The following is a 43,723-nucleotide window of genomic DNA, read 5'->3' as shown; positions in this document are numbered from 1 at the left end:
CACGCCGGTCCTCGGGGCGACCACGCCGGTCACCGCGGTGACCGGCCCGACCGCGGTCCTCGTGAGGACCGCGGCGACCGCGGGCCCCGCGAGCCGCGCCGTGAGGGCGGTCCGCGTCCGGGTCCCGGTGGTCCGCGTCCCGGTCCCGCGGGTGCGGGTGGTCCCCGTCCCGCCGGCGCCGGTCCTCGCCCGGGTCCGCCCGGTGCGGGTGGCCCGCGTCCGCCGGCCGGTGCCGGTGGTCCTCGCCCGGGTGGTCCCCGGCCGAACCCGTCGATGATGCCGCAGGGCCGTCCTGCCGGTCCCGGTGGCGGGCCCGGTGGCGGCGGTCGCGGTCCGGGTGGCGGCGGCGGTCGTCCCGGTGGCGGCGGTGGCCGTCCCGGTGGCGGTGGCGGCGGTCGTCCGGGTGGCGGTGGCGGTTTCGCGCCGCGCGCCGGTGCCGCCGGTGGCGGTGGCGGCGGTCGTCCGGGTGGCGGCGGTCCCGGTGGTGGCGGCGGCGGCTTCGGCGGCGGTCGTCCCGGTCCGGGTGGCCGTGGCCGTGGCGGCGGCACGGCGGGCGCCTTCGGGCGTCCGGGTGGCCGTCCGACGCGTGGCCGCAAGTCCAAGCGCCAGAGGCGCCAGGAGTTCGACAACATGTCGGCGCCGGCGATCGGCGGCGTGCAGGCTCCCCGTGGCGGCGGTCAGACGATCCGTCTCCCGCGCGGCGCCTCGTTGTCCGACTTCGCCGACCGCATCGGCGCGAACCCGGCGGCGCTGGTCCAGATCATGCTCCACCTCGGTGAGATGGTGACCGCGACCCAGTCGGTGAACGAGGAGACGTTGCAGCTCCTCGGCGCCGAGCTCGACTACGTCGTGCAGGTCGTCTCGCCCGAGGAGGAGGACCGCGAGCTGCTCGAGTCCTTCAAGATCGAGTTCGGTGAAGACGAGGGCGACGAGGCCGACCTCGCGCCGCGTCCGCCGGTCGTGACCGTCATGGGTCACGTCGACCACGGTAAGACCAAGCTCCTCGACGCCATCCGGAACACCAACGTGGTGGCGCGGGAGGCCGGTGGCATCACCCAGCACATCGGCGCCTACCAGGTCCACGCTCAGCACGAAGGCGAAGACCGGAAGATCACCTTCATCGACACCCCGGGTCACGAGGCGTTCACCGCCATGCGTGCCCGTGGTGCGCAGGCCACCGACATCGCCGTCCTGGTGGTCGCGGCCGACGACGGTGTGAAGCCGCAGACCATCGAGGCGCTCAACCACGCCCAGGCGGCCGAGGTGCCGATCGTGGTCGCGGTCAACAAGATCGACAAGGAGGGCGCCGACCCCACCAAGGTCCGGGCCCAGCTGACCGAATACGGCCTGGTGGCCGAGGAGTTCGGTGGCTCGACCCTGTTCGTCGACATCTCGGCGAAGCAGGGCCTGGGCATCGACAACCTGCTTGAGGCGATCATCCTGACGGCCGACGCGGAGCTCGACCTCCGCGCCAACCCCGACATGGACGCCCAGGGCCTGGCGATCGAAGCCCACCTCGACAAGGGCCGCGGCCCGGTGGCGACCGTGCTGGTCCAGCGCGGCACCCTCCGGGTCGGCGAGTCGATCGTCTGCGGCGAGGCCTTCGGCCGCGTCCGGGCGATGCTCGACGACAACATGCAGCCGGTCGAAGAGGCCGACCCGTCGCGTCCGGTCCGGGTGCTCGGCCTGACGGCCGTGCCCCGTGCGGGTGACAACTTCCTGGTCGTCAGCGACGACCGGATGGCCCGCCAGATCGCCCAGGAGCGGGCGGCTCGTCAGCGCATCGCGGAGATGGCCAAGGCCGGTCGCCGCCGTACGCTCGAAGAGCTGTTCAGCGACTACGAGAAGGGCAAGATCGACGAGCTCAAGCTCATCATCAAGGGTGACGTGTCCGGTTCGGTGGAAGCACTGGAAGACGCGCTGCTCAAGATCGATGTGGGCGAGGAGGTCAACCTCCGCGTGCTGCACCGCGCCGTCGGTGCGATCACGGAGTACGACGTCAACCTGGCGATCGCCGACGACAACGCGGTGATCATCGGCTTCAACGTGCGGCCGGAAGTCCGGGCGCGCGACCTGGCCGAGCGCGAGGGCGTCGACATCCGCTACTACTCGGTCATCTACCAGGCGATCGAGGAGATCGAGGCGGCCCTCAAGGGCATGCTCAAGCCGGAGTTCGAGGAGATCCAGACCGGTACCGCCGAGGTCCGCGAGGTCTTCAAGGTGCCGAAGATCGGCAACGTCGCGGGCACCCTGGTCCGTTCGGGTGTCATCACCCGCAACAGCAAGGCCAGGATCATCCGCGAGGGTGTCGTCATCGCCGACAACCTCACCGTCTCGTCGCTGCGCCGGTTCAAGGACGACGCGACCGAGGTCCGCGAGGGCTTCGAGTGCGGTATCGGCGTCGGTTACAACGACATCAAGATCGACGACGTCATCGAGACGTTCGAGATGCGGGAGAAGCCCCGCGACTAGCGAGGGCTGACCATCCGGTTCCCGGCCGACGCGGCCGGGAACCGGTTTCCTGTAGGAACACGACCCACGCGCCAGGGTCTATTGGCGCCACAACAACACATGTATGTCGGTGCTCTGACGTTGGACATCCTCCTCGGCGACGTTCACTCGCTGAAGGAGAAGCGGTCCGTTGTCCGTCCCCTCATCGCCGAGCTGCGCCGGCGGTTCCCCGCGGTCGCGGTGGCCGAGACCGGCCATCACGAACTGCACCGAAGAGCCGAGATCGGCGTCGCCGTCGTCTCCGGTTCGGCCGGGAACGTCGATGAGGTCATGAACGCGTGCGAGCGGGCCGTCGCCTTCCGCCCCGAGATCGAGCTGCTGTCGGCTCGGCATCGTTTGTTCAACGACGAGGAATAGACCGCCAGGTCGCAGCGTCAGCCGTACATCCGGAAGAAGGGGGAGCGCGCCCATGGACGCCGCGCGAGCCAGGAAACTGGCGGACCGAATCCAGCAGATCGTCGCCGAGATGCTGGAACGGCGGATCAAGGATCCGCGATTGGGGTTCGTCACCGTCACCGACACCCGGGTCACCAACGACCTGGGCGAGGCGACGGTCTTCTACACCGTCTTCGGGTCGGACGCCGAGCGTAAGGACACCGCCGCGGCGCTGGAGAGCGCCAAGGGCATCATCCGCTCGGAGGTCGGCCGGCAGACCGGGCTGCGGCACACGCCCACCCTCACGTTCACCCACGACCCCCTGCCCGACTCGGCCCGGCACATGGACGACCTGCTCGCCGAGGCCAGGGCGCGCGACGCCGAGATCGCCAAGAAGGCGGAGGGCGCCGCCTACGCGGGCGACGCCGATCCGTACAAGAAGGAAGAAGACGAGTTCGACGACGAGTTCGAGGACGACACCGACGAGGTGTCCGAGCGAAGCGCGAAGTGACGCTCCCTCCCGAGGCCGAATGGGCGCGCGCGGTCGCGCTCATCGGTTCGCACGACTCGATCGCCCTGGCCTGTCACGTCACCCCCGACGGCGACGCCCTGGGTTCGATGCTGGCCTTCGGCCAGGCGCTCCGGCGGTCCGGCAGGCACGTGGTCGCCTCCTTCGGCGACCACACGCTGACCGTGCCCCGGCTGCTGCGTTTCCTGCCCGGCCAGGACCTCCTGGTCGAATCCGCGCGCTTCCCGGCCGAGCCGGACCTGATGATCACCTTCGACGCCGCCACGATCGAGCGGCTGGGCCTGCTCGTCCCGGCGGCCAAGGCCGCGCGGGAGCTGGTGGTGCTCGACCACCACGCGTCCAACACCGGGTTCGGCACGGTCCAGCTCGTCGACCCGAAGGCGGCGGCCACGGCCGTGCTGACCGAGGAGCTGATCCGGCGGCTGGGGCTCCAGATCGACCGGGACATCGCGACCTGCCTCTACACCGCCCTGGTGACCGACACCGGGTCGTTCCGCTACAGCTCGACCACCCCCGCCGTCCACGCCCTGGCCGGGCGGCTGCTGGACGCGGGCCTCGACCCCGACGCCATCGCGCGGGAGTTGTGGGACCGCTCTCCGTTCGGCTACCTGCGGGTTCTGGGCGCCGCGTTGTCGCGGGCCCGGCTCGACCCGTCGGCCGTCGGCGGCGCCGGGCTGGTCTGGACGACCGTGACCAGGGAAGACCGCGCCCTGAACGCACTGCCCTACGACGAGGTCGAAGGGATCATCGACGTCCTGCGCAAGGTCGACGACGCCGAGGTGGCCGTGGTCTTCAAGGAAGACGACGAAGGCACCTGGAACGTCTCGGCCCGCGCGAAGGGCACGGCCGACGTGGGCCGCGCCTGCACCGCCCTGGGGGGTGGCGGGCACCCCGGCGCGGCCGGGTTCTCCTCCCGCGAGACCCCGCAGGAGACCGTCGCCCGCCTCACGGAGCTGCTCGCGTGACCAGACGCCCCCCGCCGCCGAGCGGGATCATCATCGTCGACAAGCCCTCGGGCTGGACCTCCCACGACGTCGTCGGCAAGATGCGCGGCATCGCCGGCACCCGCAAGGTCGGCCACGCCGGCACCCTCGACCCGATGGCGACCGGCGTGCTGGTCGTCGGGGTCGAGAAGGCCACCCGCCTGCTGGGCCACCTGGCGCTGACCGAGAAGGTGTACGAGGCCACGATGCGCCTCGGCGTCTCGACCAACACCGACGACGCCGAGGGCGAGGAGACCGGCCGTGCCTCCGCCGCCGCGGTGACCGCCGAAGACGTCCAGCAGGGCGTCGCGGCGCTGACCGGGCTGATCATGCAGGTCCCGCCGCAGGTCAGCGCGATCAAGGTGAACGGCGAGCGGGCCTACAAGCTGGCCCGCCAGGGCGAGGAGGTCGCGCTCCGGGCCCGGCCGATCACGGTCCACTCCTTCGAGGTGACCTCCGTGACGCTGGGGGAGTCCGTCGACGTCACGGCCACCATCACCTGCTCCTCCGGTACGTACATCCGCTCCCTGGCCAGGGATCTCGGCGACGGGCTGGGGGTCGGCGGCCACCTGACGGCGCTGCGCCGGACGCGGGTGGGGCCCTATACGACCGAGAACGCGCTGAGCATCGAGGCGCTCCAGAAGGAGTGCGTCATCCTGCCCATCGCCGACGCCGTCTCCCAGGCCTTCCCGCGCCGCGACGTCACCGAGGAGGAGGCCCGCCTGGTCTCCCACGGCGGCCGGCTGAAGGCGGCCGGGCTGGGGGAGGGGCCGATCGGCGTCTTCGCGCCCGGCGGTGAACTGCTGGCCCTGGTCGAGGAGAAGGGCGGAGCCGCCAAGCCCTTGGCGGTGTTCGTCTCCTAGCGTGATCCTCCGGGTGGTGCGCACGAAAACGCCGGTCGTGGGTTTTCCCGGTTCGTCACGCCCTCGGCGTCCTTGGGTTCCGGGGTGTGTGGGACGCTTAGCACTACTTCGCCAATTGCCTGTTGGGGGTCGACGTGCGTGGCTGGCTCGGACTTGACGACGTGCCCGCGGACTGGGGCCGGTCCGTCGTCACGATCGGGGTGTTCGACGGCGTCCACCGGGGTCACCAGACGCTGGTGCGCCGGGCCGTCGACCTCGCCCATGAGCTCGGGGTCGCGTCGGTCGCGGTGACCTTCGACCCCCACCCCGACGAGGTGGTGCGGCCCGGCAGCCATCCCCCCCAGCTCTCCACGCCCCACCGGCGCATCGAGCTGCTCGGCGCCCTCGGGGTCGACGCGGTGCTGATCCTGCCGTTCACGCTGGAGTTCTCGCGCACCTCGCCCGAGGAGTTCGTGCAGATCGCCCTGGTCGACCGGCTGCACGCCGCCGGGGTCGTGGTGGGGGAGAACTTCCGGTTCGGCCACAAGGCCGCCGGCAACCTCGACACCCTGCGCGAACTCGGCGAGAAGTACGACTTCGTCGCCGTCGGCGTGCCGCTGGTCAGCAGTCTCGAGGACATCACCTCCTCGCTGATCCGCCAGCACCTCACCGACGGCGACGTGGCCGCCGCGGCCGACGAGCTGGGCCGCCTCCACCGGGTCGACGGCGTGGTGGTCCGGGGCCACCAGCGCGGCAAGGCGCTCGGCTTCCCGACCGCCAACGTCGAGTCGGCGCCCTACACGGCCATCCCGGCCGACGGCGTCTACGCCGGCTGGCTGGAGTCGCCCGACGAGCGCTGGCCCGCGGCGATCTCGATCGGCACCAACCCGACCTTCGAAGGCGTCGTCCGGACGGTCGAGGCCTACGCCCTCGACCGCGACGATCTCGACCTCTACGGCCTCCACGTCTCGGTCGACTTCCTGGCCCGGCTGCGCGACACCCTGAAGTTCGACTCGGTCGACGCTCTGGTCGAACAGATGCGCGCCGACGTCGACCAGGCCCGGAGACTGACCGTCTCGGCTGGTTAACGGGCGGTGGTAGCCTTGTATGTCGGCTGAGTAATCACCGGCTTCTCGTCACGGCGACTGTAGGCACGCACGGTCGTTCGCGGGATCGCAATGGCTACGCGTGCCCATGGAACAAAGGAGAAGCAGTGTCGCTCGACACCGCCACGACCAAGGCCATCGTCGCCGAATACGGCGCCAGCGAGGGCGACACCGGGTCCCCCGAGGTGCAGATCGCGCTGCTGAGCAAGCGCATCAGCGACCTGACCGAGCACCTCAAGACCCACAAGCACGACCACCACAGCCGCCGCGGCCTGCTCCTGCTGGTCGGCCGCCGCCGCCGCCTGCTGAAGTACCTGCAGGCGAAGGACATCACCCGCTACCGCACGCTGATCGAGCGGCTGGGTCTGCGCCGATAGCGCGCCTGAAGGGAGCGGCGATCGTCTCGCCGCTCCCTTCCTTGTAACACCCACAACTGAACAAACCACACCACCCGTGAAACCAGTGCCCCGCGTCATTCCGCGGAAAAAGAGGGCCGGTCCTCGGTAGTGGCCCCCGGTCGACGCGACCGGGCGCTTCGATCGAAGACCGGCGCCGCACCTCCGGGAGCCGGCGACGTGGGGTGACCGACCCGAATAAGGAGGTCCCCCGTGGAGGGTGTCCACAGCACGGAAGCCGTCATCGACAACGGCTCCTTCGGCACGCGAACGATCCGGTTCGAGACCGGCCGTCTCGCGCGCCAGGCGGCGGGGTCCGCCGTCGTCTACCTCGACGACGAGACGATGGTCCTTTCCGCGACCACCGCCTCGAAGAACCCCAAGGAGAACCTCGACTTCTTCCCGCTCACGGTCGACGTCGAAGAGCGCATGTACGCCGCGGGCCGCATCCCCGGCTCGTTCTTCCGCCGTGAGGGCCGCCCGTCCGAAGACGCGGTCCTGACCTGCCGTCTGATCGACCGGCCGCTGCGCCCCTCGTTCGTCAAGGGCCTGCGCAACGAGATCCAGATCGTCGCCACCGTCATGGCGCTCCAGCCGGAGCACCTCTACGACGTCGTCGCGATCAACGCCGCCAGCCTCTCGACCCAGCTCGCCGGGCTGCCCTTCTCGGGCCCCATCGGCGGCGTCCGGGTCGCGCTGATCAGCGGCCAGTGGGTGGCGTTCCCGACCCACACCGAGCTTGAGGGCGCGACCTTCGACATGGTCGTGGCCGGCCGGGTCCTGGCCGACGGCGACGTCGCGATCATGATGGTCGAGGCCGAGTCGACCAAGGACACGCTGAAGCTGGTCGCCGAGGGCGCCGTCGCGCCCACCGAGGAGACCGTGGCCCAGGGTCTTGAGGCGGCCAAGCCGTTCATCAAGGTCCTGTGCGAGGCCCAGGCGAAGGTGGCGCAGGTCGCCGCCAAGGAGACCGCCGAGTTCCCGATCTTCCTCGACTACCAGGAAGACGCCCTGGCCGCCGTCGAGGGCGCGGTGCGCTCCGAGCTGGCCGCCGCGCTGACCATCGCGGGCAAGCAGGAGCGCGAGGCCGAGATCGACCGGGTCAAGGGCCTGGTCGGCGAGAAGCTGCTGGCCGACTTCGAGGGCCGCGAGAAGGAACTGTCGGCCGCCTACCGCAGCCTCACCAAGAAGCTGATGCGCGAGCGCGTCGTCAACGAGGGCGTCCGCATCGACGGCCGCGGCACCAAGGACATCCGGCAGCTCAACGCCGAGGTCCACGTGATCCCGCGGGTGCACGGCTCGGCCCTGTTCGAGCGCGGCGAGACCCAGATCCTGGGCATCACCACGCTGAACATGCTCCGCATGGAGCAGATGATCGACACGCTCAACCCGGAGCGCACCAAGCGCTACATGCACAACTACAACTTCCCGCCCTACTCGACCGGTGAGACCGGCCGCGTGGGCTCGCCCAAGCGCCGCGAGATCGGCCACGGCGCGCTGGCCGAGCGGGCGCTCATCCCGGTTCTCCCGAGCCGCGAGGAGTTCCCCTACGCCATCCGCCAGGTCTCCGAGGCCCTGGGCTCCAACGGCTCGACCTCGATGGGCTCGGTCTGCGCGTCCACGATGGCGCTGCTCGACGCCGGTGTGCCGCTCAAGGAGATGGTGGCCGGCATCGCGATGGGCCTGATCGGCGAGGGCGACACCTACGTCACCCTGACCGACATCCTGGGCGCCGAAGACGCCATGGGCGACATGGACTTCAAGGTCGCCGGCACCAAGGACGTCATCACCGCGCTCCAGCTCGACACCAAGCTCGACGGCATTCCCGCCTCGGTGCTGGCCGCCGCGCTCAAGCAGGCGCGCGGCGCCCGCCTGGCCATCCTCGACGTGATGCAGGAGGCGATCGACTCCCCGGCGGAGATGAACCCGACCGCGCCGCGCATCATCACGATCAAGGTTCCCGTAGACAAGATCGGCGAGGTCATCGGCCCGAAGGGCAAGATGATCAACCAGATCCAGGACGACACGGGCGCCGAGATCACCATCGAGGACGACGGCACGATCTACATCGGCGCCACCGACGGCCCCTCGGCCGAGGCGGCCCGGAGCGCGATCAACGCCATCGCCAACCCGCACATGCCGGAGGTCGGCGAGCGCTACCTGGGCACGGTCGTCAAGATCGCCGCCTTCGGCGCGTTCATCAGCCTCATGCCCGGCAAGGACGGCCTCCTCCACGTCTCCCAGATCCGCAAGCTGCACGGCGGCAAGCGCATCGAGAACGTGGAAGACGTGATGGGCGTCGGCGAGAAGATCCAGGTCGAGATCGCCGAGATCGACTCGCGCGGCAAGCTCTCCCTGGTCCCGGTCGAGGTCGTGGAGAAGGAGGCCGCCGAGAAGGCGGCCCGCGCCGAGGCCGGCGAGCCCGAAGAGGCCCCCGCCGAGCAGGCCGAGGCCCGCGGTGACCGTGGCGACTCCCGTGCCGACGACGGTGGGGAGCCCCGCCGCCGCCGCACCCGCAGCCGTTCCGGACGGGACGACCGCAACTCGTGATCACGACGACCCTGTTCGACGGAAAGGACGGTGCGGGGGTCATCCGCCGCACCGTCCTGCCCGGTGGGCTCCGCGTGGTGACCGAGACCATGCCGACCGTGCGTTCCGTCGCGGTCGGCGCGTGGGTCGGCATCGGCTCGCGCGACGAGGACCCGGAGCACACCGGCGCCACCCACTTCCTTGAGCACCTGCTGTTCAAGGGCACGCCCACGCGCGACGCGATGGAGATCTCCGCGTCGATCGAGGGCATCGGCGGCGAGATCAACGCGTTCACCGCCAAGGAGTACACCTGCTACTACGCGCGGGTCCTCGACGAGGACCTGCCGCTGGCGATCGACGTGCTGGCCGACGTGGTCACCTCGTCCCTGATCACCCCCGACGACGTCGAGTCGGAGCGGGGCGTGATCCTGGAGGAGATCGCCATGCACGACGACGACCCCTCCGACGTGGTCCACGAGGCGTTCTCCGAGCAGCTCTACGGCGACACCCCGATCGGGCGCCCGATCCTCGGCAACGACGAGACGATCAACGCCCTCACGCGCGACCGCATCCACGAGTACTACCAGCGCTTCTACCTGCCCACCCACACCGTGATCTCGGTGGCCGGCAACGTGTCCCACGAGCACGTGGTGGAACTGGTCGCCCGCGCCTACGAGCGCGCGGGGGCGCTGGGCGGCGACGCCGCGCCGATCGCGCCCCGCGTGGGCGGCGTGGGCCTGCCGGCCCACCGCGGCGTGAAGGTGGTCGACCGGCCGACCGAGCAGGCCAACCTCGTGCTCGGCACGACCGGCGTCAGCCGCACCGACGAGCGCAGGTTCGCCCTCGGGGTGCTCAACGCGGCGCTCGGCGGCGGCATGTCCTCCCGCCTGTTCCAGGAGATCCGGGAGAAGCGCGGCCTGGCCTACAGCGCTTACAGCTACACCTCGCAGTACGCCGACACCGGCCAGTTCGGGGTGTACGTCGGCTGCCTCCCCTCCAAGATCGACGACGTCCTCAAGATCTGCCGCGACGAGGTCGCGCGGGTGGTCACCGAGGGCTTCACCGAGGAGGAGATCCTGCGCGGCAAGGGCCAGATGCGCGGCGGTCTCGTGCTCGGCCTGGAGGACACCGGCTCGCGCATGTCGCGGATCGGCAAGAGCGAACTGGTCTACGACCGGCTCATGTCGGTCGACGAGGTCCTGGAGCGCATCGACGCCGTCACGGCGCAGGACATCGCCGAGGTGGCGGGCGACGTGCTGACCCGGCCCCTCACGCTGGCCGTCATCGGCCCGTTCGCCGGAAAGGACTTTTCGGCCGCGGTGAGCTGACCGCTAGCCTTAGCACGTGATCAAAGTAGGTGTGCTGGGCGCGCGTGGCCGCGTCGGGGTGGAAGTGTGCAAGGCCGTCCACGCGGCCGACGATCTGGAACTCGTGGCGGCCGTCGACAAGGACGACGCCCTCGACCCGATCGCCGAGGCCGAGGTGGTGGTCGACTTCACCCACCCCGACGTGGTGATGGGCAACCTCCGCTGGTGCGTCGAGCGCGGGATCCACCCGGTCGTCGGCACGACCGGCTTCGACCCCGGCCGCCTCGACGAGGTCAGGGCCCTGCTGGCGGCCAACCCCGGCACCAACGCCCTGATCGCGCCCAACTTCGGCATCGCGGCCGTGCTGATGATGCACTTCGCCCAGCAGGCGGCCCGCTTCTTCGACTCCGCCGAGATCGTCGAGCTGCACCACCCGAACAAGGCCGACGCCCCCTCGGGCACCGCCCGGCGGACCGCCGAGCTGATCGCCGCCGCCCGCGCCGAGGCCGGGCTCGGCCCGATGCCCGACGCGACCTCCCAGGAGCTCCCGGGCGCCCGTGGGGCCGACGTCGGCGGGGTGCACGTCCACGCGGTCCGGCTGGCCGGGCTGATCGCCCACCAGGAGGTCATCCTGGGCGGCGACGGCGAGATCCTCACCATCCGCCACGACACCATGAACCGGTCCTCGTTCACGCCCGGCGTGCTGCTGGGGGTCCGCAGGGTCCGCGACCTGCCCGACGGGCTCACGGTGGGCCTCGACGCGCTGCTCGATCTCTAGGCGCGACGACCTTCCACCGGCCGCCGCGCTCGCCGCGAAAACGTCGGTCGCCCGGGGCATGATGGCACCCCCGGGCGGGCGGGCCTCCGGTCGTCGAGGGTCGAGCCACCGCGGCCGGTCGGCGCCGGCTGCGGCGGGCGGAACAACCGATGGTCGGCGCCGGGGTGGGCGGGAGCCGTAACGGAGAAGAACGCTCTTCAGGCCAGGTTGACGGACAGGCCGATGGCGAAGAGCAGGCCGAAGACGATCTGGAGGCGGCCGGTCTGCTGCAGGGTCGCGATCAGCGCCCGGCCCTCAAGACCGTTCATGACCTCGCGAACCGGGCGCACCGCCAGCGGGAGGGCGAGCAGGCCCAGTGCCGCGAACGGGTGGGAGAACACCAGCGGCACCAGGCAGGCGAACGGCACCAGCAGGCAGGCCGCGTAGAGGAAGCGGGTGCGGCGGTCGCCGAGGACCACCGCGAGGGTGCGTTTCCCGGCGGGCTCGTCGGTCTGGCGGTCGCGCAGGTTGTTGACCACGAGCAGCGCCATGGCCAGCAGCCCGACCGGCACCGCCACCCACACCGACGTCCACGACCAGCCGGCCTGGACGTAGGCGGTGCCGATGACGGCGACCAGCCCGAAGAAGAAGAACACCGACAACTCGCCGAGTGCGCGGTAGCCGTAGGGGCGTGAGCCGCCGGTGTAGAACCAGGCGGCCAGGATCGACAACGCCCCGAAGGCCAGCATCCACCACGCCGACGTCGCCACGACCAGGGCCAGGCCGACCACGGCGGCGGCGGCGAAGCAGCCGAGCGCCGCGGTGAGCACGGCCTTGGGGGTGGCCGCCTTCGAGCCGACGAGCCGCATGGGGCCCACGCGGCCGTCGTCGGTGCCCTTGACGCCGTCGCTGTAGTCGTTGGCGTAGTTGACGCCGACCTGGAGGACTAGCGCGACGAACAGGGCGGCCAGCGCCGCCCACCAGACGAAGCCGCCCTCGCCGATCGCGACGCCGGTGCCGGCCGCGACCGGGACGACCGCCGCGGGGAGAGTGCGGGGCCGCGCGCCGGCGACCCATTGGGCCGTGGTGGTCACGCGCGCGAGATGTCGGTCGTCATGCGGACCATCCGGATCGGGCGGCCCATGTCGAGCACCCGTTCGGCCATGTCCTCGCCCCATCCGGCCGATTCGAGGAAGCCGAGCATCGCGTAGTTCTCGGCGAACACCCAGGTCACGACGGAGCTGTAGCCGTCGTCGCGCAGGTGGTCGACGGTCGCGTTGAGCAGCCGGCTGCCGTGCCCGCGCCGGATGTGGTTGGGGTCGACCAGCAGCGTGAGCAGCTCGGCGGTGAACCCGGGATGCAGATCAGGGTCTTCGGCGGGCCCGTGTGAGGCGAGCCCCACGACCCGGTCGCTGGCCCGCTCGGCCGCCGTCGGCAGTGCCGCGAGCACCCCGCCGGGGCCCAGCGCGTGCCACTCTTCGGTGTCGGGGACGACGCGTTCCACGGCGACGAGCACCCGGTGCCGGGGGGAGGGCGGCGAGAGGATCGCCTCGTCCCACTGGCGCCGCCACATCTTCTCGGCGGCGGGGCCGGTCATCTGCTGTAGCGGGCCGGGGGGCAGGAAATCGCGGTAGCCGTGCTTCCACGCCCTGATCTGGGTGCTCGTCACCGCGTCGACATCTTCGAGACGGGCAGGTCTGACACCCATTTGGCCGGCTCCTTTCTGTGCCTATGACACCGTACTGGTCAGGCGGGCATCCCCGGACCTTCAGCCTGACGTCGTGCCCTATATGTCCGAGTTTTCGTGCGATTTCCACACACGCGCATCGAGCACCACGCCCGTGACCGGTTCTTCGACGCGTCGATGAAGGCGGCCTGGCAGGTGCTCTCGACGCACACCTTAAGGCGTGGCCAGGTCCCGTCGGCGTGCGCCGCAGCGATCATGGCCGCGAGTTGCGCCAGACCGCGCTGGTCCGCGCCGTCGGCCGGCGCCAGCCGGGGCGTGCCGCCGTCGAGGGTGACGCGCAGCGGAAGCGCCGTCAGCGCCGTCTCCAGAGGTTCGGGGGCCGGGTACGCCACCGCGTCGTGATTGTGCCGCAGGCCGGCCCTGAGACCTTCCCGCAGCTCTTTGGCGAGCGCGAGATCGGCGGCGGATTCGAGGCCGTGGGCCTCCAGCCAGTCGCGCAACGCCTGCGGGGAGGTCAGGTCGTCGGTATCGGTCTCGACGTCGTAGGTGTTGACGAAGTCGCGCAGCAGTTCAGCCGGGCCGGACACGTTGATCACCCCTTCCGGGGCACTCTAGCCGGGAATAACTCGACACCCCCATAACGCTTTAGCTGGTGTTGAGATTCCTGAGGAGGAGACCATGCACGTCAGCTACCTCGCTTACCTGGCCTTCCAGCAGAAGAAGCGCCGGGAGCGTCAGCCGCGAGTTCCCCGTAAGCCGTCGCGAGCCGAATGACCCCCTCGGCCAGCTCGGCCCGATGGGACGCGGCCGTGTGGGTGAGCCGCAACCAGGGCCCCGGCGGCTCGGCGGCGTGATAGATCCGCCCGGGGCTGACCAGCACGCCGGCTCGCTGGGCACGTTCGACGAGCGCCGCTTCGTCGAGGGCGGGCGGGAGCCGTGCCCACACGTGCAGCCCTCCCTTCGGCACCAGGTCCGCGCGCACGTCGGGCAGATGCCGCCGCAGGCTCTCCATCAGGATCCCCCGCCTCTCCTCGATCTCCCCGGCGACGGCGGCCCGGTGCCGCCGCCAGGCCGGGGCCGACACGAACTCCAGCGCCGTCTCCTGGAGCGGCCGGGCGACGAAGAACGACTCGACGATCTGCGCGGCCCGCAGCCGCGCGGCGGCCGGCCCCCTGGCGACGAGCCCGGCGACCCGGAGACTGGGCGCGGTGATCTTGCTGAGCGACAACACGTGCACGACCGTGCCGTGCGTGTCGAGCGCCACCAGCGGAGGCGGCGGGGGAGTGGCGGTGAGATAGCGGGCGAAGTCGTCCTCCACGACGAAGGCGCCCGCGGCCCGCGCGATGTCGAGCACCTGCCGCCGCCGCTCCAGTGACTGTGTCGCCCCCGTCGGGTTCTGCAGCGTCGGCTGGCAGTAGAAGACCCTGGCCCTGGTCCGCGCGAACGCCTCCGCGAGCTGGTCGGGCCGCACCCCGCCCTCGTCGGCCGGCACCGGCACCACCCGCAGCCCGGCCGCCCGCGCGGTCGCCAGCGCCCCCGGATAGGTCGGCGTCTCCACCAGCAGCGGATCGCCCGGCGCGGCCAGCCCCCGGAAGGCGTGGGTCAGCGCGGCCTGCCCGCCGCTGACGATCAGCACGTCGTTCTGCGTCGTCTCCGTCTCGCCGGCGAACCAGGTGCGCAACTCGGGCACCCCCGCGCGCGGCGGCATCGACCACGCGTCGGGCCGCTTCACTGCCCTGATCGCGGCCGCGCCGAGTTCCTTGGTCGGCCGCAGCACCGGGTTGAGATAGCCGCCGGTGAGCGGGATCACCCCCTCCTCCGGCTGCTGGAGGATCGACGTCAGCGGCGCCTCGTCGACGACCCGCTCGCCCAGGGCGACCGTCTGCCAGGAGGGATCGGTCTCCCGGGGACGCGGCGGCGCGGCGACGAACGCGCCCGCGCCCGGCCGGGTGGTGACCACCCCTTCGGCGACCAGCCGCGCGACGGCCCTGGAGACGGTGACGGGCGAGACGCCGTGAGCCTGGACGATCTCCCGGCTGGAGGGAAGCCGGTCGCCCGGCCGCAGGCAGGCGGCCCGGGCTTTCAGGCTGTCGGCGAGACGAGCGACACTGCTATCGTCGTTCATGAGAGACCAGAGTAGCGCTACCACTCGTGATCAGGTAGTTAGTAGCGCATCGATTGGCCGTCCTGATAGCGCCGCAGCGCAGGCCCGTCTCGGCACGGCGCTCGCCGCCGTCGGCGTCCTCGCCTTCTCCGGCTCGATGCCGGCCACCGTGTACGCCATGCGCGGCCTCGACCCCTTCCTGGTCGCCATCGGCCGTGCCGTGCTCGCCCTGGCCGTGGCCGTCGGCTTCCTCCTGATCGCGCGTGCCCCGCTGCTGCCGCCCCGCCGCGACCTCGGGTCGTACGCCGTCATCGCCCTCGGCGTGGTCTTCGGCTTCCCCGTCTTCAGCGGCCTCGCCCTGTACGGCGGCGCGTCCACCTCCCACTCGGCGGTCGTCATCGGCCTGCTCCCGGCCGCCACCGCGGTCTTCGCCGTGTTGCGCGCGGGGGAACGCCCCCGGGCCGCCTTCTGGCTCGCCTGCGGCCTGGGGGCGCTGTCGATCACCGTGTTCACCCTGTCCCGGGGCGGCGGCCACGTGACCACGGCCGACCTGCTGCTCGTCCTGGCCCTCGGCTCTGCCGCCGTCGGCTACACCGAGGGGGCCCGGCTGACCCGGACCACCCCCGGCTGGCGCGTCATCTCCTACGCGCTCGTCGTGGCCGCCCCCCTGACGGTTCCGCTGACCGTCTGGCTCGCCCTCACGACCGGGCCGGCGTTCACGGCCGAGTCGGTCGCGGGCTTCCTGTACACCGGTCTCGTGTCCATGTACCTCGGCTTCATCCCCTGGTACGCGGGCCTCGCCCGGGGCGGCATCGCGCGAGCGGGCCAGACCCAGCTCGCGCAGCCGCTGCTGACACTGACGTGGGCGGTCCTCCTCCTCGGCGAGCCGTTCGACCCGTGGACGATCGTGGCGGCCATGGCGGTGCTCGTCTGCGTGGCCGCCACCCAGCGCACCCGGGCGAACGCTATTCCAGCGTGAACGTGGCGCTGCCGCGGAAGGCGGCGGTGCCGTCGTTCTGCTCGACCCAGACCAGGCCCGACCGGTGGCGCAGGAAGTAGCCGGGGAAGTTGACCGACTCGTACGAGACGCCGCTGCCGGTCAGCCCGGTGCGGCGGTGGAACGAGGCGTCGGAGCGGAACAGGGCCGAGTTGTCGTTGCGCTCGACCCAGCCCTCGTGGTTGCGGTGCCGCAGGAAGTAGCCCGGGAAGTTGGTCGACTCCAGCGACACCGTGCCCGCCCCGGTCAGACCGGTGACCTGCCGGAACTGGCTGTCGGCCAGAGGCGTGACGCCGGCCTCCAACCGGGCGCGGTACTCCCAGTGCCGGATCGCGTGGTCACCCGACATGAGCCGCACCGGGGTCGCGCCGTCGGGCACGGGCATGCCGAAGTCGGGCGTGCCGTCGGCCCGCCAGTAGATCTTCTGCACCCGCGTCCGCCGGTTCGGGTCGTTGAGCGGGTCGCCGGAGATGTTCTGGTACGACCGGTCGTGGTAGACGAGCAGGTCGCTCTGGCCGTCCTCCGAGACCGTGAAGGAGTTGTGGCCGGGGCCGAACTGGCTCGTCGCGGAGCTGGAGACGAAGACCGGGTTGGCGCTCTTGGTCCACGACGCGGCGTTGAGCGGATCGGCCGACGCCGAGGCGGTCAGCAGGCCGAGGCAGTAGTTCGCGTCCGTGGCGCTGGCCGAATAGGTCATGAACAACCGCCCGTTGCGCTGGATCACCGACGGCCCCTCGGCCACCCGGTAGCCCCTGGTCTCCCAGGCCAGGGTGGGGATGGTCAGGCGGGTGGTGGTCCCGGTGATCTGCCACGGGTTGGCGCCCATGCGGGCGATGTACAGGTTGGAGTTGGTCGAGACGCCCGGCTCCTGCTGCGCCCAGATCAGGTAGCGGACGCCGTTGTGGACGAACGTCGAGGCGTCCAGCGAGAAGGTGTCCCACGGGGTGACGATGCGTCCGCGCTCGGTCCACGTGCCGGTCAGGGGGTTGGCCGAACCGCTCTCCAGGACGTACATGCGGATGCGCCACACGTCGTCGGCGCGGCCGGCGGCGAAGTAGACGTACCAGCGGCCGTCGATGAAGTGGATCTCGGGCGCCCAGATGTGCGCGCCCATCTCGCCCGAGGTGTGCCTGCGCCAGATGACGGTCTCCGGGGCGGTGGCCAGGCCCTGGATCGTGGTCGCGCGGCGGAGCACGATGCGGTCGTACTCGGGCACCGTGGCGGTGAAGTAGTAGTAGCCGTCGGTGTGCCGGAAGATGTGCGGGTCGGCGCGCTGCGCCGCGATGGGGTTGGCGTACTGCACGGCCGGACTGGCCTGCGCCGGCAGCGGTGTCAGCACGAGCAGCGTCGCCACGACGACGACCAGGCGTAACAGGCGCATCGGGGTCCTCTCAGGCGAGCGGGGCGGTCACGGTGAAGGCGGTGCCGGTCGGGTCGAGACGCAGGCTGCCGTTCAGGAACTTCCCGGGCAGGTTGTACGACTCCAGCAACGCCCCCCGGGCGCAGAAGGTGGCGTCGCCGCGGAAGATCGCCGACCCGTCGTTGCGCTGCAGCACGAGCCGCATGTCGTAGTGGCGCAGGTAGTAGCCGGGGAAGTTGACCGCCTGGAACGAGTAGCACCCGGAGTGGGCCAGCCCCGCGCCGATCGTGAACGTCGCGTCCTGCCGCGCCAGGAGCGGGCTGGACGAGCTCACGTTCTCCAGATAGGCCTGGTAGTCGCGGTGCCGCACGTACAGCGACCCGGCCCGCAGGGACCGGTTGCCGGTCGGCAGCGCCGTGGTGTCACCGGAGTCCTCCCGGATCACGGTGAAGTGCCGGGCCGTGCCCGACAAGCCGGAGAGCTCGGTCCGGCCCGAGAAACTCCACAGGTCGGAGCTGTCGGCGTAGTAGTACCGCCCGCCCGAGTAGTTGTCGAAATAGAGCCGCCACCGGTTGTCCGGAAGCCGCACGAGCGCGGGCCCTTCGAGCCCCGACCCCCAGCCCGCCCAGTTGCCCGTGCCGACGAACGTCCAGGGCCCGTTGAGGCTGGTGGCGGTGGCATGCTCGATGTACTTGGTCGTCTCGTTCTTCAGGAAGTTGTGGTACGTCCCCCCGACCTTGACCAGGAAACTGTCGATGTAGTTGGCCGGAATGCCGAGCGGCGTCGCCGCCGACCACGCCGAGAGCGAGGAGTCGGTGGCCGTGATCCGATAGGGCCGGAACTGCCCCGCCGTGCCGGTCGTCGACGCCGAGAAGACGACGTGCACGCTGCCGTCGGAGTCGCGGAACCACTCGGGCGCCCACGTGCTGCCCGTGGAGCCGTTCAGCCCGACGGCGACGTTGCGCTGGAACGTCCAGGTGACGGCGTCGGCACTTCGGGCGAACCCGATCGTGTTGCCGGTCCAGCCGGTCGTGTAGACGAGGTGGTAGAAGCCGTCGCTGTGCTTGATGACGCTCGGGTCGCGGATCAGGCCGGACGGGGGCGTGTAGGCGTTGGCCCTGATCAGGTTGTAGTTCGTGGCGTTGCTGGAGTCGTAGACGTACATGTTCGACTCGCTGGCGTTGGTGAACGCCGTCATGAGGTAGTGCGGGGCGGGGCCGGCGGCGTTGGCGGGGGCGGGGTGGATCAGGACGGCGACGAGGATGAGGAGGAGGGGGAGCGGCACTCTTCTGAGCATGGGGAGGTGTCCATCTGTTATCGCTAACATCGGGACTCATGGCTAACCCCGGGACATGGGCCTGTCAACGGGGTGGGTGTATCGGCGCAGGTGGCATGGGGGGTGGCTGTGAAACTTTCGGGCCTGCTGCGCGAGGAACCGGATTCGCGGGCTCTTTCGCCTCCATGTTGACGGAAATCGCGCCGCGAATCATGGGACCGGTGCCGGCCTGGGCAGGCGGTGGATCCGCCCGCCCAGGCTTCCCAGGCTGAAGCGACTCCTTGTCACAGTCCGTTCTGGCGAGACGCCGGAGTCGAGCGTTTCGGCTTGGGCCACTTCTCACGGGCCGTCGCGTACGTCCCCCGGTAGGGCACCGTGAACACGTAACCCTGTTTCCGCAGGGTCGCGATCGCCTGGCGCACGGTCGCCTTGGCCACGCCGTGTTCGGCCATCAGGACCTTCTCGCTCGGCAGGGCGCGGTTGGCCGGGAACTCGCCCGAGCGGATCTTCTCCGCCAGGACTTTGGCGATCTGCTGGTAGACGGGGAGTTCCGATCGCGGGGTGTCGGGCGTGCCCACGAAGGTGCCCTCTCCCTGGATCGTGTAGGCGAGGCCCTGGTCACGCAGCTCGCGTGCCACCCGGCGGGCGGTCATGCGGGCGACGTTGTATTCGGCTTCGAGTTCGGCCTCGCTGGGGATGGCGTCGCCGGGGCTCAGCTCGCCCTCGGCGATCTTCCGCCGGAGCTCCTCGGCTATCTGCTTGTAGACCGGCACGGGTCCCTCTCGGTCGAGCATCTTCGTATCGTAGACCAAACAGTACGTATACCCAGAAACCAGACACTTGCTGAGTCTCTATAGACGGCGACTAGACCTATAGGTAGATTGAGGGTCAACAAACGCGACGCCACTTGGTGTCGGTGACCACAAGGTGATCGAGGAAGGTGAGGCCAACGATGTCGGAAGCGTTTCGCAGATGGTCGGTCGAGGTCACGTCGGCGGGGCTGGGCTCGGTGGAGCCGCTCGGATGGTTGTGCGCGACCCCGAACGCCGCCCCTCCCGAGGTGAGCACCGCCGTGATCACATCGCGGACGGGCAACGAGGTGTGGTCGCTCCCGCCCTCGGTGACCACGAGCTGGCGCAACACCCCGCCGCCGGCGTCGCAGACGACCAGGACCAGGCGCTCCTTCGTCTGCTCCCGCAGGAACGGGGCGACCAGGGCGGCGAGGTCGGCCGAGGAGGTGATGCGCAATGGGCCGGGGCCGCTTTGCGAGCGACGTACAAGATGAAAGGCGGCGGCGACCCGGGCGGCCTTGGCGGGCCCGACCCCCGGAACGCTGAGCAGCCGATGTGGCTCCGAGCGCGAAAGTTCCCCGAGATCGCCGCAGTGGGAGATCACCTGCGAGGCGAGCTCGACGGCGCTCATGCCGCGGCTGCCTGATCCGAGGAGTATGGCCAGTAATTCCCGGTCGGCCAGGGCGTTGCCTCCTTTCTCGAGCAAACGCTCACGTGGCTGATCGCCAGCCGCCATGTCCTTGACCCGCAACCCCATGGGGCACGTTTTACCATCACCCACCGACGTTCTTTCGGTGCCCGCATTTGTCCATCCGATTTGGGGCTGAAAGTGTTTTATGTCCCAGGCATGGTTGTGACGCGATTTCCCTGATTAGAACGGAATTGTTCTACCAGGACGTCCTGTTGCCTCGTTCGCGAGAGTATGTCTGCGTCGCTCCCGTCTGGGCGTTTATGTACTGTTCTCTGGCTGTTCCTGTATGACCTGTCGTGCGCCGGCGTTGAGGGCGTGTGAATGCTCTCCGTAGGGCTGAATTGACCGCCGTCCCGCTATGGGGGGATCTGGTCGGGTCTCGAGCAACAGGTCTGTTTGACCACTTTGACCGCCACAGAGAATGGTCGCCGCCTTGGGTTCCCCTGCCCGCTTCGGATGATCGAACGACGGCACCGCACTTCATCGAATCGCCCCTGGTCTTCATGAGCTATCCGAACAAAGCGGCCAACCACCTGCGCCGAATCGCCTTCAAGCACTCGCCGCCCCACATCGCCCCCACCGGTGGAGCGGCGAGCGGCCGGTCGCTGGAACGAACGAGGGAGAGTTCCAGCGACCGGCACCCTCTTGCGACGTCGGCACAGGCTCAGTTCCGCTCTACCGGTGCCGACATCCGAGGAAGTCCCACAGGCGCTCACCACCTGCCTGCCTTGCCAGGTGGTGAGGGGCCGGCCGCTGGAACGCGTCGGCGCTTCCAGCGGCCGGTTGACCTCCGTTCGTGAAGTCTGAGCTTGAACGTGGATAGCTGCGGTCCCCGAAGAGCGCACAGCTGGCGAAAGATGAGTCTCCGCGTCGCGGCCACCCCGTGCCCCGAAACGCCGACGTGGCATCCGCGTGTGGCTCGCGGTGCGCTGATCCCAGAAGCACTTCTTGTACGTCTGCTACGAACCCGATGCCCCATGAGTCTCTCGCTGCTCGCGATCCGGTGCGCTTGAGCGGCGAGGGGGCCGGTCGCTGGTGCCTATCGGGAGGCGCCGGCGACCGGCCGCATCCGCACGTCGCTTACCGGCTGGCCCATCTGGGCGCGAAATGGGTGTCGTGAGGACTCGTTGTGTGGCAGTGAGTAGCGGTGAGCCGGTCAGGGTGCCCGTCGCCGGCCCGAAAGTCAGGGCGAGGGCTGGAGTCGGTAGTTGTCGTCGCAAGTTCCCGGCCCTATTTGACCAAGGGCGAGCTTGCGGCTTTGTCGTGCTGCGCTCGGCCTGCGCCGGGCGACCATGCCGTGTCGCCCCATTAGGCGCTCGGCGACGGCCTATGGGCAGGTGCCCTATAGGCACATGCGCATGTGCTTGACGAGACAACGTGTGTTCCTGCTTTGCCTCAGGGGCCGGTGACAACCGCGATCCCAAGGACAGGACATGCCGAATCCTCGAAACGCCCACACCACACGACAAGTCGCGGGAACCCCGCCGAAGAGAGGTTCCCGCGACCCGGAAGTGCACCTGCAAGAGAAGCCCGTTGGAGGGAGGGCCTCAGCGGTTGATCTGGTCTCCGTAGGGAGCGGGGAGGGTGTAGACGAGACGGAACTGGTCGCACGGGATGATCACGTCGCTGGTCTCCACGGGTTTGTCGCCCGCCCAGTGGGTGCGTTCCACGTGGAGCACGTGGACGCCTGCCGGGAGGTCCAGGACGTCGCTTTCCACGGGCTGGGGGACCCGCGCGTACACGTGTTCGGTCACCTCGGTCAGCTTCAGGCCGTTTCCGCCGAGGCGGTGGGCGACTTGAGTGACGTCGTCGGTGCCGTCGTTGTAGACGATGGGTTCGTACGACACCGCGAGCTGCACGGGTTTGCCGTCGCTGCGATAGACGATGCGCGTTCTCGTGACGGGGGACTGGGCGGCGATGCGCAGGCGTACGGCGATGTCGGGCCTGGCCTCGGCGGAATCGGTCTTGACGTCACACGTCGGGCGGCGCCCGACGGCGTGCATGTCGGTCGAGAAGTGGGCCTGGGCACGGTGGAGCGGGAGCAGGTCCGGTCGTTGACGGACCCGATGGCCCGACCCGACGCGGCCGATGATCAACCCTTCTTGGGCCAGCACTCGAAGCGCGTGGCGAGCGGCGGTTTCGCCGACGCCGTACTTCCGGGTGATCTGGTGCCGTGAGGGAATCGGCGCTCCGGGTTGCAACAGGCCCTCCGTTATCTGACGGCGGAGGTCTTCGACAACACGCAGGTAAACCGGATCGGAGTTGGCCACTTATCCATCCTTGGACTGTAAAGCGTTAATTCCGATCCTCCCGTATCCGATGCACAACCCAGAGTAATGGCCATCAGTTGTGATTCCAACTTTACTCTTGACCTGTGGAGGATCCTGTCGTGGATCGTCATACTTTGTCCCTGCCTGGACGAGCTTCGATGTCGGCCGTGGCCAGGCTATTCGTCCGCCGCTACCTCGATGGGCACCCACTTGCCCATGATGCCGAGGTCGTCGTTTCCGAGTTCTTCTCGAATGCCATTCGTTATAGCAGAAGCCCTAATGGGGGTATCGTCCGCGTATGCGTTATTAAGCTGGAACGCTCCATTCGTATAGAAGTGACGGATCCTGGGGGCGGGGCGACCGTGCCCGGCGAGAAACGCCCGTCGCCCGGCGACGAGCACGGCCGGGGCCTCGGGATCGTCCGCGCGATGGCCACGGCGTGGGGACACGAGGGTCTGGGAGACGTGTACGTCACCTCGTGGGCCCAGCTCGACGATCCCGGGGCCCGGCTCCGTTCCCTCCCGGAGATCGGGCCCGGCTGGTGTCCGTCCCCATCGGCGCCACTTGGCGACCTGCCGCTGACCGCGATGGGGCCGCCCTCCCCGGGAGGCCTGGAGAGGGAGGGCATGGGCGGGCTGCCGCTACGAGAGCCGTAGGGCCGGCCGCTAAGCGGGCTTCCACTACGAGAGCCGTGGTGTCGGCCGCCCCGGTCACGCCAGACGGCGATCTGCTAGGCGGGCTTCCACTGCGAGAGCCGTTGGGGCATGTCCGCATTCAGCGCGCCGGGGGCGGATTTTCGGACTCTCGTCACGGTGATTACGGCCATGCGATCCGGGGCTGCTCAGCTCAGGGCGGGAAGGGTTTCGCCCGTCTCCAGGTAGGTCTTCAGGTTCGACAGGATGGCCGGCCACCCCTGCCCGATCTCGGGGAGGATCGCCGAGCCCTCCATGAAGTCGTCATGGATCACCGTCAGTTTCACCAGCTCGCCCATCGGCTCCAGGGTGAACGTCACCTTCGAGCGCGGCTCGGCCCGCCATTCCGCCAGTCTCTCCCCGGTCAGGTCGACGGCCGCCGCGAACTCGTCGGTCAGTGTGTGCCAGGTGTAGGAGAGCCGCTCGTGGGGCTTGGACTCCAGCACCACCTGGTGCGCGGGGTCGTCCATGCGCACCTCGCCCATGCCCCACGTCACCGGCGCCCCCACCTCCCACGTCGACTCCAGTGACACGCCCCAGTAGCGGCGGGTGAACTCCGGTGTGGTCAGGGCCTCCCAGAGGCGTTCGGGGGTCGTCTTGATGTAGGTCGTGTAGGCGAACTCGGTCGTGGTCATGGGCCGGTGCTCCAATGCGGTCTTGAGGTCGGCCAGGGCGCTCGCCCTGGCCCTCGCGTATCGGCCGAGCCAGCGGTCGGCGATCGCGTTGATCGGTTCGGCGTTCAGGTAGTGGAGTTTTTCGCGGCCGCGCCGGGTCGTGGTGATCAGGCCGGCCGACTCCAGGACGGCCAGATGTTTGCTCACCGACTGCCGGGCCATCGCCAGGCCGTCACACAACTGACGCAGAGTCTGGCCGTTGGCGGCGTTCAGCCGGTCGAGCAGCTCGCGGCGGCTGGGGTCGGCCAGCGCCCGGAAAACCTCGTCGTCCACGCCACCGCACGATAGGCAGCCAAATGGCTGCATGTCAACGCGGGAAAATAAGTTCCAAGAGTCTGTAACGCGGCCGTAAGACGGGTCGATTGAGGGATAGAGGCCGCTGATGTGTGTACCCCCGAGCACATATCGGCGGCCTCTTTCGTGCCCGGCGGCCCACGCCGTTGTCCACAGGCGGGGTGGCGGGGTCCACCGTTTGGGCGGATCCGGGTACCGTTCGGTCTATGGCATCGCCAACTGGAACCTCTGACGCCCCCTTCGGCCGCATGCTGACCGCGATGGTGACCCCTTTCACCGTCGACGGAGCCGTCGACTACGACGCGGCGCAGCGCCTGGCCGGCTTCCTCGTCGACGAGCAGCGCAATGACGGCCTGGTCGTGAGCGGGACCACGGGTGAGAGCCCCACGACCACCGACGAGGAGAAAGAGCTCCTCGTCCGCGCCGTGGTCGAGGCCGTCGGAGACCGGGCCTTCGTGATCGCGGGGGTCGGCACCTACGACACCGCCCACAGCGTGAAGGCGGCGAAGGCGGCCGAGCGGGCCGGGGCCCATGGCCTGCTGGCGGTCACGCCTTATTACAGCCGTCCCCCGCAGGAGGGGGTCTACCGCCACTTCGCGGCGATCGCCGACGCGACCGAGTTGCCGGTGATGCTCTACGACATCCCCGGGCGGTCCGTCATCCCGATCGCGCGTGAGACGCTGATCCGGCTGGCGCAGCATCCGCGGATCGTCGCGGTCAAGGATGCCAAGGGAGACTTCCACACCACGTCCGAGGTCATGCTCGCGACCGACCTGGCCGTCTACTCGGGCGACGACGCGGTCAACCTGCCGTGGTTGTCGGTCGGCGCGGCCGGGTTCGTGAGCGTGATCGGTCACGTAGCGGGGGCCGACCTCGCTGAGATGATCAAGCGGTTTCGCCAGGGTGACGTCGCGGGGGCCCGCGAGATCCACCTGCGCCTGACCCCCGTCATTTCGGGGATCATGAACCAGGCCGGTGGGGCGATCATGGCGAAGGCCGCACTGAGACTTGTCGGCCAGGAAGCCGGTCCGAGCCGGCTGCCGCTGGTCGAGGCAACACCTGAACAGATCGCGCTGCTCCGCGCCGACCTCGTCGCGGGCGGCCTGAAGGTCATAGGAGATTGAGTGCTGCTGGCTACACCCCATGATCACGGGGTGCGCGCATGAGTCATCCCCATCCGGAACTCGGCCCGCCTCCGCCGCTACCCGAAGGAGGCCTGCGGATCGTCGCCCTGGGCGGGCTCGGGGAGATCGGCCGCAACATGGCGGTCTTCGAATACGAAGGCCGGTTGCTGATCGTCGACTGCGGGGTGCTGTTCCCTGAAGTCGACCAGCCCGGAGTCGACCTGATCCTGCCCGACTTCGAATACATCCGCGACCGGCTCGACCAGGTCGAGGCCGTCGTGCTGACCCATGCCCACGAAGACCACATCGGCGCGGTGCCCTACCTGCTGCGCGAGCGGCGCGACATCCCGCTCGTCGGGGCGAAGCTGACCCTCGGGCTGATCGAGGCCAAGCTCACCGAGCACCGCATCCAGCCGGTCACGGTCGAGGTCGTCGAGGGGGAGCGGCGCCGGTTCGGGCCGTTCGAGCTCGAGTTCTTCGCGGTCAACCACTCGATCCCCGACGCGCTCGCGGTCGCCGTGCGGACCCCCGCCGGCATCGTGCTGCACACCGGCGACTTCAAGATGGACCAGCTCCCGATGGACGGCCGGCTGACCGACCTGGGCGGGTTCGCCCGGCTCGGCGCCGAGGGCGTCGACCTGCTGATGTCCGACTCGACCAACGCCGAGGTGCCCGGGTTCGTCACCAGCGAGCGCGACATCGCACCGGTGATCGACGACGTGATCCGGGTGGCCGACAAGCGCATCATCGTGGCGTGCTTCGCGTCCCACATCCACCGCGTGCAGCAGGTCGTCGACTCGGCCCAGAAGCACGGCCGCAAGATCGCCCTCATCGGGCGGTCGATGGTCCGCAACATGGGCGTGGCGCGTGAGCTCGGCTATCTCAAGGTGCCGGCCGGGATCCTGGTCGACTCGCGCGAGATCGAGGAGTGGCCGCCGGAAGACGTCGTGCTCATCTGCACCGGTTCGCAGGGTGAGCCGATGGCGGCGCTGTCGCGCATGGCCAACCGCGACCACCCGATCCGCATCGCCGAGGGCGACACGGTGCTGCTGGCGTCGTCGCTGGTGCCCGGCAACGAGACGGCGGTCAACAAGGTCATCAACGGGCTGACCCGGTGGGGCGCGAAGGTCGTCCACAAGGGCAACGCGCTGGTCCACGTGTCGGGTCACGCCGCCGCCGGGGAACTGCTCTACGTCCTCAACGCCACCAAACCGTCCAACTTCATGCCGGTCCACGGCGAGTGGCGGCACCTGCGGGCCCACGCGCGGCTCGCGCGGCTCACCGGGGTGCCCGAGGAGAACGTCGTCATCGCCGAAGACGGGGTCGTGGTCGACCTGGTCGACGGGCAGGCGAAGGTGGTCGGCGCGGTCCCGGCCGGCTACGTCTTCGTCGACGGCACCTCGGTCGGCGACATCACCGAGGTGGCGCTGAAAGACCGGCGCATCCTGGGTGACGAGGGCTTCATCTCGATCGTGGTGGTCGTCGACTCGACCACCGGCCGCCTCACGGGCGGCCCCGAGATCACGGCGCGCGGATCGGGCATCGACCCCGACTCGCTCGACGCGGTGATCCCCCAGATCGAGAAGGCGCTCCAGGAAACGGCCGCGGCGGGAGTGGCCGACGTGCTGCAGATCCGCCGCGTCGTCCGCCGCACGGTCGGCCGCTGGGTGAGCGACACCTACCGCCGCCGGCCGATGATCATCCCGGTGGTCGTCGAGGCCTGACCCCGCGAAGGCCCTTCCCTCTGGGGAAGGGCCTTTCTCCTGCTCCGTTACGGCTCCGCCCACCCCGGCACCGCCCGCCGCTCCGCGCTCCCGCCGTATCCGGCGCCAACCGGCCGCTCAGGCCGGCCTCGCGACGACCTGAGTCTGGCGATCGATTCGGGCCCGGTTCAGGGCGGTTACCCGCAGAACGGAGCGACTCGGCCGACGTGTCAGCCGACGGGCTCCTCGACCCGGCCGGCGTCGTCGAGGATGACCTCGGGGATCTCCTTCGGGGTGCCGCGCAGCGCCCAGAGGCAGGCTCCGGCCAGGACGATCATCGAGACCGCGCCGACCACCAGGGTCGAGTGCATCGAGTCGACGAAGGTGCGCTGGGCGGCCTCCAGGAGCTGGGCGCCGAGCGGGGCGGGGAGCTGGGAGGCCACGTGCACGGCCCCGCCCAGCGACTCGCCGGCCACGTCGGCCGCCTCGGCCGGGATCCCGGTGGGCACGGTCAGGTTCCCGGTGTAGAGGCCGCCCAGGACGCTGCCCAGGACGGCGATGCCGAGCGCGCCGCCGACCTCGGTCGCGGTCTCGGAGATCGCGGAGGCGGCGCCGGCGCGTTCCCGGGGGACCGAGGCGATGATCGTGTCGTTGGTCACGGCGAAGGTGAAGCCCATGCCGAGACCGGCGACGATCATCGGGAGCAACATGAAGCCGTAGCTGGTGTCGACGTCGATCAGGCCGTAGAGGAAGAAGCCGACCGAGGTCAGGAACAGGCCCAGCGCGACCGTCTTGGCCCGGCCGATCGCCATGATCAGGGTGCCGGCCAGACCGCCGGCGATGGCGGCGCCGACGCCGCCCGGCAGGCCCGCCAGGCCCGCGATCAGGGGAGACCAGCCCCGCACGAGCTGGAAGTACTGGGCGAAGGCCACCGAGATCGACAACGTGCCGAAGATGACCGCCACGTTGGCGCCGACGGCCCCGGAGAAGGCGCGCAGCCGGAACAGCCGCACGTCGATCAGGGGCTCGGCCAGCCGGGTCTGCCGGCGCACGAACACGACCATGGTGATCAGGCTGAGCGCGGTGGAGATCCAGACCGCGGGCTCGGCGAGGCCGTCGTGGGCGGCGACCTTGAAGGCGTACACGAAGGAGACGACGCCGACGATCGACAGCGGGACGCTGACGACGTCGAGGCGGCCGGGGTTCGGGTTGCGCGACTCCGGCAGGACGATCGAGCCGACCACGACGAGCACGAGCGTGATGGGGACGTTGATCAGGAACACCGAACCCCACCAGAAGTGGTCGAGCAGGGCGCCGCCGACCACCGGGCCGATGGCGAAACCGAGGGCCGAGACGCTGCTCCAGATGCCGACGGCGGCGGTGCGCTCCTTCGGATCGGTGAAGACGTTCCGGATGATCGACAAGGTCGACGGCATGATCGTCGCCCCGGCCACGCCCAGCAGCGCCCGTGCGGCGATCAGCAACTCGGGGGTGGGCGCGTAGGCGGTCAGCGCGGATGCGGCGCCGAACGCGACCGTGCCGATCAGCAGGAGCTTCTTGCGTCCTATGCGGTCGCCGATGTTGCCGAAGGTGATCAGCAGACCGGCCAGGGCGAAGCCGTAGACGTCCAGGATCCAGAGCAGTTGGGTCGCGGACGGGGTCATGTCCTCGACCAGCTTGGGCGTGGCCAGGTGGAGAACGGTGACGTCAAGGGCGAGCAGCAGCATGGCGAGGCACGAGATGACCAGCGTGCCCCACTTCTTCCCAGCGGCGGCGGGGGTGGTGGAAGTCATGACCCCAGGTTGGGCCGGGCCGCTGACCTGCGGCTGACCACCCGCTGACGCGGCTGACGGGCCGCTGACCGCTCGCTGACGTCGGCTCAGGCGGGCGGGGACAGTTCCAGGACGACCGGGATGAGCCGGTCTTTCGGCATCTCCAGGCCGCGCGCGTGGGCGGCGGCGTAGGTCGCCTCGCCGAGGACGGCCCGGCAGCGGGCGGCCAGGCGGGTCGGGTCGGGTTCGTCGCTGGGCAGGCCCTCGCGCAGGGCCGTGCTGATGCCGAGGAGGGCCGCCGCGCCCGCCGGGTCGTCGCGGAGGAAGACCGCGCCGGCCAGGCCCTCGGTCACGCGGGCGGCCTGGAGGCGGTTGCGCTGGACGTACACCGACGACAGGGCCTGGCGGTGGTGGTGTTCGGTGCGGTCGGGGTCGCCTTCGGCGTAGGCGATCCAGCCCAGGGTGAGGTTGGCGGCGACGCGGATCTCGTCGAGGCTGAACCAGTCGCCGCCGGACTCGGCCAGGACCTGTTCGGCCAGTTGGCGGGCCTCGGCGAGGGAACCGTGGAGGCGGGCCAGGTCGGCCAGGCCGATGCGGGCCCGGCCGATCATCTCGACCGCGCCGGCCTCGCGGGCCAGTTCGGCGGCGCGGGAGAAGTCGGCGTGGATCGCGGCGTGCAGGGCCGGGCCGGACCGTTCGGAGAGCACGAGCCGGTTCTGGGCCCGGCGGCACAGCAGCTCGGCGATGTCGACGGTGGTGCCGAGCTTCTGGAGCAGGTCGAGGGCCCGGTCGACGAGGTCGAGGGCCTCGGCACGGCGGCCGGTCCATTCGGCGACCTCGGCCAGGCCGGTCGTCGCCATCGACATGCCCCAGCGGTCGCCGATCGTGGTGAAGCCGGCCAGGGCTGGGGCGAGGTTCTCCTCGGCCCGCACGTGGTCGCCCTCGAACAGGGCCAGCAGGCCCCAGCCGAACCGCGACAGGGAGCGGGTCCACGGGTCGAGCTCGAAGGTGGCCTGGAGGGCGATCAGGTCGTCGGCCAGCGCCGGGTCGGGCGGGCCGACGGCCTGCGACCAGAGCACCCACAACAGCGGTTGCCGGTTCGGCGCCCGGAAGCCGTCGAGCCACTCGGCGACGCGGTCGAGCTGGGCGCGCAGCCCGGGGTCGGCGACGCCGCCGACGACGGCGCTCAGCACGCACACCGCGAACTCCTCGGACATCTCCGGCCGCGGGCCGAGCCGGGCCAGCAGCTCGGTGGCGGAGCTGATCGACTCGCTGCGCAGGCCGCGCAGCCACCAGTAGCCGGTCAGGCCGGAGTAGAGCAGCAGCGCGTCGGCGGGGTCGGCGTGGCGGAGGGCGGCCAGCATGTTCTCGTGGTCGGCGTCCATGCGGCGCAACCATTCGAGCTGGTCGCCCGTGCGCAGGTGGGGGTCGGCGGCCAGCGCGAAGTCGCGGAAAAAGGCGGCGTGGGCCTGCCGGAACCGCTCCGCTTCACCCGCTTCGGCGAGCTGTTCGGCGCAGAACGCCCGGATGGTGTCGAGCATGCGGTAGTGGGTGCCGGCGACCTCGATGAGCGACTTGTCGGCCAGCCCGGCGAGCAGGTCGAGCACGTCGTGCCGGGGCAGCCCGCAGACCTCCTGCGCGGCCTTGAGCGTCGCGCCGCCGCGGAAGACGGTCAGGCGGCGGGCGAGCACACGTTCGTCGTCGTCGAGCAGGTCCCAGCTCCAGGCGATCACCGCGCGCAGGGTGCGGTGTCGCGGTTCGGCGGTACGGCTCCCGCGCGCCAGCACCGCGAACGGGTCGGTGGCGTCGGCGATGTCGGTCACCGGGAGCGTGCGGACCCTGGCCGCGGCGAGTTCGATCGCGAGCGGCAGCCCGTCGAGGGCGCGGCAGATCCTGATGACGGCGTCGAGCTCGGCGGGCTGGGCCGACTCCCAGAAGCCCGGTCGCACGGCGGCGGCGCGGTCGGCGAACAGGCGTACCGAAGGGTAGGAGAGGGCGTCGGCGGGATCGATCCCCGACGGCGGGAGGGCCAGCGGCGGGATCGGGCACAACCGCTCGGCGGCGATGGCGAGGGGCTCGCGGCTGGTGGCCATGATCCGCAGCCTCGGGCAGGCGGACAGCAGACGTCCGGCGAAGCCGGCGGCGGCCTCGACGAGGTGCTCGCAGTTGTCGAGCACGATGAGCATCGGGCGGTCGCCGATCCCGGCGGCGATGCGGTCGACCGGGTCGGCGACGGGCTGGGCGCCCTGCCCGAGCAGCCGTCCTTCCCGCAGCCCGAGGGTGCTGAGCACGGCCTGGGGGATCTCGGCGGCGTCGGCCAGCGGGGCGAGTTCGACGAAGTAGACGGGGGAGCCGGCGGTGGCGCACGCCTCGGCGGCCACCCGCGTCTTGCCGGTGCCGCCGGGGCCGGTCAGGGTGACCAGCCGGGCGGTGGACATCATCTCCCGGACGGCCGCGAGTTCGTTCTCCCGGCCGACCAGCGCGGTGAACTGGACGGGGACCCCGACACGCTCGGGCGCCGTGGCGTGAGGGGCCGGTCCCGGCTCGGCGGGGCGTGGATCGTCGGCCGCCGGGACCTCGCCCCGCAAGACCGCCAGGTAGGCCGCCGTCAGCTCCTCGGACGGGGTCGTGCCGAGTTCCTCGTCGAGGAGGCGGCGGGCCTCCTCGTACGCGCTCAGCGCCTCGGCGGGGCGGCCCGTGGCGGCCAGGAGCCTGATGTGGCGGGCGCGCAGGCCCTCGTGGAGGGGGTGGCGGGTGATCATCTCGGGCAGGCCGGGGACGGCGCCGGTCCCGGTCAGCAGGGCCGGGGTGACCGGCTCGGTGTCGATCAGGCCCAGGTAGGCCGTCAGGTGGAGTTCGGTCAGGCGGGCGGCGGCGCCGCGCAGGGTCTCGGGGAGGCCGTCGAGGGCGGGGCCGCGCCAGAGCGCCAGCGCCTCGGCGAAGCGGTGCTCGGCCGTGAGGCGTTCGAAGCGGTGGGCGTCGACGTCGCCGGGGTCGGTGTCGAGGCGGTAGCCCGCGGAGGTGTGGGCGATGTGCCCGCCCAGGGCGGTGCGGAGCCGGCTGACCTGGGCCTGGAGGGCGTTGGCGGCCCCGGCGGGGGGCGTGGCGCCGTAGAGGACGTCGATGAGCCGGGCGGTGGGCACGACCTTGCCCGCGTCGAGGGCGAGGGCGGCGAGGAGGGTGCGTCCGCGCGGGCCGGTGAGCTCGACGGGGGTGCCGTCGTCGCGGCGCACGTCGAGGGGGCCCAGAATGGCGAAACGCATACCTCCGATTCTGGCGCACCTTCGGTTAGGGTCGGATGACGTGACGGACCTGGCGATCGTTTACCGCAAGTACGACGAATCCCTCCACTGGAACTTCCCCGGCGTCCTCCTCGGCGAAGACGAGCACGGCGTCTGGACCGGCCACCGGAAAGGGATCGCGGCCCGCAAGGGGCACGAGCCGAAGTTCGTCTACGAGTTCCCGTTCGTCATGCTGTTCCCGCGGCACGCCTGGTGGACGGCCTCGTTCAACGCCCACCCCCACGAGACCGAGGTCTACGTCGACGTGACGACCGTCCCGGTCGTCTCCGACGTCGACATCACGATGATCGACCTCGACCTCGACGTGATCCGCAAGACCGACGGCCGGATCTTCCTCGACGACGCCGACGAGTTCCAGGAGCACCGGGTGCGGTTCGGCTATCCGCCCGACGTCGTCGCGCAGGCCGAACAGACCGCCGAATGGCTGATGGACGCGGTCACCGAGAGGCGGGAGCCTTTCGGGCGCGTCCATCGGGGCTGGCTCGACAAGCTGGAAGGGCTCGTCACACGCTGACGAGCGCCTCGTCTTCGGCGGCCGGCGTGTTCATGGCCGGGAGGTGCCGGAAGGCCACGCCGACCAGCACGGCCAGGGCGGCGAAGACCACGGTGCCGGTCGCGGCCACCACGACCAGGCCCGAGGTGAAGGCCGCGCGGGCCGCCTCCAGCAGGTGCTCGCCGGCCGTCCCGCCGATCCGCTGCGCGGCGATCGCCGCCTCGGTGATGCCCTGGCGGGCCTGCTCGTCGGAGACGGTGATCGACGAACGGTAGACGTAGGTCGCCAGGCTGCCCAGGGTGGCGATGCCCATGGCGACGCCGAACTCGCCGCCGGTCTCCGACAGGGACGCCGCGGAACCGGCCTTCTCCGGCGGGGCCGAAGCCATGATCAGGTTCATCGTCAGGGCCATCGTGGGGGCGATGCCGATCCCGGCCAGCGACAGGCCCACGACCACGGTCGCCACGCTGGTCTGCGTCTGCACGAACATGCCGGCGGCCGCCACCACGAGCCCGGCCGCCATCAGGTGGGCCGGCCGGATGCGGGCGGCCAGGCGGGGGGCGACCGTCATGCCGGCGGCCATCGCGACGGCCTGCGGGATCATCCACAACCCGGCCTCAAGCGGCGACAGCCCGGCGACGCTCTGCAGGTAGAGCGAGGTGACGAGGGTGATGCCGGCCATCACCACGCCCAGGGTGAGCGAGGTGCCGAGCGCGCTGCCGAACGAGCGGTTCAGGAAGAGCTTCAGGTCGAGCAGCGGGCTGGTGAGGCGGGCCTGGCGGCGTACGAAGACGAATCCCGCCAGGAGCCCCGCGGCGACCGCGGCGAGGGATCCGGCGGCCACGCCGGTCCGGGCGATCTCCTTCAGGCCGAAGACGACCGGGAGGATCGCGGCCAGCGAGAGGGCGACGCTGGCCAGGTCGAGGCGGCCCGCCTGCGGGGCGCGGTGCTCGGGCAGCAGGACCGGGCCGACCACCAGCAGCAGGGCCATCACCGGCACGCCGAGCAGGAACGCCGACCCCCACCAGAAGTGGTTCAGCAGCGCGCCGCCGACCAGCGGGCCGAGGGTCATGCCGCCCATGAAGCAGGAGAACCAGACGCCGATCGCGGTGGCCATCTCCTTGGGATCGCGGAACATGTTCCTGATCAGCGCCATCGTCGACGGCATCAGCGTCGCCCCGGCCACGCCGAGCAGCGCGCGGGCCGCGATGAGCATCCCGGGGCTGCTCGCGTAGGCGGCGGCCACCGAGCAGAGCCCGAAGGCCGCCGCGCCGATCAGCAGCAGCCTGCGGCGGCCGATCCGGTCGCCGAGTGTGCCCATGGTGACCAGGAACCCGGCCAGCATGAACGAGTAGACGTCCAGGATCCAGAGCTGCTCGGTGCCGGTCGCCCCGAGGTCGCGGCTGAGGTGGGGCAGTGCCAGGTAGAGCACGCTGACGTCGAGTGACATCAGCAGGGTGGGCAGGGCCAGGACCGTCAGGCCGAGCCATTCGCGGCGGGTCGCCTTCATCGGGGGTCTCCTTCGTGTCGTCTACTCTCCCGACGAACACCCCTCCGCCGAATCGACAACCTCGGCGAGACGGATTTCCAGGAATTCCCTCTCGGCGTCGTTGTCGGCCAGCGCGATGGCCGCGCGGTAGGCGTCGGCGGCCTGGCCGAAGCGCGACAGGCGGCGCAGCAGGTCGGCCCGGACCGCCGGAAGGTAGTGGTATCCGGCCAGCCGGTCGTCGGTGGCGAGCAGGTCGACCTCCTCCAGCGCCTTCTCCGGGCCGTCGGCCATGGCGACGGCGACCGCCCGGTTCAGGGCCACCACGGGGGAGGGCCAGATCCCGAGCAGGACGTCGTACAGGGCGACCACCTGTCTCCAGTCGGTCGCGGCGGTGCTCGGGGCGACGGCGTGCAGTGAGGCGATGGCCGCCTGGACGGCGTACCGCCCCACCCGGCCGGTCCGGAAGGCGGCCACGGCGAGGTCGCGGCCCTCGGCGATGGCGGCCCGGTCCCACAACGAGCGGTCCTGGTCCTCCAGGAGCACCAGTCTGCCCTCGGCGTCGGTGCGCGCCGCCCGACGGGCGTCGGTGAGCAGCAGCAGCGCCAGCAGCCCGCGCACCTCCGGCTCGTCGGGCATGAGGGCCAGCAGCATGCGGGTCAGCGCGACGGCGCGGTCGACCAGGTCGGCGCGGACCAGGTCGCCGCCCGAGGGGGCGGTGTGGCCGGTCGTGTAGAGGAGGTGGATCACCGACAGCACGGCGTCGAGCCGTTCGGGCAGGTCGGCCGCGCCGGGCACCCGGTAGGGGATGCGGGCCGCGGCGATCTTCTTCTTGGCCCGGGTCAGCCGGGCGGCCATGGTGGGTTCGGACACCAGGAAGGCGCGGGAGATGTCGGGCGTGGCGACGCCGCACACCAGCCGCAGGGTCAGCGCCACCTGGGCCTCGCGGGCCAGCGCCGGGTGGCAGCAGGTGAAGATCAGGCGGAGCCGGTCGTCGGGGATCTCGTCCGTTTCGTCGGTCAGGTTCATTTCCGCGTCCGGTTCGACGAGCAGGGGCATCTTCGCGCGGAAGACCTTGTCCCTGCGGAGCAGGTCGAGCGCCTTGCGTTTTGCCGTCTGGGTCAGCCAGGCGCCGGGTTTCCTCGGGACGCCGTCACGCGCCCAGGCGTCCAGGGCGGCGATGTAGGCGTCCTGGACGCATTCCTCGGCGAGGTCGAAGTCGCCGGTGACGCGCGCCGTCGCGGCGAGCACGAAGGCCCACTCGCGACGGTGCGCGTCGGCGACCGCCTCTTCGACGTCGGTCACTCTTCACTCGGCGGGCGGGGCGAACAGCGGGCGGACTTCCACCCCGCCGTCGATGCACGCCGGGTTGGCCTTGGCGACGGCGAGGGCCACGTCGAGGTCGGGGGCCTCCAGGACCAAGAACCCGGCCACGACCTCCTTGGCCTCGGTGAACGGGCCGTCGGTGACGACGTCGCCCCGGATCGAGGTGGCGGTGGTGCTGGGCTGCAGCGCGAAGCCGGTGACGATGACGCCGCCCAGTTCGGCCACCTTCTGGCCGTAGCCTTCCAGGAGGGCCACGTAGTCGGGAGTGAGGTCCATCGGGTCGGCCGGAGCGGGCGAGTGGATGATGACGGCGTACTGCGGCATGGGAGTCTCCTTGATCGTTTTTGGTCACCTTCGCCTATCCGACGACCGGGGGTTCGCGGAATCGACAACCCGTCCCGAAGATTTTTCCGGCTCCCTGCATAAAAACGTCACATAGTACAAACCGGAGGGATTTCGATGATCAACGAAGCCGCCCGCGCCGGAGAGGTCTGGCGCACGCGCCCGGCCGCCGAGCGGGCCGACGTGCTCGACCGGGTCGCCGACGCCCTGCTGGCCGCCGAAGACGACCTGTGGCCGGTGGCGGCCGAGGAGACCTCGCTCGGCGAGGTGCGGCTCCGCGGCGAGATCGCCCGCTCGGCGATCCAGTTCCGGCTGTTCGCCGGGGTCCTGCGCGACGGCGGGCACGTGGAGGCGATCATCGACCACGCCGATTCGTCGGCCACCCCGCCCAAGCCCGACGTGCGGCGCATGTTCCAGCCGGTGCCGGGCGTCGTCGCGGTGTTCGCCGCCTCCAACTTCCCGTTCGCGTTCTCGGTCGCCGGCGGCGACGTGGCCTCCGCCCTGGCGGCGGGCTGCGCGGTCGTGGTGAAGGCCCACCCCGGGCACCCGGTGTTGTCGCGGAAGGTCGCCGAGGTGATCCGCGCCGCCCTGCCCGACCCCGAACTGCTCGGGCTGGTCGAGGGGTTCGACGCCGGCCGGGAACTCGTGCGGCACCCCCTCGTGTCGGCGGTCGGGTTCACCGGCTCGCTGCGCGGCGGGAAGGCGATCCGGGCGCTGATCGACGAGCGGCCCGACCCGATCCCGTTCTACGGCGAACTGGGCAGCGTGAACCCGGTCGTCGTGCTGCCGTCGGCCCTGTCCGACCCGGTGCGTGTCGCCGAGGGCTTCGCCGCCTCCCTCACCCTCGGGGTCGGGCAGTTCTGCACCAACCCCGGCCTGCTGTTCGTGCCCGACGACGCCGAGCTCCTGAAGGCCCTCACGGCCGCCGTCTCGGCCACCACCGGCGGCCCGATGCTCACCCCCGCCATCTGCGAGGGCTTCGAGTCGGGCGTCTCCCGGCTCGACGAGCGCCTGACCGAGCTGGCCCGCGGCCTGGCCGGCCCGGCCGAGGGCGCCGTCGCGCCGCGGGTCCACACCGCCGACCTGACCACCTTCTCGATGGGCCTGCCGGAGCTCGCCGAGGAGACGTTCGGGCCGTCGGCGATCGTGGTGACCTACAAGGAGGTCTCCGACCTCCCCGAGGTGCTCCGCAACCTGCCCGGCTCGCTGACCGCCACCGTCCACTCGGCCGACCCGGTCGAGGCCGCCCCGCTGGTGCCCGAGCTCGCCCGGCTGGCCGGCCGCGTCATCTGGAACGGCTGGCCGACCGGCGTCGCCGTGACGTGGGCCATGCACCACGGCGGGCCGTGGCCCGCCAGCACCACGCCGATGCACACGTCGGTGGGCGCGACGGCGATCCGGCGCTGGCAGACCCCGGTCGCCTACCAGGACCTGCCCGACGCGCTGCTGCCCCTCGAACTGCGCGAGGACAACCCGCTGGGCATCCCGCGCCGGGTCGACGGGGTCCTGTCGGCCGGATAGGGCATGCCCGTGGCGGTTCCACGCCTCCCGCAAGTCGAGGCGTGGAACCGCCGGTCTAGGCGATCTCGCCGGCGCCCGCGTGCCGCGACACGTCCTTGTGCACCTCTGCCGCCGGGTCGATCCCCGTGTGCAGGGTCGGGGTCCAGCCCGCGTCGGCGCCCAGGTCCGGGTCGTTGGCGGCGTTGTAGGCGGCGATCGGGTCGAACGGGCTCACCTTGCCGCCGACCCTGAGCAGGTCGCCCCTGGCCGTCAGCGTGGTGCCGCCCCAGTTGTAGAGGATCTTCGCCGGGTCGACGCCGCGGCCCAGGCGGTAGAAGTTGTTCTCGCTGTAGATCTGCGACTGCACGCCGACGCCCAGCGCGTAGACGAAGGACGCCGGGTCGTACACCTCGTAGTAGTTGTTGTAGACGTGCACCTGGCCGAACCTGACCCGGGGCAGCCGCTGGAGGGTGTTCTCGAAGTGGTTGTGGTGCACGGTGACCCGGAGTTTCCCGAGGTCCTGTGACGGGTTGTTGGTCGAGCCGATCAGCATCGTCTTGTCGTGGCCGGTGAAGCGGTTCCAGGACGCGGTCACGAGGTCGCTGCCGCCGGTGATGTCGAGCTGGCCGTCGTGGACCTGCCACGGGCGGCCGAAGTAGACCGGCTGGGCGCTGTCGGGGTTGGCGCCGTCGGTGAAGGTGTTGTGGTCGACCCACACGTGGGTCGAGCCGGTCAGCGAGATGTTGTCGTAGAGGGAGTTCCAGTTGCCCTCGGCGCCGTCGAGCGGGTCCCACTGGGGGAAGCAGTCGTGGGCGTCCTCGAACGTGATGTTGCGGATGATGACGTTGTCGGCCTTGTCGACGTGCAGGTTGACGCCCTTGAGGCGGGCGGTCCTCCCTTCGCCGACGATCGTGGTGTTCGAGCCGACCTTGAGCTTGATGTGGGCGGTCTGCCGGGCGGCCGAGGCCGCGCGGGCGTCCTCCAGCGGTCCTGACGGGTCGACGCGGCCCCAGGTCGCGGGGTCGTAGGCCTGGAGGTAGGCGTCGAGGGAGTAGCCGCCGGTCACGTACGACGAACAGGGCCGGTTGCCGTCGATGGCGCCCCTGATCTTGATGATCTTCGGGCCGGGTGCGGAAAGGGCCGCCACGAGCTGGTCGCGGGTCGAGACGGTGTGGACGTTCGAGGCGGGCGCCGCCGAACCGCCGGTCGTGCCGGAGCTGTGCGAGCCCCAGCCGTCCCCGGCCGCCAGCACCTGCCGGCCCGGATCGGGGCCGGGCCCGGCCAGGATGCCGGCCGTCAGGGCGAAAACGAGCATGCTGCGCATACGGGTGTCTCCTAGGGAAAGAGAGAGCCCGTACGGCTCCCGCCAGGTCAGGAGGCGGGAGACGTACGGGAGAAGGGGGTCAGCCGCCGTTGCGCTGCTTCCACTTGGCCTGGGCCTCGGTCAGCGCGGTGGCCATGCCGTCGAGGAACTCCTTGGCCGAGAGTTCCCCGAGGAGGACCTTCTGGAAGTTCGGCTCGGCGTCGGTCTTGGTGATGGCGTTGAACTCCGGCAGGTGGTAGGGCATCTGCACGACCGTCGTGGCGGGGTCGTTCAGCACGTCCAGGGCGGCCGAGACATGCTGGCGTTCCTTGATCCACGGTTCGGAGTTCACCTCGGTGTTGGCGGGCAGCACGCCCGTCTTGTCGGCCCAGTAGCTGTTCATCGCCTTGCCGGCGGCGAACGTCGCGAACGCCAGCGCGGCGTCCTTCTTCTCGCCGCTCGCGAACAGGCCGATCCCGGCGATCGGGTTCGACAACACCGCGCGGGGCGCGCCGTCGGCCGGGCGGAAGACGGGCAGCGCGGCGACCTTGTCGGCGCCGAGTGTCTTCACGTGGTCGTTGTACGACCCCAGGTTGTGCTGCATGACCGCGATCGAGCCGCCGTCGAACTGGGCGACCATCTTGGCGTAGTCGTTGGTCGCGTCGGCCTCGGGCGTGCTGGTCTTGAACAGGCCGGCCAGCCGCTCCAGCGCGGCCACGTTCTTGGGGTCGTTCACCGTGGAGACGCCGTTCGCGTCGAACATCTGGGGGATGCCCGACTGGCCGTACAGGACCTCCAGGGCCTGGGCGATCGAGCCCGCGCCGCCGCGGATGGTGAAGCCGTAGCGGTTCTGCGGCTTGTCGGTGAGCGCGCCGACCGCGTCGAAGAACTGGTCCCACGTCTCGGGCGGGGTGATGTCCTTCTCCTTGAACCAGTCGGTGCGATACCAGAAGACCCCCATGTTGGTGGACATCGGGACCATGTACGTCTTCCCGTCGGGCACCGTCGACTTGACCGAGTTCACCACCTGCTCGTTCAGGGGCAGGCCCGACAGGTCGACGGGGTCGAGCGCCTTCTGCGCCACGAGGTTGGCCAGCATCGCCGTCGACACGCCGCCCACGTCGGGCAGGCCGCCGCCGGCGATGGCGGTGTCGTACTTCTGCTGGACCTGGGCGATGGGGATGCCCACGTACTCGACCTTGATCTTCGGGTTGGCCTTCTGGAACTCGGCGATGATGTGCTGCCACACCGGCGTGCGGGCGGGGCCGCCGTTGTCGTCCCAGAAGGTGATGGTGGTCGTGCCGTCGCCGGACGGGGCGGGGTCGCCGCCGCATCCGGTCATGGTCAGACCGGCGCCTATCAACAGGGCACACAGCAGGCGTCTGGCCATCGTGTCTACCTTTCTCGTTGGATGTCCCCGATGTCTGTGGCCAGAGCGGCGGCCTCGGCTCGGGTGAGGCGGCCGTCGGCGATGATGGTGACGATCCGGCGGGTCAGCTCGCGCTCCATGACGAGCGGGACGTCCCAGGCCAGCGCCGGTCCGGCGCCCGGATATTCGTCGATGCGCACGAACCACGGGTCGGCGTCCTGGACGAAGATCAGCGTCCAGTCGTCGGCCGACATCGCCAGCCAGGGTGCGCGGCTGCCGTGCGGCTCGTCGTCCCACGCGGTGAACGCCGTCCGGTCGGCCGACGCGCGGGGGGCCCGCCAGAAGAAGCCGCCGTAGCCGGCGCCGGCGCGGCCCTTGGTGGCCGAGCTCTCGATCGTGAGCGGTTCGCGGGTGAGGTTGGTCAGCGTGAACTCCACGTCGAGGGCCCAGCCCCGGCTCAGCGGGTGAGCCGTGACCTGGCGGCTCTCCTCGATGAGGTCGAGGCCGTCGACGCCGGTCCAGCGCAGGGTCTCGGTGAAGGCGTGCTCGTCGCGGCGGGTGAAGGCGACGTGGTTCTGCACGCCGTGGTTGTTCAGCCAGGTCGGGCCGCGGTCCCTGACGTAGGTCCGGCCGCCCCAGAAGTTGCGGCCCGAGACGTCGGCGACCGCGATCGAGGCGCCCAGGTGGTGGACGTGGTCGGCCGGGTTGACCTCGGTCACCGGGACGCCCGCCAGCGTCCGCACCGGATGCAGGTAGGGGCGGGGCGAGAGCGTGGTGGCCAGTTCGGGCCGCCAGTTGTATTCGGCGACCACCCTCCCGGCCGCCTTCAGCACCGCGCGCGGGGCCGCCCACGGCACGTCGAGCTCGGAGAACAGCGCCAGGTGCTCGGCGCTGCGCGCGGTCAGGTTGGCGACGCCGGGGATCGTGCGGCGGACCACGATGCCGTTCTCGTGCTGGATCTCCTGGTGGGCGTCGGGGATCGGCAGCGGGTCGGGCGCGAGCCGGATCTCCTCCAGCACCCGCATGAACGCGCCCGTCCGGTGCAGCGGCACCAGCAGCGGCCCGCCGTCGCGGACGTGGGAGACGAGGTTCTCCAGCAGGTCGGCGCGGGCGTAGGTGGTGGTGGACACGCCGCGCGCCCGGCTCTCCACCCGCACCTTGTCGAGGGTGTACGTCAGCGTGATCCGCCCCTCGGTGCCGTGGACGGTCACGTAGGGCTCGTGCCTGCGGTCGGCCGTGAGGGTCACCGCGATCGTGATCGGCGGCCCGTCCGACAACCGGATGCGCAGGCAGGAGGTGTCGTCGGCCTCGATCGGGTTGGCGTGGAAGAGCTCCGCGTCGATGCCGGCGACGTCGTCGGCCGCGCCCTTCCCGGCCACGGCCAGGGCGGTCGCGACGGCGTGCGCGAAGGGGTTGGTGAGGGCGCCGTCCATGACGTCGACCCGCCCGGCGCGGCGTTTGCCCGCCCACGCCGAGCGGGTGAAGTAGGCCGAGGGACGCTCCCAGGCGCCGGCGACGCCGATGCCACGCACCCGGCCGATGACGCCCTTGGCGACCAGGCGGCGGATGGCGGGAATCGCCGCCGAGCCGAGGCTCTGGAACCCCACCTGACAGGCCAGGCCGGTCCGCCGCACGGCCGCCTCGATCTCGCGGAACCCGGCCAGGGTCGAGGCGGGCGGCTTCTCCAGCAGCAGGTGCGACCCGGCCTCCAGCGCACGGATCGCCAGGTCGCGGTGGGTGTGGATGGGCGTGACCAGGATGGTCACCTCGGCGCCGGTCCGTTCGATCAGCCGCCCGAGGTCGGTCGACTGCTCGGGGTCGCCCAGCCCGCGCAGCAGGCCGGGTTCGATCTCGCGTACGTCGCAGACGCCCGCCAGCCGGACCAGCCCGCCGTCGGTCAGGCGCCGCAGGTTCTCCAGGTGCCACCAGCCGTGGCCGTAGGCCCCGGCCAGGACCACCGGGACGGTTCGTGTGGTGGTGCCGTTCATGATCGGCCCTCCAGGGTGGGAAAACGCAGGCCATGACCTAAGTGGGCGCCGACCCGCACTCCGCCGGGGCCGAGTTCGACCGGCGGCGGCCCGTCGAGGAGACCGAGCGCGGCCAGGGACGCGTCCTCGACGTCCTCGACCATGCACGGCAGCGGGAGCGCCAGGGCGAGCTGCGCGGACAGGTCCGGCAGCAGGTGCGGGAAGGTGGGCACACCGTGGACGCGGGCCAGTTCGGCGATCCGCAGCAGCGGGGTGACGCCGCCGACCCTGACGACGTTGGGCTGCACGACGTCGACCGCCTCCAGCAGGGCGCGGAAGTCGTGGACCGTGTAAAGGCTCTCGCCGGCGGCGATGGGCACGTCCACCGACTCGCGCAGCCGCCGCAGCCCGTGCAGGTCGTCGGCGGGCAGCGGCTCCTCGACCCAGGTGAGCCCGAAGGGCTCCAGCTCGCGGATCATCGTGCGGGCCCGGAAGAGGTCCCAGCGCTGGTTGGCGTCGACCATCAGCAGGGTGCCGGGCCCGAGGACCTCCCGCACGGCGGCCACCCGCTCGACGTCGTCGTCGCGGCCCACCTTGATCTTCACGGCGGGATAGCCGATCCAGCGCCGGGCCTGCTCGACGAGCTCGTCGAGCGGGTAGTGCCGGTTCACCCCGCTCGCGTAGACCGGCACGGTGTCGCGGCGGCGGCCGATCGCGTCGGCGAGCCCGAGGCCGTCGGCCGAGGCCCTGAGGTCCCACAACGCGATGTCCACCGCCGCCATCGCGATGGTCGTGACACCGCCGCCGCCCGCTTCGCGCAGATGCCGCCACAGGTGGTCCCAGACGACCTCCGGGTGCGCCGGCAGCCCTTTCACGAACGCGGCGATGTCGTGGTCGAGCAGGGCGGTCACCGCCGCCGCCCCGATCGAGGGGGTCCAGGAGAAGCCGGTGCCGGTCCGCCCGTCGTCGAGGACGAGCGTGCAGGCGATCACGTGGTTGTACGGCACGTCGGGCCCCCACGGCCGGGGCAGGTCCGCCCGCAGCGGGAGCGTGTGCAGGCCCGCGATCCGCGTCATGTCAGCTCAAGCCCGATCTTGATGAGGCGGTCGAGCTCGGCCAGATGGTCGGGCGCGAGGTCGGCCAGCGGCGGCCGGACCGGCCCGGCGTCGAGCCCGCGCAGCCGCACCCCCGCCTTGACCAGCGAGACGGCGTACCCGGGGACCTTGGACCTGAGCTCCACGAGGGGCACGTAGAACTCCGAGAGCAGCCGCTCGTTCCCCTGCCGGTACGCCACGGCGATCTCCGGCGCGAACGCGAACACGGCCGAGGAGTACAGGCCGACCCCGATCGCCCGGTAGGCCGGCATGGTCAGCTCGGCCGTCGGCAACCCGTTGAAGAAGGTGAAGTCGCGCCCGTCCATCGCCCGCACGATCCGTTGCGTCAGGTCGATGTCCCCGACGCCGTCCTTCAGCCCGACGACGCCCGGGATGCCGGCCAGCGTCAGCACCTCCCGCGGAGACAACACCAGGTGGTCGCGCGCGTAGAGAATGACGGGCACCCCCTCGGCCGCGACCGCCCGCACGTAGTCGGCGTAGCGGGGGCCCCGGCCGGCGGGCGGCAGCAGCAGCACCCCGTCGGCCCCGGCCTCCCGCGCGGTGCGGGCGTGCCGGAGCGCGGCCCCGAGCGGCCCGCCGGCCCCGGCGAAGAGCGGCACCCGCCCGGCCGTCTGCTCGGCGGCGACCGCGACGACCCGCGCGTGCTCCTCCTCGGACAGGGAGGAGAACTCGCCGGTGCCGCAGGCCGCGAACACCGCGCCCGGCCCGTGGGCCAGGCCGCCGCGCACGTGTTCGGCCAGCACGCCCTCCG

The 43,723-nt window shown here is 70.9% G+C and carries 36 protein-coding genes (1 of these 36 running past the window's edge); 16 read left to right on the top strand and 20 right to left on the bottom strand.

The genetic code is table 11. From position 1 onward, the window contains the following. The 10 genes from infB to dapB form a co-directional block, all read left to right on the top strand. Positions 1-2,472: translation initiation factor IF-2 (gene infB / locus AW273_RS12200; RefSeq protein WP_083949699.1), on the top strand; the 2,472-nt coding region annotated here is incomplete at its 5' end. 99 nt (positions 2,473-2,571) lie between these two features. Next, positions 2,572-2,868 carry a DUF503 domain-containing protein gene (locus AW273_RS12195; protein ID WP_062348285.1) on the top strand — a complete coding sequence of 99 codons (297 nt, stop codon included), beginning with the start codon at positions 2,572-2,574 and terminating at the stop codon, positions 2,866-2,868. A 52-nt stretch (positions 2,869-2,920) separates the two neighbouring features. Continuing rightward, a complete protein-coding gene (rbfA, locus tag AW273_RS12190) occupies positions 2,921-3,397 on the top strand; it encodes a 30S ribosome-binding factor RbfA (RefSeq protein ID WP_062348282.1) in 477 nt (158 codons plus the stop codon). Beyond that, positions 3,394-4,380: a DHH family phosphoesterase gene (locus tag AW273_RS37870; protein WP_062348281.1), complete on the top strand. Its 987-nt coding sequence runs from the start codon at positions 3,394-3,396 to the stop codon at positions 4,378-4,380. The genes rbfA and AW273_RS37870 overlap by 4 nt, the downstream gene beginning before the upstream one ends. Next, complete coding sequence (truB, locus tag AW273_RS37865; RefSeq protein WP_062348280.1) at positions 4,377-5,261, top strand: tRNA pseudouridine(55) synthase TruB; 885 nt, start codon at positions 4,377-4,379, stop codon at positions 5,259-5,261. Before AW273_RS37870 ends, truB begins: the two co-directional genes overlap by 4 nt. A 134-nt stretch (positions 5,262-5,395) precedes the next feature. After that, positions 5,396-6,328, top strand: a complete 933-nt coding sequence (locus AW273_RS12175; RefSeq protein WP_062348473.1) for a bifunctional riboflavin kinase/FAD synthetase — start codon at positions 5,396-5,398, stop codon at positions 6,326-6,328. Between the two features lie 125 nt (positions 6,329-6,453). Next, on the top strand, positions 6,454-6,723 hold the full coding sequence (gene rpsO, locus AW273_RS12170) for a 30S ribosomal protein S15 (RefSeq protein ID WP_062348278.1): 270 nt from the start codon (positions 6,454-6,456) through the stop codon (positions 6,721-6,723). 231 nt (positions 6,724-6,954) lie between these two features. Further along, positions 6,955-9,291, top strand: a complete 2,337-nt coding sequence (locus tag AW273_RS12165) for a polyribonucleotide nucleotidyltransferase (protein ID WP_062348276.1) — start codon at positions 6,955-6,957, stop codon at positions 9,289-9,291. Then, entirely contained in the window at positions 9,291-10,598 is a 1,308-nt protein-coding gene (locus AW273_RS12160) for a M16 family metallopeptidase (RefSeq protein ID WP_083949720.1), read from the top strand. Before AW273_RS12165 ends, AW273_RS12160 begins: the two co-directional genes overlap by 1 nt. 16 nt (positions 10,599-10,614) lie before the next feature. Then, positions 10,615-11,355: a 4-hydroxy-tetrahydrodipicolinate reductase gene (gene dapB, locus AW273_RS12155; protein ID WP_062348273.1), complete on the top strand. Its 741-nt coding sequence runs from the start codon at positions 10,615-10,617 to the stop codon at positions 11,353-11,355. Between the two features lie 197 nt (positions 11,356-11,552). On the opposite strand, the gene AW273_RS12150 is transcribed toward dapB, so the two are convergent. The 4 genes from AW273_RS12150 to AW273_RS12135 all read right to left on the bottom strand — a co-directional run bounded on the left by AW273_RS12150 (position 11,553) and on the right by AW273_RS12135 (position 15,146). After that, positions 11,553-12,428: a 1,4-dihydroxy-2-naphthoate polyprenyltransferase gene (locus AW273_RS12150; protein WP_062348271.1), complete on the bottom strand. Its 876-nt coding sequence runs from the start codon at positions 12,426-12,428 to the stop codon at positions 11,553-11,555. After that, positions 12,425-13,042: a GNAT family N-acetyltransferase gene (locus tag AW273_RS12145; RefSeq protein ID WP_030450877.1), complete on the bottom strand. Its 618-nt coding sequence runs from the start codon at positions 13,040-13,042 to the stop codon at positions 12,425-12,427. Before AW273_RS12145 ends, AW273_RS12150 begins: the two co-directional genes overlap by 4 nt. Positions 13,043-13,080: 38 nt before the next feature. Beyond that, positions 13,081-13,617 (bottom strand): CGNR zinc finger domain-containing protein, encoded by a 537-nt coding sequence (locus AW273_RS12140; RefSeq protein WP_232327322.1) that lies wholly within the window; start codon positions 13,615-13,617, stop codon positions 13,081-13,083. Between the two features lie 89 nt (positions 13,618-13,706). Continuing rightward, positions 13,707-15,146: an aminotransferase-like domain-containing protein gene (locus AW273_RS12135; protein WP_062348269.1), complete on the bottom strand. Its 1,440-nt coding sequence runs from the start codon at positions 15,144-15,146 to the stop codon at positions 13,707-13,709. Here AW273_RS12135 and AW273_RS12130 point away from each other — a divergent pair. Further along, positions 15,145-16,104 carry a DMT family transporter gene (locus AW273_RS12130; protein WP_083949698.1) on the top strand — a complete coding sequence of 320 codons (960 nt, stop codon included), beginning with the start codon at positions 15,145-15,147 and terminating at the stop codon, positions 16,102-16,104. The two genes, AW273_RS12135 and AW273_RS12130, sit on opposite strands and share 2 nt — an antisense overlap. Here AW273_RS12130 and AW273_RS12125 read toward each other — a convergent pair. The 5 genes from AW273_RS12125 to AW273_RS12105 all read right to left on the bottom strand — a co-directional run bounded on the left by AW273_RS12125 (position 16,091) and on the right by AW273_RS12105 (position 22,510). After that, a complete protein-coding gene (locus tag AW273_RS12125; protein ID WP_083949697.1) occupies positions 16,091-17,503 on the bottom strand; it encodes a family 43 glycosylhydrolase in 1,413 nt (470 codons plus the stop codon). The two genes, AW273_RS12130 and AW273_RS12125, sit on opposite strands and share 14 nt — an antisense overlap. 10 nt (positions 17,504-17,513) lie before the next feature. Further along, entirely contained in the window at positions 17,514-18,767 is a 1,254-nt protein-coding gene (locus tag AW273_RS12120) for a glycoside hydrolase family 43 protein (protein ID WP_198168118.1), read from the bottom strand. Positions 18,768-19,042: 275 nt separating this feature from the next. Beyond that, positions 19,043-19,552, bottom strand: coding sequence for a GntR family transcriptional regulator (locus AW273_RS12115; RefSeq protein ID WP_062348264.1), 510 nt, complete (start codon positions 19,550-19,552; stop codon positions 19,043-19,045). A 94-nt stretch (positions 19,553-19,646) separates the two neighbouring features. Next, positions 19,647-20,306 carry a JAB domain-containing protein gene (locus AW273_RS12110; protein ID WP_232327320.1) on the bottom strand — a complete coding sequence of 220 codons (660 nt, stop codon included), beginning with the start codon at positions 20,304-20,306 and terminating at the stop codon, positions 19,647-19,649. A gap of 1,481 nt (positions 20,307-21,787) precedes the next feature. After that, entirely contained in the window at positions 21,788-22,510 is a 723-nt protein-coding gene (locus AW273_RS12105; RefSeq protein ID WP_062348262.1) for a GntR family transcriptional regulator, read from the bottom strand. Between the two features lie 158 nt (positions 22,511-22,668). Here AW273_RS12105 and AW273_RS36170 point away from each other — a divergent pair, with 158 nt between their 5' ends. Further along, positions 22,669-23,166, top strand: coding sequence for an ATP-binding protein (locus tag AW273_RS36170; RefSeq protein WP_083949696.1), 498 nt, complete (start codon positions 22,669-22,671; stop codon positions 23,164-23,166). A gap of 185 nt (positions 23,167-23,351) precedes the next feature. On the opposite strand, the gene AW273_RS12095 is transcribed toward AW273_RS36170, so the two are convergent. Continuing rightward, the gene (locus AW273_RS12095; RefSeq protein WP_232327316.1) at positions 23,352-24,149 is read right to left on the bottom strand and encodes an ArsR/SmtB family transcription factor; all 798 of its coding nucleotides are present in this window, start codon (positions 24,147-24,149) and stop codon (positions 23,352-23,354) included. 227 nt (positions 24,150-24,376) lie between these two features. On the opposite strand from AW273_RS12095, the gene dapA reads away from it, so the two are divergent. Further along, positions 24,377-25,294, top strand: a complete 918-nt coding sequence (gene dapA / locus AW273_RS12090) for a 4-hydroxy-tetrahydrodipicolinate synthase (RefSeq protein ID WP_083949695.1) — start codon at positions 24,377-24,379, stop codon at positions 25,292-25,294. 38 nt (positions 25,295-25,332) lie between these two features. Further along, on the top strand, positions 25,333-27,018 hold the full coding sequence (locus AW273_RS12085; RefSeq protein WP_062348254.1) for a ribonuclease J: 1,686 nt from the start codon (positions 25,333-25,335) through the stop codon (positions 27,016-27,018). Between the two features lie 209 nt (positions 27,019-27,227). On the opposite strand, the gene AW273_RS12080 is transcribed toward AW273_RS12085, so the two are convergent. Together AW273_RS12080 and AW273_RS12075 are read right to left on the bottom strand one after the other, a co-directional pair. Continuing rightward, complete coding sequence (locus AW273_RS12080; RefSeq protein ID WP_062348252.1) at positions 27,228-28,790, bottom strand: DHA2 family efflux MFS transporter permease subunit; 1,563 nt, start codon at positions 28,788-28,790, stop codon at positions 27,228-27,230. 86 nt (positions 28,791-28,876) lie between these two features. After that, positions 28,877-32,032: an ATP-binding protein gene (locus AW273_RS12075; RefSeq protein ID WP_062348250.1), complete on the bottom strand. Its 3,156-nt coding sequence runs from the start codon at positions 32,030-32,032 to the stop codon at positions 28,877-28,879. 40 nt (positions 32,033-32,072) lie between these two features. Between AW273_RS12075 and AW273_RS12070 the strand changes: the two genes are divergently transcribed. Continuing rightward, a complete protein-coding gene (locus AW273_RS12070) occupies positions 32,073-32,585 on the top strand; it encodes a DUF402 domain-containing protein (RefSeq protein ID WP_062348248.1) in 513 nt (170 codons plus the stop codon). Here AW273_RS12070 and AW273_RS12065 read toward each other — a convergent pair. The 3 genes from AW273_RS12065 to AW273_RS12055 are packed head-to-tail and all read right to left on the bottom strand — an operon-like array spanning position 32,575 to position 35,700. Then, complete coding sequence (locus AW273_RS12065; protein ID WP_062348246.1) at positions 32,575-34,074, bottom strand: MFS transporter; 1,500 nt, start codon at positions 34,072-34,074, stop codon at positions 32,575-32,577. The two genes, AW273_RS12070 and AW273_RS12065, sit on opposite strands and share 11 nt — an antisense overlap. Before the next feature lie 21 nt (positions 34,075-34,095). Continuing rightward, positions 34,096-35,355 (bottom strand): RNA polymerase sigma factor, encoded by a 1,260-nt coding sequence (locus AW273_RS12060; RefSeq protein WP_157555728.1) that lies wholly within the window; start codon positions 35,353-35,355, stop codon positions 34,096-34,098. 3 nt (positions 35,356-35,358) lie between these two features. Next, positions 35,359-35,700 (bottom strand): YciI family protein, encoded by a 342-nt coding sequence (locus AW273_RS12055; protein ID WP_062348244.1) that lies wholly within the window; start codon positions 35,698-35,700, stop codon positions 35,359-35,361. Between the two features lie 135 nt (positions 35,701-35,835). Between AW273_RS12055 and AW273_RS12050 the strand changes: the two genes are divergently transcribed. Further along, on the top strand, positions 35,836-37,239 hold the full coding sequence (locus tag AW273_RS12050) for an aldehyde dehydrogenase (NADP(+)) (RefSeq protein ID WP_062348242.1): 1,404 nt from the start codon (positions 35,836-35,838) through the stop codon (positions 37,237-37,239). A gap of 55 nt (positions 37,240-37,294) precedes the next feature. Here the strand turns inward: AW273_RS12050 and AW273_RS12045 are convergent, their stop codons facing one another. The 5 genes from AW273_RS12045 to AW273_RS12025 all read right to left on the bottom strand — a co-directional run. Next, on the bottom strand, positions 37,295-38,542 hold the full coding sequence (locus AW273_RS12045; RefSeq protein ID WP_062348240.1) for a pectate lyase family protein: 1,248 nt from the start codon (positions 38,540-38,542) through the stop codon (positions 37,295-37,297). 79 nt (positions 38,543-38,621) lie between these two features. Continuing rightward, the gene (locus AW273_RS12040) at positions 38,622-39,911 is read right to left on the bottom strand and encodes an ABC transporter substrate-binding protein (protein WP_062348238.1); all 1,290 of its coding nucleotides are present in this window, start codon (positions 39,909-39,911) and stop codon (positions 38,622-38,624) included. A gap of 5 nt (positions 39,912-39,916) precedes the next feature. Next, complete coding sequence (locus AW273_RS39315) at positions 39,917-41,878, bottom strand: DUF6807 family protein (RefSeq protein WP_062348236.1); 1,962 nt, start codon at positions 41,876-41,878, stop codon at positions 39,917-39,919. Further along, positions 41,875-42,933, bottom strand: coding sequence for a mandelate racemase/muconate lactonizing enzyme family protein (locus AW273_RS12030; RefSeq protein ID WP_062348234.1), 1,059 nt, complete (start codon positions 42,931-42,933; stop codon positions 41,875-41,877). Before AW273_RS12030 ends, AW273_RS39315 begins: the two co-directional genes overlap by 4 nt. Then, positions 42,930-43,723 carry the 3' portion of a 5-dehydro-4-deoxyglucarate dehydratase gene (locus AW273_RS12025; RefSeq protein ID WP_062348233.1) on the bottom strand. The gene runs 61 nt beyond the window's last position, so 794 of the gene's 855 nt are visible here — the last part of the coding sequence; its start codon lies off the right edge, out of view; it ends in the stop codon at positions 42,930-42,932. Before AW273_RS12025 ends, AW273_RS12030 begins: the two co-directional genes overlap by 4 nt.

Origin of the sequence: Herbidospora yilanensis (genome assembly GCF_001570565.1) — a bacterium.
Classification (GTDB): Bacteria; Actinomycetota; Actinomycetes; order Streptosporangiales; family Streptosporangiaceae; genus Herbidospora; species Herbidospora yilanensis.
This window is presented reverse-complemented; position numbering and strand designations above follow the sequence as displayed.

What these genes read in the sequence shown, in the direction of transcription:
- dapA (WP_083949695.1), top strand. Translation starts at nt 24,377, where the DNA reads ATGGCATCGCCAACTGGAACCTCTGACGCCCCCTTCGGCCGCATGCTG.
- AW273_RS12080 (WP_062348252.1), bottom strand. Translation starts at nt 28,790, where the DNA reads ATGACTTCCACCACCCCCGCCGCCGCTGGGAAGAAGTGGGGCACGCTG.
- AW273_RS12045 (WP_062348240.1), bottom strand. Translation starts at nt 38,542, where the DNA reads ATGCGCAGCATGCTCGTTTTCGCCCTGACGGCCGGCATCCTGGCCGGG.
- AW273_RS36170 (WP_083949696.1), top strand. Translation starts at nt 22,669, where the DNA reads ATGTCGGCCGTGGCCAGGCTATTCGTCCGCCGCTACCTCGATGGGCAC.
- AW273_RS12135 (WP_062348269.1), bottom strand. Translation starts at nt 15,146, where the DNA reads ATGAACGACGATAGCAGTGTCGCTCGTCTCGCCGACAGCCTGAAAGCC.
- AW273_RS12110 (WP_232327320.1), bottom strand. Translation starts at nt 20,306, where the DNA reads ATGGGGTTGCGGGTCAAGGACATGGCGGCTGGCGATCAGCCACGTGAG.
- AW273_RS12130 (WP_083949698.1), top strand. Translation starts at nt 15,145, where the DNA reads ATGAGAGACCAGAGTAGCGCTACCACTCGTGATCAGGTAGTTAGTAGC.
- AW273_RS12075 (WP_062348250.1), bottom strand. Translation starts at nt 32,032, where the DNA reads ATGCGTTTCGCCATTCTGGGCCCCCTCGACGTGCGCCGCGACGACGGC.
- AW273_RS12125 (WP_083949697.1), bottom strand. Translation starts at nt 17,503, where the DNA reads ATGCGCCTGTTACGCCTGGTCGTCGTCGTGGCGACGCTGCTCGTGCTG.
- AW273_RS12030 (WP_062348234.1), bottom strand. Translation starts at nt 42,933, where the DNA reads ATGACGCGGATCGCGGGCCTGCACACGCTCCCGCTGCGGGCGGACCTG.
- AW273_RS39315 (WP_062348236.1), bottom strand. Translation starts at nt 41,878, where the DNA reads ATGAACGGCACCACCACACGAACCGTCCCGGTGGTCCTGGCCGGGGCC.
- AW273_RS12085 (WP_062348254.1), top strand. Translation starts at nt 25,333, where the DNA reads ATGAGTCATCCCCATCCGGAACTCGGCCCGCCTCCGCCGCTACCCGAA.
- AW273_RS12065 (WP_062348246.1), bottom strand. Translation starts at nt 34,074, where the DNA reads ATGAAGGCGACCCGCCGCGAATGGCTCGGCCTGACGGTCCTGGCCCTG.
- AW273_RS12145 (WP_030450877.1), bottom strand. Translation starts at nt 13,042, where the DNA reads ATGGGTGTCAGACCTGCCCGTCTCGAAGATGTCGACGCGGTGACGAGC.
- AW273_RS12195 (WP_062348285.1), top strand. Translation starts at nt 2,572, where the DNA reads ATGTATGTCGGTGCTCTGACGTTGGACATCCTCCTCGGCGACGTTCAC.
- rbfA (WP_062348282.1), top strand. Translation starts at nt 2,921, where the DNA reads ATGGACGCCGCGCGAGCCAGGAAACTGGCGGACCGAATCCAGCAGATC.
- AW273_RS12050 (WP_062348242.1), top strand. Translation starts at nt 35,836, where the DNA reads ATGATCAACGAAGCCGCCCGCGCCGGAGAGGTCTGGCGCACGCGCCCG.
- AW273_RS12040 (WP_062348238.1), bottom strand. Translation starts at nt 39,911, where the DNA reads ATGGCCAGACGCCTGCTGTGTGCCCTGTTGATAGGCGCCGGTCTGACC.
- AW273_RS12055 (WP_062348244.1), bottom strand. Translation starts at nt 35,700, where the DNA reads ATGCCGCAGTACGCCGTCATCATCCACTCGCCCGCTCCGGCCGACCCG.
- AW273_RS12115 (WP_062348264.1), bottom strand. Translation starts at nt 19,552, where the DNA reads ATGCTCGACCGAGAGGGACCCGTGCCGGTCTACAAGCAGATAGCCGAG.